This is a genomic window from Stenotrophomonas sp. 3(2025) (assembly GCF_052665395.1).
In genome coordinates this window covers 1-57,671 of the sequence record NZ_JBQOIF010000007.1, presented here as the reverse complement: position 1 = coordinate 57,671, position 57,671 = coordinate 1, and the positions used below count along the sequence as shown (strand labels likewise).

Here is a 57,671-nt window from a genome sequence, read left to right as displayed (position 1 = left end):
AGCTCATAGAGTTCCTGCAGGAAGATGCCGCTGTTGCCCCGGTTCTGGCCGTCGAAACCCTTGGTCTCGACAGGTGTGCGCCACTCGACATGCAGCTGGATATCGCAGAAGCGCTGCTTGGTGCGGATGCCCTTGCTGCCCGGCACGATGGTCATGGCGCCGTCGGCGACGGTCCAGGGCACACGCCCACCCTGCTCCGACTCCCAGGCGGAGGCATCGTTGCCATCGAACAGCACGATGGCGTCTGAAGGAGCCTTGCCCGGCGGCGTGGCCACGGTTGCAGGCACGGGCGTCCACACCTCGGTCTTCGCCGGGTCGCGCGCGGGATCTGTGTTGGCCTGCGCGAACGCCGGTGCTGCGGCCAGCACGCCGGCGGCGATCAATAGCGGCGCGATCTTCATGGCGTGATCCATCAGCTGGTCCCCCATGCGGGCGTGCCGGGCACATAGGCCAGGTCGCCGTCGTAGCGGCCCGGCACGGCGACGTAACGCAGAACCTCGGTCGCGCCAACCTTGGAGGTAAAGAAACCGAAGATGGTGAGCTGCTTGAACATCGTGAAGTAGTGCGGCATCGGCTCTCCTGCTTCGGCGGTGCCGGTTTCGGTCACCTCGACCGCGTGCTTCCTGGCCTCTGCATCCAGCGCGCGCAGCAGTTCGGTGCGGGCCTGCGGCGCAAGTGACACAAAGCGGCCGCCGGCGCGTTTGTCGATATCGACCAGGCCGGCGCGGAAAGCCGCCAGCTGCCGGGTGGTGTAGCAGTCGCTGACGAACGTCGCCATGAACGCACCGGCGCCTGCGTCTTTCGCCCCCGGCGTTTTCGTCCGCGGCAGGATGGTCTCGGCGATCTCGTCCAGCGTGCCGACCTCCGCGTCGGTAAAGCGCGTCTTCGCCCCTGCAGCGGGAGCCTGTGCCTGACCGAGCGCGGGCAGGCCGATCATCGCCGCGCCGGTGGCGGCGACGATCATCTTCAGCAGTTCGCGGCGGTCCATCAGAGGTTCCCCGCTTTCAGTTCGCGCACGGCATGGTCGGCAGCCCGCGCGGTCAGTGCCATGTAGGTCAGCGACGGATTCACGCACGCGCTGGAGGTCATGCAGGCACCGTCGGTGACATAGACGTTGGGCGCATCCCAGACCTGGTTGTGCTGGTTCAGCACGGACGTCCTGCGGTCACGGCCCATGCGCGCGGTCCCCATCTCATGGATGCCCTTGCCCGGGGCGTAGTCGTTGTCGTGCATCTCCACGTCCTTGACGCCGGCGGCCTCGAGCATCTCGGCGGCATCGGCGGCCATGTCCTTGCGCATGGCCAGTTCGTTGGCGCGCATCGCTACGTCCATCGCCAGCACCGGCAGTCCCCACTTGTCCTTGCGGTCCCGGTCCAGGCGGATCGTGTTGTCGTGGTGCGGCAGCATTTCGCCGAAGCCGGTCATGCCGATGCGCCAGTCACCGGGCACGGTCAACGCCTCCTTCAGGTCGGCGCCGATGTTCAGCTCGGCAATCTCGCGCGACCACCCCGTGCGGCTGGCACCGCCCTGGTAGCCGAAACCACGCAGGTAGCCGCGCTTGTCAGCGGCCACGTTGCGGAAGCGGGGAATGTAGAAGCCGCAGGGACGACGGCCGAAGTAGTACTTGTCCTCGAAGCCTTCGACCCGGCCGGAGGCACCCGCGCCGAAATGATGGTCCATCACGTTGTGTCCCAGCTCACCCGACGATGAGCCCAGCCCGCCCTCCCACACATCGGTGGCCGAGTTCATCAGCAGCCAGGTCGAATTGAAGGAGGAGGCGTTGAGGAAGATGACCTTGGCCGTGTACTGGTAGGTCTGGCCGGTCTCTGCGTCGATGATCTCCACGCCCCGCGCCCGCTTGCGGTCCTTGTCGTAGAGCACTTCCTTGACGATGGAGAACGGCCGCAAGGTCAGGTTGCCGGTCTTCATCGCCGCTGGCAGTGTCGCCGCCTGGGTGGAGAAATAGGCACCGAAGGGACAGCCGAGGATGCACTTGTTGCGGTACTGGCAGTTGACGCGGCCCTGCTCAGGCATCGGCTTGGTGATGTTCGCCGTGCGCGAGTGGATCATGTGCCGGGTTCCGCCGAAGGCCTTCCTGATCCGCGCGGCCACGTCCTTTTCGACGATGTTCAACGGGATCGGCGGCAGGAACTCGCCGTCCGGCAGCACGTCCAGCCCTTCGCGCGTACCGGCGATGCCGGCGAACTTCTCCACATGGTCGTACCAGGGTGCGATGTCGGCGTAGCGGATCGGCCAGTCGGTGGCGATGCCGTCCTTCAGGTTCGCCTCAAAATCCAGGTCGGAGAAGCGATAGCTCTGACGGCCCCACATCAGCGAACGGCCACCCACGTGGTAGCCGCGGAACCAGTCGAATCGTTTGGTCTCGATGTACGGCGATTCCTGTTCGTCGGCCCACATGCCCTGCAGGTTCTCGGCCAGCGCGTAGTCGCGCATCAGCACCGGGAAGGCGGCCTTCATCGCCTGTGTAGGCCGGTTGCGATGCGGGAAATCCCACGGCTCCTTCATCGCGTTGACGTAGTCCTTGACGTGCTCGATGTTGCGTCCGCGTTCCAGCATCAGGACCTTGAGGCCCTTCCCGGTCAGTTCCTTCGCCGCCCAACCGCCACTGATTCCCGAGCCAACAACGATGGCGTCGTAATGATTTTCTGCCATGGATCTCTCACCTGGTGGATATCGTTTCAGACGTCGCAGAGGCGGATGGCCTCGCGCAGCGAACCGACGGGATCCGGTGCCACAGGCATGAATTCCTGCGCCAGATACCCATCGAAACCGGTGTCGCGGATCGCGCGACAGATGGCGGGGTAATTGAGTTCCTGCTGGTCCCCGATCTCGTGCCGGCCCGGCACGCCCGCGGTGTGGTAATGCTTGAAACAGGCGTGATGCCTGCCGATGGTGGCGATGATGTCGCCCTCCATGATCTGCATGTGATAGATGTCGTACAGCAGGCCGAAGTTGTCCGAGCCAAGCCGCTGGCACAGCTCCACGCCCCAGGCGGAGTGGTCGCACAGGTAGTCGCGATGATCGACCCTGGAGTTCAGCAGCTCCATCACCAGCACCACGCCACGTTTCTCGGCGTGCCCGAGGATGCGCTTGAGGCCGGCCTCGGCATTGGCCATGCCCTCCTGCGGGTCCATCCCGTTGCGGTTGCCGGAAAAGCAGATGAGGTTGCGGTAACCGGCATCGGCCACCAGGTCGATATGCCGCGTGTAGCGCTCCACCAGCTGATCGTGGAACTCACGGGCGGCAAAGCCCTTGGTAAGGCCCAGCTCGGCGCCGTTGCACATCGAGCTGTATACGCCATGGGCCTTCAACGTGGACCAATCCTCCGGGCCCACCAGGTCAATGGCGGCAAAACCGATGTCCTTCACCGTCGCGCAGAGCTGGGCGACCGACAGCTGCGGGAAGGTCCAGCGTGCGACGGCGTGCTTCAGGTTGCCCTTGAGCGGCGCCGTGGCGGCAAACACAGGCAGAACGCCCGCCGCCCCCAAGCCAAGGCTCGCAGCGGCCGCCATGCGCAGCGCATCGCGCCGCGTGAGGCCCGGGGCCGGTCTGATCGAATGGATGGACATCCACCTGCCGGCCTCCCAACCGGTATCAAACGCAACGATTCACGGCAATGCAATCGATTGCACCATAGGGGAGGAAATTGTCTGTTTGCAAGTCGCGGTGCACGAAAATCAATGCTGCGAGGCACAACTCCGCAGCCGTGAAACCTGGAAAAGAAAAGCCCCGCATAGGCGGGGCTTTTGTTCTTCCTGCAGACGAGCGTTCGATCAGAACGGAATATCGTCGTCAGCGAAATCATCCATCGGCGGCGCCGACTGCTGCGGCTGCTGCTGCGGACGCTGCTGGCCGTAGCCGCCGCCCTGGTTGCCGCCCTGGTTGTAACCACCGCCCTGGCCGCCACGCGGGTTGCCACCGCCGCCGCTGCCGTATTCCTGGCGCGGGGCCTGCTGGCGCTGCGGGCGCTCGCCGCCAGCGAAGTTGCCACCGCCGCCACCGCCGCCTTCACCGCGGCCGCCCAGCATCTGCATTTCATCGGCGACGATGTCGGTGGAGTACTTCTCCACGCCGTCCTGGCCGGTGTACTTGTCGTAACGCAGGCTGCCTTCGACGTACACCGAGCTGCCCTTGCGCAGGTACTCGCCGGCGATCTCGCCGAGCTTGCCGAAGAACACCACGCGGTGCCATTCGGTACGTTCCTGCTGGTTGCCATCCTTGTCCTTGCGGACGCTGGTGGTAGCCAGGCTGATGCGGGTGATCGCCATGCCGCTCTGGGTGTACTTCACGTCCGGGTCGTTGCCGAGGTTGCCGACCAGGATGACTTTGTTGATGCCGCGCGCCATAGGTACCTTCGTCCGTTGTCCAGGGGCAGGCCGCCAGTGATAGCACGTCCCCGGGCGGGGGTGCAGAGCGCTGGGGTCGCCCCCGGGAAATTTGGGGGAATACGAGAACGGGTCATCTTACCATCCCCTCGGCCGACACCTGGGTCGGGAAAGCCCCCGGCCATGGCCGGAATCCGGCCTGCAGCCCCCTGGGCAGGGCACTGCGCGCGCCCTGCCCCGGCGCGCGGCGCCAGCCCATCGGCGCCCCATGGCATCATTCCCCGATCATTTCCCTGCCGGCCCCCATGACCATCAAAGGCAAAGCCACCTCCCTGGACATCGCCCACCTGGCCGGGGTCTCCCAGCCCACGGTGTCGCGGGCCCTGCGCGGCAGCCCGATGGTCAACGCCGAAACCCGCGAGCGCATCCTGCGCATCGCCCGCGAGCTGAACTACAAGGTCGACAAGAATGCCTCCAGCCTGCGCCTGCGCAATGCCGGCACGCTGGCCCTGCTGTTCTTCGAGGACCCGACCAACGACGACTCGCTGATCAACCCGTTCTTCCACTCGATGCTGGGGTCGATCACCCGCGCCTGCGCGCTGCATGGGCAGGACCTGCTGGTGTCCTTCCAGCAGCTGTCCACCGACTGGCAGGCCGATTACGAAGACAGCAACAAGGCCGATGGCATCATCCTGCTGGGCTATGGCGACTACCACCAGTCGCGCGACCGCCTGCAGCGGCTGGTGGAACAAGGCACCCACTTCGTGCGCTGGGGCGCGGCCCTGCCCGGCCAGCCGGGGGTGTCGATCGGCAGCGACAACTTCCAGGGCGGGCATGACATCACCGCCCACCTGCTGGAACAGGGCTGCCGCCGCATCGCCTTCCTCGGCCATGCCTCCAGCCATTACCCGGAATTCCAGGAGCGCTATCGCGGCCACGTCGAGGCGCTGCGTGTGCATGGCCTGACCGCCGACCCGGCGCTGCAGCACGATGCGATCACCACCGAGGCGTCCGGGCATGAGGCGTGCCTGTCACTGCTGGCCCAGGACCGTTCCATCGATGCGGTCTGCGCGGCCAGCGACCTGATCGCCATCGGCGCGGTGCGCGCGCTGCGCGAGCAGGGCCTGCGGGTCCCGCAGGACGTGGCGGTGACCGGCTTCGATGACATCCCGCTGGCAGCCTCGGTGTCACCGCCGCTCACCACCGTGCAGCAGGACACCAAGCAGGCCGGCCAGCTGCTGGTGGAGAAGCTGCTGGCGCTGATCGGCCGGCAGCCGGTGGAAGGCCAGAGCATTCCGGTGAAGCTGGTGGTGCGCGAGTCGTCGCTGCGCGCGTAGCCCTTCGGTGGCGCCAAGCCATACTCGGCATGCCTGCGTGGGACGCAAGGCCGACGACAGCCGGGCATGGCCCGGCTCTACAGGACCTGCATCGCTACGCGCCGCCCGGCATGGCCGTGCGTACCGCCATGCTGAACTCATCCAGCAGGAAGGGCTTGGCGATCATCGCCATGCCTTCGTCGAGGAAGGCCGCGCGCTCCTGTGCCTTTTCCGCATAGCCGGTCATGAACAGGATCGGCAGCGCCGGCCGCGTTTGCCGCGCGATCTCCGCCAGCTGGCGCCCGTTGAGCCCCGGCAGCCCGACATCGGTGACCAGCAGATCGATGCTCTGCGCCGAAGTGAGGATGGGAATCGCCGCATCGGCATCACCCACCACCTGGGCGTGGTAGCCCAGGTCTTCCAGCACCACCGTCACCAGCATCCGTACCTGCTCGTCATCCTCCACCACCAGGATGGACTGGCCAGCGCCGCGCCGGATCGGCTGCGAAGGTGCAGGCGCGTCTTCCACAACGGCCTCCGACAACGGAATGAACAGCAGCACCGTCGTCCCCTCGCCGACATTGGACTGGATGGCGATGTGGCCACCGGACTGCTGCATGAAGCCGTACACCATCGACATGCCCAGCCCCGTTCCCTTGCCGATGGGCTTGGTGGTGAAGAAGGGCTCGAAGGCGCGCTCGACCACTTCCGGCGCCATGCCGGCACCGGTGTCGGCCACCTCCACCAATGCGTAGTCGCCAGCAGGCACGGCCGTGTACTGGCCTTCCCTTACGCTTACCGACGAGGCGCGCAGGGTCAGATCGCCGCCATGCGGCATCGCATCGCGCGCGTTGATGGCCAGGTTCAGCAGCGCACTCTCGAACTGGTTGGCATCCAGCGCGGCGTGCAGGGGCAGCGGCGAGGGTTCGGCGCGGATGCGCACCGCCTCGCCCAGGGTGCTGTGCAGCAGGTGCTGCACCGAAACCAGCAGCGTGTTGAGCTCCACCGGACGCGCATCCAGCGACTGCCGCCGGGAGAACGCCAGCAGGCGCTGGGTCAGTGCCGCCGCGCGCTGTGCCGAGGCGGTGGCGGTGTCCAGGAAACGCTCGAGGTCGTCGACCCGGCCCATGTCCAGGCGCAGCCGGACGATGTCCAACGCGGACAGGATGCCGGTCAGCATGTTGTTGAAATCGTGGGCGATGCCGCCGGTCAGCTGGCCGATCGCCTCCATCTTCTGTGACTGCCGCAATGCAGCGTCGCTGGCCTCGCGCGCCGCCATCTGCGCTTCCAGTTCACGGGTGCGCTCGGCCACCATCGCCTCCAGCGCGTGCGCGTGCTGTTGGCTGCTGGCAAGGGCCAGCTTGGCCGCGGTGATATCGGTGACGAACACGTGGAAACCATCGATGCGCCCCTCACCATTGCGACGCGGCGAGTAACGCACCTCGCAGTCGCGACGGCCGTACACGCGATGTGGCCAGACGATTTCGAACACCGCCTCGCGACCGGCCAACGCAGCCTCCATCGCCGGGCGACGTTGCTGCCATACGGCTTCGCCGATGACCTCGCGCACGTGTCTGCCAATGACTTCGCCGGTCGCCAGTTCGAACCAGCTCTCGTACGCCTTGTTGGCGAAACGGAAGCACAGCGCGCGGTCCATGAACGCGATCAGCACCGGCATGGCGTCGGCGATCAGGCGCAGTTCGGACTCGCTGCGTGCCAGCGCCGCACGGCCATCGGCCAGTGCGGTGAGCTGGTCACGCACCACGAACTGCTTGCCGCGCGCGCGCAGTGCGCCCTGTACCGCACTGAGCAGTGACATGCTGCCCAATGGACGGTCCATCTCCACCACGTTGATCGAGGCGGGCAGGAGGGGTTCGCGCGTTGAACGACGGTAGGAACGCGCCGAGCGCAGCAGGATGAACGGAATGTCCGACCAGGCCGGCTGCTGCTGCAGCGCCTGCAGCAGTACCTCGCTGCCGCGTGCCACCGCTTCCTGGGTGACCACCACCAGCCCGGTGCAGTCATCCAGCTGGCTCGCCAGTTCGTCGAGCGCAGGTGCGATGCGCGTTGTCAGACCCGCGTTGGCCAGCACCGCAGCGATGCTGTCGGCATCACGGCCGAAAGGAGCGACGATACGGACAACGGTGCCGCCCTCGTCACTATCGGACATCGGACTGGCCCAGCAGCGCTGCGCTGTCGCCGACGAACTCCGGCGTGCCGGTGAGGATGCCCTGGAAATCGGCCAAAGCGGCACTGACCGTGATGCCGCGCCCGTCGATCTTCAGTTCGCGGATGGTGTCTTCATGCGCACCGCCGCGGTTCTTGATCACCGAGATCGCCTTGCGGATGCGCCCCTTGGCTTCGAAGAAGCGGAACAGCACCACCGCATCGGCGATGTAGGACACGTTGAGGCTGCCGGTGGACATGGTGCCGACCAGCCCATGCTGCGGGTTGATCATGAAGGTCGCCACACCCTTCTGGTTGAGGTAGGACAGCATCTCGTGCAGCTGCAGCATCAGCTGTTTTTCCTGCGGCATGGCGGTCACGTAGCCGTTGAGGCTGTCGATCACCAGCACGCGGCAGTCGCGCTCTTCCACGGACTTGCGCAGGTTCCAGGAGAACTCCCCGGGCGACACTTCAGCCGGGTCGATCTGCAGGATCTCCAGCAGGCCGGAGCGCAGGTGCTTTTCCAGGTCGATATCCAGCGCCGAAGCGCGTGCCAGCAGCGTGCCCACGCGCTCGTCGAACTCGAAGATGCAGCTGCGCTCGCCGCGCTCGCAGGCCGCCCACACATACTGCAGCGCCACGTTGGTCTTGCCGCTGCCGGCCGGGCCGGTCAACAGGGTGGAGGTACCGCGCAGCGGACCGCCGCCCAGCAGCCGGTCGATCTCGGCCACGCCGCTGCTGATGGGCGTTCCGACGAACCGCCCGTGATGCTCGGAGGCGATCAGGCGGGGGAAGATCTGCACGCCGCCGCGACGGATCACCATGTCGTGGTAGCCGGCAACGAAATCGACGCCCCGCAGCTTCTGCACCTGCATGCGGCGCCGGGCAGGGCCGAAGTCCAGGGTCAGGCGCTCCAGCGAGACCACGCCGTGGCACAGGCTGTGCAGCTGGCCGTCGCGCTCATCGCCGCTGGACGTCAGGTCGTCCACCAGGAAAACCGTCGCACTCTTGGGCGCGAAGAACTGCTTCAATGCGAGGATCTGCCGACGATAGCGCAGCGAATCCTGCGCCAGCAGGCGCAGTTCCGACAATGAATCGAACACCACCCGGGTCGGCCCGATGCTGTCCACCTTGGACATGATCAGGTTGACCGTCTCGTCCAGCTCCATTTCCCACGAATGCAGCACCGACTGCAGGCGGCCATTGCCCATCGCCCCTTCGGCCGAACCCAGCTCGAACAGGTGCAGACCGTCCAGCGACCAGCCGTGGGCCAACGCGACTTCGCGCAGTTCCTCGGCGGTCTCGGACAGGGTGATGTAGAGGCAGCGCTCGCCGCGCCGCAGGCCTTCCAGCAGGAACTGCAGGGACAGCGTGGTCTTGCCGGAGCCCGGCGGCCCCTCAAGCAGGTACAGCCGCGCCTGCGGCAGCCCGCCGCCAATGATGCTGTCCAGTCCTTCAATTCCGGTTGTGATCCGCATGCGTGCCTGCATCGACGTCGACGTTTGAGGGGGAAATCCTATCGGCGCCCCTGTCGACGGGTTGTGTGATCCAGTGCACCGCTGTTAACGCATTCAGGAAGCTTTCACGACGCCAGCTCTGCCCCGCCACCAAGTGCGCCCCCTGCGCCAGCTCCACGCCAGCATCACCACCGCATGGAGCGCCAGCAGCAGTTGCAGCGCTGGTTTGACGATAAACAGCAGCCACAACCAACCGTAGTCCGCGTCAGTCACTTTCATCTGAAGGCCCGGTTCCAGGCCCAGTGTCGCGGTTTCTCCGCGCAGCCCAGGCCCGACCTCCACAACGGTGATCTTCAGGTGCAGGTTGCCTGCACCCAGCGTAAGCGGCGAGGCCAGTGGCGGCCACTGGAAATCGGTGGGCGATGCGCCGGGTTCGTCCGGCGTAAATTCGCGCGTCACCTCACCCGAGCCATGCGAACTGACCGGCATGGCCCGATAGATCGCGTGCCGACCGTCATGCTCGACTTTCAGCCTGATCGGCTCGCCGGGCGTGCGGAAGCGCAGGAAACCGGCGTGCTGACTGTTCTGCCAGTTGCCAAGCACGGGATCCGGCTGGTCGTAGTCCGGCGGGGGCCGCTGGAACGTCAACGACAACTGCGGCCGCCCCGGCAACAACCGCTCGGTTTCCAGCGTCAGCTGCGTGCCCGGTTCCAGCAGCAGCGGTGCGGATGCGTAATGCGTGGCAGTACGGAAATCGGCCAGCGCCAGCGCCAACCCGATACCGAGGGAGATCAACAGCAACCAGCTTGACCAGAATGCGATGCGCACCGGATGTCCTTTTCCGCGTCGGGGCGTGAACGAGTATATCCAGCCCCCACCCGTTGGGACGGCCATCGTCTGGGGCACCATGACCAAAGGGGCATGACGCCGCCCCCGTTCAGCGCGATAAACAGCAGATCAACACACGGAAAGGTGTACGTCGCATGCTGAAGATCGATTCGCTGTCCAAGACGTACGCCAACGGCGTACACGCGTTGAACGGCGTCACCCTGGATATTCCCCGCGGCATGTTTGGCCTGCTCGGGCCCAACGGCGCGGGGAAATCCTCGCTGATGCGCACGCTGGCCACCCTGCAGGAGGCCGACAGCGGCAGTGCCACCCTGAGCATTCCGGGTGAATCGCCGATCGACGTGCTGCGCGACAAGGATGCGGTGCGCCGCCGCCTGGGCTACCTGCCGCAGGATTTCGGGGTGTACCCGAAGGTCAGCGCGCTGGACCTGCTGGAACACTTTGCCGTACTGAAGGGCTTGACCCAGCGCGGTCAGCGCCGCGAGGTGGTCGATGGCCTGCTGCAGCAGGTGAACCTGTGGGATGCACGCAAGCGCAAGCTGGGCACCTACTCCGGCGGCATGCGCCAGCGCTTCGGCATCGCCCAGGCGCTGTTGGGCGACCCGCGCCTGGTGATCGTCGACGAACCCACCGCCGGCCTTGATCCGGAAGAGCGCAACCGCTTCCTCAACCTGCTGGCGGCCATCGGCGAGAACGTGGCGGTGATCCTGTCCACCCACATCGTCGAGGACGTGACCGACCTGTGCCCCACCATGGCGATCATGAACAAGGGCCAGGTGCTGCTGACCGGTCGTCCCACCGATGCCATCGAGGCATTGCAGCAGCAGGTCTGGCGCAAGCAGGTGGAGCCTTCCGAACTGGCCGGCCACGAGGCGCGCTACACGGTGCTGTCCTCGCGCCTGGTCGGCGGCCGCCCGGTGATCCACGTGCACAGCGCCAGCGACCCCGGTGATGGCTTCACTGCGGTCGCCCCCGATCTCGAGGATGTGTATTTCCAGCGCCTGCGCCTGCAGGCGCGTGCCCGTGCAGCCTGAGCGGAGCACACCATGATCCTCACCTTCTTCCGCTTCGAGCTGCGCGAGCAGCTGCGTTCGCCGCTGCTGTGGCTGCTGGCGTTCCTGTTCGCCGCGCTGGCCTTCGCCGCCGCCTCCTCCGAAGCCGTACAGATCGGCGGCGGCGTCAACAACGTGCACAGCAATGCGCCGATCGTCATCGCGCGCTTCATGGGCATCTTCACCATGATGGGCATGCTGGTGTCCACCCTGTTCGTCAGCAATGCGTTGCTGCGCGACTTCGAGCTGGGCACCTCGGAGCTGATCTTCGCAAGCCCGATCAAGCGCCGCGACTACCTGGCCGGACGCATCCTGGCAGCGATCTGCGCCAGCCTGGTGGTCTACCTGATCATCGCGCTGGGCATCTTCCTGGGGCCGTTCATGCCCTGGGTGGACAAGGCGCGCGTCGGCCCGGTTTCGCTGGCCAGCTACGCCTGGACCTTCACCTGGATCGTGCTGCCCAACGTGTTGTTCACCACCGCCCTGCTGTCGCTGCTGGCGGCGCTGACGCGCTCGATCCTGTGGGTCTACATCGGCCTGGTCGGCTACTTCGTGCTGTATGGCGTGAGTGCCTCGCTGCTGAGCGATATCGACAACGTCTGGATCGCCACGTTGACCGAGCCACTGGGCATGCGCGCGCTCGGCCGCACGGTCCGCTACTGGGCCGCCGAGCAGAGCAACACCCGCCTGCCCGAGGTGGCGGGCTACCTGCTGGCCAACCGTGCCCTGTGGCTGGGCGTGGCCGCCGTCTTGTTCACCGCCACCTTCGCTCTGTTCCGCACCGAGCGTACCGGCAGTGGACGCAGGCGTTGGGGCCGTCGCCAGGCCGTGGCCAGCGCCGATGCGCCGCGACCGGCGGCGATCACCGCGCCGCGCGTGCGCCCCCGCTTCAGCGCGGCAACCGGCTGGCACCAGTTCGTGCGCCAGGTGCGCTTTGACACCCTCGGCGTCCTGCGCGGGGTGCCGTTCATCGTGCTGCTGGTGCTGGGCCTGGCAAACTTCATCCCCGCCGCCCTGCACCAGAGCGCGGTCTATGGCACGCCGATCTGGCCGGTCACCACCGAAATGCTGTCGGCCCTGCAGGGCGCCTACAGCTGGCTGCTGGTGATCATCGTGCTGTTCTATTCCGGCGAACTGGTCTGGAAGGAGCGCGCGGTCCGCTTGAACGAAGTCAACGACGCCATGCCCGTACCCAACTGGGTACCGCTGCTGGCCCGGCTGACCACCCTGGTGGTGATCGTCGCCTGCTTCCAGGCCATCGGTGCGGTGGTGTCGATGGCGATGCAGCTGGTGCAGGGATATACCCACCTGGAGCCGCTGTTGTACCTGAAGGTGCTGGCCCTCGGTTCGGTGTTCTATGTGCTGATGGGCGGCATGGCGCTGGTCCTGCAGGTCCTGACCAACAACAAGTTCTTCGGCTACGCGCTGTTGATCGTGGTGATGATCGCGCAGGTCGCGCTGGGCCTGCTGGACTTCACCCAGAACCTGTACAACTTCGGCAACTGGCCCAACGCCCCGTACTCGGACATGAACGGCTACGGCCACTTCCTGCCTGGGCAGCTGGTCTTCCAGGCCTATTGGGGCCTGCTGCTGGCCGCGCTGCTGTTCCTTGCCTCCGCGTTCTGGGTGCGCGGCGTCGGCGCCAGTGCGCGTGACCGGCTGAAGCTGGCGGCACGCCGCCTGCGCGGTCCGACGGGCGCGGGCTTTGCCGTATCCCTGCTCGGCTTTGTCGCACTCGGCGGATGGTTGTACTGGAGCACCAACATCCGCAATGAATTCCTGTCTCCCGACCAGCAGCGCGACCTGCAGGTGCGCTACGAGCGCGAGCTGTCCAAGTACAGGAACCTGCCGCAACCGCGCATCGTCGCCGTCGACAACCGCGTGGACCTGCAACCGGAAACCCAGTCGATGGTCATCGATGCCGACTGGACGGTGCGCAACACCCACGCTGCCCCGATCAGTGACATCCACATCGCGATGGGCGATGACCGCAATCTGGTCAAGGTCGACCTGGGCGGGCAGACCCTGGCCTTCCATGACGTCGACCTGGGTTACCGCATCTACCGCCTGGCCACGCCATTGCAACCCGGCGAGCAGCGCCAGGTGCATTTCCGTGTCGAACAACGCCCCAAGGGCATCACCGCCGGCCAGGCACCCAGCAACATCGTGGACAACGGCACGTTCTTCAACAGCACCCTGCTGCCGTCATTCGGCTACGACCCGCGCGGCGAGCTGGAGGACCGCAACGAACGGCGCAAGCGCGGGCTGGGTGAGCCGACCCGCATGCCGAAGCTGGAGGATGAAGCAGCACGTGCCAACACCTACATCTCCGACGACGCCGACTGGCTGGACTTCCGTACCACCATCTGCACCGCACCGGACCAGGTCGCGCTGGCCCCGGGCTACCTGCAGCACGAGACCACCGTGAACGGTCGCCGCTGCTTCAGCTATGCGATGGACCGGCCCATGCTCAACTTCTACGCCTACCTGTCGGCGCGCTGGCAGGTGAAGAAGGGCATGTACAAGGACATTCCGATCGAGGTGTACTTCGACCCGGCCCATGCCTACAACGTGGACCGCATGATCGAGGCGGTGCAGAAGTCGCTGGCCTACTACGAGGCCAACTTCACGCCCTACCAGCACCGCCAGGTGCGCATCATCGAGTTCCCGGGCTACCAGAGCTTTGCCCAGTCCTTCGCCAACACCATCCCCTACTCCGAGTCGATCGGCTTCATCGCCGACCTGCGTGACCCGGACAAGGTGGACTACGTGTTCTACGTCACCGCGCATGAGATCGCACACCAGTGGTGGGCGCACCAGGTGATCGGTGCCAACGTGCAGGGCGCCACGGTACTGTCCGAATCGCTGTCGCAGTACTCGGCGCTGATGGTGATGGAAAAGGAGTACGGCCGCGCGCACATGCGCCAGTTCCTGAAGACCGAACTTGACCGCTACCTGGCCGGCCGGGGCGGCGAGCGCATCGAGGAACTGCCGCTGGAACGGGTGGAGAACCAGCAGTACATCCACTATCGCAAGGGTTCGCTGGTGTTCTACCGCCTGCGTGAGGAAATCGGCGAACAGGCGCTGAACCGTGCCCTGCAGCGCTTCCTGCAGGACAAGGGCTACCAGCAGCCGCCGTACACCACCTCGCGGGAGCTGCTGGACTACCTGCGTGCGGAGACCCCGGCCGACCGCCAGCAGCTGCTGACCGATCTGTTCGAGAAGATCACGCTGTACGACAACCGGCTGGAGACCGCCAGCGCGCGCAATCGTGCCGATGGCCGCTACGACGTCACCCTGAAGCTGCACGCCGCCAAGGTCCATGCCGATGGCCAGGGCAAGGAAACGCCGGCCACGCTGGACGACTGGGTCGAGATCGGTGTGTTCGCCAATGGTCCCTCGGGCAAGGAACGCGACCAGAAGGTGCTGTACCTGCAGCGCCATCACATCACCACGGCAGCGCCGACGATCACCGTGACGGTGGATGCCAAGCCGGACGAGGCCGGTTTCGATCCGTACAACAAGCTGATCGACCGGGTGAGCGAAGACAACCGGCGCAAGGTGACGATGTGATGTGAGTGGCGGTGCCGGCCTTCGGGCCGGCACTGATCTGCTGCGGCATCCACGCATGGCGTGGATCTACGGGAATGCATCCACGCATGGCGTGGATCTACTGGAATGCATCCATGCGCGGCGTGGATGCCGTACTGACCGGTTGACGCCCTGGGCTACGCTGCGGGGCCCTGCGAACCGGCCTTCGGCCCCAGCACCGCCAGCAGCACGTAGATCACGATCGACGCCACGGTGCCGAGTGCAGCCAGCAACATGAAGGCAAACTGCGAACGGCCCTGCAGCCCTGCCCAAACGCCCAGATGCCAGGCCGCGCCAAGATTGATCAGCCAGGCGATGACGAACACCGGCCACTGCACGATGCCGACCGCGCGCAGCAATGGCATGGCGATGAGGGCTGCGACGATGGCGCCGATCAGGAAGGCCAGGGCAAGACGGGAATGCCGGGCCGGGGCGGTGCTCATGCGCTCAACCCGCGGACCATCACCAGCACAGGGAAGCCACGCGTGTCGGCCTCGACAACGGGCTTCCACCCCAATCGCGCATACAGACCACCGTCCAGCGACTCGGTCTGCAGGTAGAGCTGCGATATGCCCATCGACCGGGCGTGCTTCACTGCGCGTTCGACAAGCATGCTGGCCAACCCTCGCCCGCGTTGGCTGTCGGCCACATACACGCTTCCCAGCCAGTGCTCATACTCGGGGAAACCGGGCATCTCACCGCGCTTGAGCTGCACGGCGCCGGCCACCTGCCCATCGTCGATTGCCGCCAGCAGATGCGGGAATCCCTGCGCGTCCTTGGGCTTGCGCAGCCGCAGACGCTCATCTTCCAGAGTGAAGCCTGCATCCTTTCCCCACTGCGCGTGATACCACTGCGCCAGCTGTTCGCACTCCGGCGCCGCCGGCGCCAGCATCCTGAACTCCATGGGTAACCTCGCTGTCCTGATCGTCCTTCAGGCAAGCATGCTTCACGTCTGCAGCCACTGCAAATCGTTGCAATCAACCAAACAGTGCAAGGGATCGGCTCCGCAGCGATCTGAACCTCAGCCCTGCGCGAAGTCCTTCAGGATCTCGCCGACGCCGCTGGGCGAGATCTCGAAGCCCAGCGTAGTACCCGGGTTGATCACCACGCCGTAGCCGCCAGGCACGCGGCGCAGCACGTCCAGCATCAGCCAGCGGACCTGATGCTCGGCCTGCTGGCTGTAGATGCCCACCCGCGCCGGATCGGTGAACACGGCCACGTGCAGGGTGCCCTGCTTGTCGAACAGCAGCGGATCGAAGCCACTCCCATCGGGCGTGACCAGGCTGCCGGTCAGCAGCACCACCTGGGAAGCAACGAAGGCCTCCATGAACGCGCGGATGGGCACCGTTCCGTCCATCGTGGCCTTGAGCAGGGTTTCGATCGGGGTCTGCGGGGCAAGGTCGGTCATGGCAGTACGGCGCGGCATCAGGGGGGTGCCTATTGTGCCGGATGCCGCCGGACCGGGTAGTGCCGGCCGCTGGCCGGCAACTGCATTGGGTCCAACGACGAAGAGGCTGCCGGCCAGCGGCCGGCACTACCGTTTCCGAAGCCGCTGGTCGCGTGCCTGCTGATCGGCCATGGCCTTGTCCAGTTCGGCCTGCAGGGCCGGCTGCTGCACGTCCGCATCCAGCACAAACACCTTCACCCCGTGCGCCGGCACCTCCGCCTTCAGGCTGCCCTTCACCGTCACCTGGCCGCCGTCCAGCGCGTCGCGCCAGAGGCCGGGCTGCAGGTAGCGGTCCACGCTGAAGGTCTTCGCGGCATCGCCCTTGTTCAGCAGCACCAGCGCGGTCTGCGCCACGTCGCCATGCTGCAGCACACGGAAGAACACCGCTTCATCGCCCTGCAGACGTTCGTTCACCTGCAGGCCGCGCTGCAACGCCGGCGTACTCCCGCGCAGCGTGGCGATGCGCTGCAGCGGGGCGAAGATCGGGCTCTGCGGGGCTGCATCCACCCGCGGCTGGCCAAAGTAGGCACGGTTGCCGGCGTGCTCCGCACGGCCGCGCATGAAGCCGGTTTCCGATCCGTAATAGACCACCGGAATGCCGCGCGCGGTGAACAGCCAGTTGTGCGCGTCGATGAAGCCGCTGTCGCTGGCCTGCAGGCGCGGCATGTCGTGGTTGTCGTAGAAACTCATCAGCTCATACGGGTTGGCGTACGGGCCACCGGTCAGGTGCAGCGGCTCAGCCAGCGTTTCAAAGCCCTTGCCGGCGCTGCCGAAGGCCTGCTCCAGCGCGCCGCGCAGCGGGAAGTCGAGCACGCTGACATTGGCGTTGGCCGGCCAGGTGTGTTCGGCGATGCTGGCGGCGTTGTAGTCGAACGCTTCGCCGAACATGAACATGCCCGGATGCTGCGCGCGGATGCGGTTGACGAACTCGTGCCACCACGGATGCGGCAGCCAGCCGATGGTGTCGATGCGCAGCGCATCCACACCCTGCGCGGTCCACTGCAGGTACGCCCCTACCAGGTACTCCATCACTGCCGGGTTGTCCTGGTTGAAGTCGCCCAGCTCGGCCAGGTTGCCATCGAAGATCGAGCCGTCCTTGCTGTCGACCGGGCCGATGTTGTTGTAGAACGCGTGCAGCGGATTGTGCTTCGGGTCCAGCTTCTGTGGCGGCAGGTTCTGGTGGTCGGCAATCAGCCTGCCGTCCTTGTCGAAGATCTGGCCGAACTGCGGCTGCCGCTTGGGCATGGTCCAGGCCGGCGAACCATGGTTGCCGACGATGTCCAGCACCACCTTCAGGCCGGCGCCGTGCAGGCCCTTGGTCAACCCGGCAAAATCCAGGTCCCTGCTCGGCAGGTGCTCGTCCAGCGTGTAGAAGTTGATGCCCCAGTAGCCGTGGTAGCCGGTCTTGCCACGGTCGGTCAGGGTGCTGGTACAGCTGATCGGCTTGCTGCCGGTGAAGGCTTCGTCCGGGTTGTCGACGATGGGCGTGATCCACACCGCGCCGAAACCGAGGTTGCGGATGTAGTCGGCATTGTCGAGCACGCCACGGAAATCGCCACCGAGATAGCCGATGTTGCCGTCCACCCTGTCCGGGCATGGCACCGGAATATCGAAGGTACGGTGCTTGCCGCCCTGGTCGCGATGGTCGTTGGACGGATCGCCGTTGACGAAGCGGTCGGTGACCACGAAGTACACCGCGTCACTGGCGAACGGCTCGGTGGTACCAACATAGGCCGGACGTGGCGCAGCCGAAGCATGGCCAGCGAACAGCACAAGGGATACAGCAGCAGACAGGGCACCACGCATCACACCACCTCCGGACGGGACGGAACCCGCAACACGCACAGACCGGCAATCAACAGACTGCAGCCACCCAGCACCAGGACATGCATCGGCTGGCCCCCCAGCCATGCACGCAGGGCGAAACCGAGCGCGCTGGCCGCGACCAGCTGCGGGATCACGATGAAGAAATTGAAGATGCCCATGTACACGCCCATCTTCGCTGCCGGGACGCTGTCCGACAGCAGCGCATAGGGCAGCGACAGGATCGAGGCCCAGGCAAAGCCGACGCCGACCATCGACAGCAGCAGCCACTGCGGATCGTCGATGAACATCATCGAGATCAGCCCTGCCCCACCCAGCCACAGGTTGACCAGGTGGCTCCAGCGCAGGCCGATCGCCCGCACCATCGGCGGGATCAGCAGCGCGGCCAGTGCGGCGAAGCCGTTGTAGGCACCGAACAGCACGCCCACCCAGTTGGCACCTTCGTTGTAGGCCGCCGATTCGACATCGGTGGAACCGAAATGCATGCCGGCCACCGCACGCGTGGTGAAGATCCACATCGCGAACAGGGCGAACCAGGAAAAGAACTGCACCCAGGCCAGCCGGCGCATGGTGATCGGCATCGCGCGCAGGTCGCCGACGATGGCGGCCAGCATGTGCGTGCCCGGTAGTACCCGCGCCGCCGCCAGCAGTGCGCCGTAACCCGCGCACAGGCCGGCCAGCACGTACAGCATCTTGTCGCCGTGGCGCCACGCGATCAGTACCGCCAGCAGCGCACCGAGACCGAGCCACAGCGCGACCTGGGTCCACGGCGCGGGCCCGGTGACCGCGGCCCCGGCGTGATGCGCCGGTGGTTCGGCATCATCGAAGCTGGCCAGCTCGTCGGGCGAATACTCACGGGTGCTGACCACCGTCCAGGTGATCGCCGCCAGCAGCACCACCGCGCCGAAGTAGAACGCATAGCGCACGGTATCGGGCACCTCGCCCGCCGCTGCCGTGTTGGCAACGCCGAAGTGGGCCAGGATGAAGGGCAGGAAGCTGGCAACGATCGCGCCGACGCCGATGAAGAAACTCTGCATGGCATAGCCCGCCGGGCGCTGCCGCGGTGCCAGCTGGTCGCCAACGAAAGCGCGGAACGGCTCCATCGACACGTTGATCGAGGCGTCCAGCACCCACAGCGTGCCAGCCGCGATCCACAGCGTCGGCGAGTTCGGCATCACCAGCAGGGCCAGCGTGGTCAGCACCGCGCCGATCATGAAGAACGGGCGGCGCCGTCCCCAGCGTGTCCACGTGCGGTCGGACAGGTAGCCGATCACCGGCTGCACCAGCAGGCCGGTCAGCGGTGCGGCGATCCACAGTCCGGGCACCGCGTCCATGTCCGCACCCAGTGTTTCGAAGATGCGGCTGGCGTTGGCGTTCTGCAGGGCAAAGCCGAACTGGATGCCAAGGAAGCCAAAGCACATGTTCCAGATCTGCCAGAACGACAACTGCGGTTTTGCAGGACGGCTCATCGTGCGTCCTCTGCTGCCGCCACCGGCGCAATCTTCAGCGCCTGCACCTGGGCCTGGTTCAGCACGCCATCACGACCGCCCTTGCCGCCGGTGTAGTGCGCGAAGTGCTGCAGCGCGCTCATGTTGAAGCCCTCTTCCAGCGTCACCGTGCAGCGGCCCTTGGGTACCGCGAAGGTTGCCGCGGTCGAGTCCTGCGCCGCCACGCTGTGCGGCAGCGTTACCGTGTGCCGCTGCGGAGGCTGGCCCTTGCACTGCACGGCCAGCTGCTTCACCGCCGCGGTCACACCGGTGTTGATCGGGCCGTTCGGGTTGCTGTACTGCAGGCGCAGGCGCACGTGGCCCGCCCTGGCTGCATTGAACTGCCATTGCCGGCTGCCCCGCAGCACCTGCTGCGGGCCGACGCAGACCATCGGGCTGTGCAGGGATTCCAGCGCACCTTCGCGCCGGGTCAGGCTCAGGCAGTGCTGCAGGCCATCATCGCCGACGCGCACCTGGCCCTTGCTGGCCGTGGCCGCGACACCGTCCTGCCAGAGGACCTGGCCGGCAGCCACCGCGACCGACCAGCCCTTGCCACTGCGCTTTGCCTGCGGTGCCAGCGGCGTGGCCGGTGCTCGTGCATTGGCATCGGCACGCGGCAGATCACGGCTCACGGCTGCCGACGCAGCGACCAGCTGCACGGTGGTCGTGGTGCCGCGCGTACGCGTTTTCCCCGCGATCAACAAGCCAGCGCCCACCTGCCTTGGGCGCTCCAGCACATAGCGCTTGCCGCCCGCCTCCAGACTGATCCGCTTCTGCTTTCCGAACAGCTCCGGCACCAGCTCGGCCGGCAGCTTGGGCTGCACGCGACCGTCGTCCTGCACGCCGAACACGCCTTCGGTGACCATCGACAGATAGCCGGCCACCGACCACAGCTGGCGCTCGGAGTTGACCACCGGCCCGCTCAACGCGCCTTCGTCCACGTGCACGGCCTGGCTGACCAGCTCGTAGTTCTCCATGTTGGAACCTGCCAGCGCCGCCCCTTGCATCAGCGAGCGGATCTCGGCAGCGATGCGCGGCGCATCGTCCACCTTGCGCGCCGCGCGCAGCGAGTACGCGCTGACGAACGGCCAGACCGCACGGTTGTGGTAGATCGGCTGCTGCGCTTCCTGCGGCCACACCACCGGGCTGCCGGCAGCGCCCATCGGATAGTCCGCCAGCGCACGACGCGCACGTTCAGTGGGCAGCACGTCGGCGAGGATGCCCAGCGACAGGCCGAGCAGATCGATCTTGGCGTACGGCACCGGGTGCGCCGCCTCGCCGATGTAGCTCATGTACTGGCCCATGTCTTCGCGCCAGAAGCGCGCGTCGATCTGCACCGCCAGTGCATCGGCCCAGGCCCTGTACTGCTCGCTGCGCTCGTCGCCCCGCTGCGCGGCCATCTGCTGCGCCAGGCGCAGTGCCTGGTAATGCAGCACATTGGTGGACAGCGCGTAGGAATCACCGATGAAGCGCACGTCCTGGCGCGTCCAGTCCGGATAGGTCTGCTCGCGCCAGTCAAGGAACGAGGTCTCGCCGCGATACAGGCCCAACTGCGCATCGAAGACCATCGCCCGGTCCTGCGCCAGTGTGCCCTGCAGGGCCTGCCAGACCTGCTCGGCAAACGCAGGATCATCCAGCAGGTGGCGTGCGGCGAGGAACCACACCACGCGGTCGCTGCTGATCGGCCAGCTGCCACCGGAGCCGGTGTCCTGGGCCACGAACAGGCCCGGCGTATGCCCGTCGCGCGCCGCCGACAACTTGAACTGCAACGACTGACGGGTGCGCTTCGGGTCCAGCTTGGCCAGCGCCAGATCGGCTGCAAAGCTGACGTCACGCGTCCACACATACGGCCAGCGCGCGCCGGTCTGGAAGCACTCGCACGGTACCGGACGGCCTTCGTCGAAGGCCGGATCGCGGATGGCATCCACCCGGTCCTGGTCCATTTCCTGCTGGGCCAGCGCGAACAGCGCATCGAACATCACGCTGCCGGTCTGGCTGCGCATGGGCGCGGCGGCGATGCGCACCTCACCCTTCGGCGCATGCAGGATGAAACTGCCCTTGGCAGCGGATTCGGCGCGCGCCAGGCGGCCGTCGAATGTCAGGTCGGCCGCGTGCGCGGTCGTCCCCAGCGCTGCCCCCAGGGCAGCGGTCAGGCAAATGATCTTCAGCATCGAAGCGGCAGACCGGCTTGCGCCCGTCGACCTCCCTCCCTCTCTGCACCGTTGTGGGTCCGCACTGCCGTTGCCGGCGTGCGGGCGCGGCACCTCCCTCAAGGTGCCCTGGCCCCATGGTAGACGCGGGGCTGTCGGCTGCGTCCAGCTGCATACGTATTCATGGCGTGCAGTACCGGCAGGCCTGCCGGGCTGGCTTATGGTCCGGGTCTGTCAACGGCGCCTTGGGAGGGGAAATGCCGACGTCACCCACAACGGTACGCGCAGTACTCGCGCACGCTTTCGGCCTGGCCCTGCTGGGATGGGCCGCGCTGGCACAGGCGGCGGCGCCGCAGATCGCCAGCGTCGAATCACCGGACAAGGTGCTGAAGGTCAGCCTGGTGCTGGACGGCGGTACCGCGCGCTACCGCGTCGAGCGCCTCGGCCAGACCGTGGTGGCCGATTCGAAGCTGGGTTTTGAACTGCGCGATGGTCGCCTCGACCGCGACTTCAGCCTGCTGGCGCAGGAACGGCGCAGTGTCGACGACAGCTGGGAACAGCCCTGGGGCGAGCGCCGGCTCACCCGCAACCACTTCAACGAACTGATCGTGCACCTGGCCGAAACCACCGGCAGCAAGCGCCGGCTGGACCTGGTGTTCCGCGTCTACGACGACGGCCTGGGCTTCCGCTACGTGTTCCCCGAGCAGCCGAACCTGCGCGAAGCGATCATCGATGACGAGCTGACCGAGTTCGCCATCGCGCCGGAGTCCACCGCATGGTGGATACCCGCGGGCGAGCCGATCCATTACGAATACCTGTACCAGCGCACCCCGCTGCGCGAAGTGCCGCTGGTGCACACGCCGATGACCCTGCGCAGCCACGACGGCCTGCACGTGGCCATCCATGAGGCGGCACTGGTCGACTACGCGGGCATGTGGCTGCGCCGCACCGAGGGCCAGCGCCTGCGCGCCCAGCTTTCGCCTTCGGCCGAAGGCTGGAAGGTGCGCCGCGCCCTGCCCTTCGCCACGCCATGGCGTACCCTGCAGATCGCCGACCGTGCCGGCGGCCTGGTCGAGTCCGACCTGATCCTCAACCTCAACGAGCCCAATGCGCTGGGCGATGTGAGCTGGGTGAAACCGGCCAAGTATCTGGGCGTGTGGTGGTCGATGCACCTGGATGAAGAGAGCTGGGCCACCGGACCGAAGCATGCGGCCACCACCGCAAAGACGCGGAAGGTGATCGATTTCGCCGCCGCGCACGGCTTCCGTGGTGTGCTGGTGGAAGGCTGGAACCCTGGCTGGGACGGCAACTGGGTCGGCAACGGTTACGACTTCGACTTCACCCGCGCCACGCCGGATTTCGACATCGAATCATTGTCGGCGTACGGGCGGAAGAAGGGCGTGCACCTGATCGGCCACCATGAAACCGGCTGCGCGATCGAACACTACGAAGACCAGCTGGGTGCTGCGCTGGATCTGTATGCGCGGCTGGGCGTGGACCAGTTCAAGACCGGCTACGTCTGCGACGACGGCCAGGTTGATCGCCGCAATCCGGCCGGTGGCCCGCTGTGGCGCGAGTGGCACGACGGGCAGTTCATGGCCCGCCATCACCTGAAGGTGGTGCAGGAAGCCGCCCGCCGGCACCTGTCGGTGAACCCGCACGAGCCGATCAAGGACACCGGCCTGCGCCGCACCTACCCGAACTGGATTTCCCGCGAAGGCGCACGTGGCATGGAATACAACGCCTGGGGCCAGCCACCGAACCCGCCCGAGCATGAGGTCAACCTGGTATTCACCCGCATGCTGGCCGGGCCGATGGATTACACGCCCGGCATCCTCAGCCTGAAGGGTCGCCACGGCCAGGCCATTCCCAGCACGCTGGCCCGCCAGCTGGCGCTGTATGTGGTGCTGTACAGCCCTATCCAGATGGCTGCCGACCTGCCCGAGCACTACCTGCAGCACCGCCAAGCGTTCCGCTTCATCGAGGACGTGGCGGTGGACTGGGAACAGAGCCGCGTGCTCGATGGCGAGGTCGGCGACTACGTGACGATCGTGCGCCGCGACCGCAACAGCCGTGACTGGTTCCTGGGCAGCATCACCGACGAGAACGGCCGCGTACTGCCGGTGTCGCTGGGTTTCCTGGAGCCGGGCGTGCGCTACCGCGCCGAGGTCTACCGCGATGGCGATGGCGCGGATTTCCGCAGCACCCCCTTCGCCTTCAAGCGCGAAACCCGCGAGGTCAGCAGCACCGATTCACTCACCCTGGTGCTGGCGCCGGGCGGCGGACAGGCCATCCGCTTCACACCGCTGTGAATGCGCAGGTAGTGCCGTAATGATGATCTGGAAGCGATTACAACCCTGCAAACGCCATTGAATACGTATGCAGGGTGATTCCCACGAAGAACGCGCTGCCTACCATAGCGGCGACGACAGCGGCCACCGCGTCGCACGTCCTCGACACCATCGGGACGACCACGAATCGCACTACAACATTGCCTGGGAGGGGAAAATGTTGAACCACAAGCGCAGTGCGCTGAGCATCGCGTTGGCCGTCGTACTGGCGCCATCGCTGGCAGCAGCGCAGTCCACGCAGAGCACGGCAACCCCGCCAACCGGCACCGCCGCCACCAACCTGGACACCGTGCAGGTCACCGGCATCCGTCGCGGCATCGAAAGCGCCATCGCCACCAAGCAGGACGCCACCTCGGTGGTCGAGGCCATCTCCGCCGAGGACATCGGCAAGCTGCCCGACGTCAGCATCGCCGAATCGATCTCGCGCCTGCCTGGCCTTGCCGCACAGCGTGTGGCCGGTCGTGCGCAGGTGATCAGCGTGCGCGGACTGTCGCCGGATTTCGCCACCACCCTGCTCAACGGGCGTGAAGTGGTCAGCACCGGCGACAACCGCGGCGTCGAGTTCGACCAGTATCCGTCCGAGCTGGTCAACGGCGTGACCGTGTACAAGACCCCCGATGCAGCGCTGGTCGGCCAGGGCCTGTCGGGCACCATCGACATGCAGACCGCACGTCCGCTCAGCTTCCCCGACCGCGTCATCGCCGTCAGCGGCCGCTACCAGAAGAGTTCGCTGGGCCGCGCCGCCGACACCGACCCGTACGGCAACCGCTTCAGCGCCAGCTACATCGACCAGTTCCTGGACAAGACCCTCGGCATCGCCATCGGCTACGCGCACAGCGACATGCCGATCCAGGAAAACCAGGTGGGCCTGTACGAGCCGTGGACCACCGAGCACACCACCAACGGCAACCGCCCCGGTGTTGCCGCTGGCACCTACTTCACCGACGGCATCAAGGCGCTGCGCCGCACCGGCAACAACAAGCGCGACGGTGTGATGGCCACGATCCAGTTCCGGCCGAACAACAGCTGGACCAGCACCTTCGACGCGTTCCATACCGAAGCGGAACAGGTCGACACCGCCAACCAGTTCGAGCTCAACCTCAGCAACTACAACGGCGGCTACACCCCGGGACTGCTGGTCAGCAACCCGCAGGTCAACGCCAATGGCACCTTCACCGGTGGCACCGCCAGTGGCGTGTACCCGCTGGTGCGCGGCATGTACAACAAGCGCAAGGACAAGATCGATGCGTTCGGTTGGAACAACGAGTTCACCTTCGGCAGCGTCAAGCTGGTTGCCGACCTGAACTATTCCAAGGCCACCCGCGACGAACTGAACCTGGAAAACAACCTGCAGCTGACCCCGATGCCGCAACTGGATACGGTCGGTGTGCAGTTCCGCCAGGATGGCTTCTCGCAGATCAGCCCCGGCCTGGACTACTCCAACCCGGACGCGCTGTTCCTGACCAACACCATCTACGGTTCTGGTTACGGCAAGGTGCCGCAGGTGGAAGACCGCCTGAAGGGCGGCAAGCTGGCCGCGACCATCGCCCTGCCCGAAGCGATCGCCTCGTGGGCACCGGACCTGGATATCGGCGTGAATCATGCCGACCGCCGCAAGGTGAAGACCCAGTCCGAAGGCAACATCCTGCTGGGCGCGCAGGGCGATGCCAACATCGCATCGGATCTGCAGTACCGCCCGGTCAACCTCGGCTTCGCCGGCCTGGGCACCATCCCGGCCTGGAACGTGCCTGGCGCGGTCGGTCGCTACATGACCTTCAATCCGGTCGACAACCTGGACTACCTGATTCCCAAGTCGTGGACGGTGCAGGAGAAGATCACCACCGCCTGGGCGCGCCTGAACATCAACACCGACATCGGCGTGGTGGGCGTGCGCGGCAACATCGGCGTGCAGATGCAGCACACCGACCAGAGCTCGGACTCGCGCTACTGGGACAGCTCGCAGGCGGCCGGCAACAACATCCAGCCCTACTCGGACGGCCGCAAGTACAACGACTGGCTGCCCAGCTTGAACCTGGCCTTCATGTTCCCGCATGAGCAGACCCTGCGTTTTGCCGCAGCCAAGCAGGTCGCGCGCCCGCGCGTGGACCAGATGCGCGCGGGCCTGGAGTTCGGCGTCGATACCGGTACCGGCCGCCCCGGCGGCAGTGGCGGCAACCCGCGGCTGGACCCGTGGCGCGCCACCGCACTGGACCTGTCCTATGAGAAGTACTTCGGTGAGAAGGCCTATGTGGCTGCCGCGATCTTCTACAAGGACCTGAAGAGCTACGTCTACACCCAGTCGGTGGACAACTACGACTTCACCGGCCTGCTGGGCAACTATGTGCCGCCGCCGGGCATGGTGGTGCCGGTGCTGCCGACCGGCACGTTCTCGACTCCGGTGAATGGCAAGGGCGGCACCCTGAAGGGCCTGGAGCTGACCGCGTCGTTCCCGCTGGAAATGCTGACCGACAGCCTGCGTGGCTTCGGCGTGCAGGCCAGCGCGACCTTCAACAAGAGCGACATCCAGATCCTGGATCCGGAAAGCGCGTCCAGCGTGGGCACCGACCCGATCAGCCTGCCCGGCCTGTCCAAGCGCGTGTACAACTTCACTGCCTACTACGAGCGTAGTGGCTTTGAAGCACGCGTGAGCCAGCGCCGCCGTTCGGACTTCATCGGCGAGATCGGCAACTTCAACGGCAACCGCACCCTGCGCTATGTCGTGGGCGAGAACGTGACCGATGCGCAGGTCAGCTATACCTTCAGCGACAGCAGCAGCCTGCGTGGGCTGACCCTGCTGCTGCAGGGAAGCAATCTGACCAACGAGCCGTACCGCACCTACGCCGGTACCAAGGATCGCCCGCTGGAGTACATCGAGTGGGGCCGCACCTACATGCTGGGCGTGAACTACAAGTTCTGAGGTAGCGCCGGGCCATGCCCGGCGACAGGACTCGGTAGTGCCGGCCGCTGGCCGGCACCCCCATCGGTAGCGCCGGGCCATGCCCGGCGACAGGACACAGGGAACAGGACCGGAAACCCGCTGCGCAGGCAGCGGGTTTTCCTTTGTGCGCACAACGCGATGGCCAGTGAAGCGTGATCGGTACGGCCCCATCCACGCATGGCGTGGATCTACCGTCGCATCCATCACCCATCCACGCATGCCGTGGATCTCCCCCGCCGCATCGCAATCGATGCGTGGCGGGCATTCATTCGCCCCCCCCCCCCGGTAGATCCACGCCATGCGTGGATACGCTGCACCGGAACCGCACCCACAAAAAAGGGACGGGGCGCTTCGGCCCCGCCCCCGCAAGTACCGCCACCGGAGAAATCGGTCAGCTGCGTCGTGCGCAATACACCGCACGCGGCGGCAGCTGCAGTTCATTGCCCTGCACCGTCCCCGCATCCGGGCCCGGCACAGCCACCTGCTGCCAGTTGCCCGCCGGCAGCGGATGGCTCACCGCTTCGGCCGACAGGTTGAAGGCCAGCAGGAGAGTTTCATCTGCAAGCATACGCTCGAACAGCAGCACTGGCTCGGCACTGTCCAGGAACCGGATGTCACCGTGCAGCAGGGCCGGCTGGGTACGGCGCCAGGCCAGGAAGCCGCGGAAGGCCGACAGCACCGAATGCGGATCCTGCGCCTGCACCGCCACGGCCGCCGCCTGGTGCTCGGCCGGGATCGGCAGCCACGGCTTGCCGGTGGTGAAGCCGGCCAGCGGCGCGTCGATCCACGGCAGCGGCGTGCGGCAGCCGTCGCGCCCCTTGAAGTTGGGCCAGAAGGTGATCCCATACGGGTCCTGCAGCGCCTCGAACGGCACTTCGGCCTCTGCCAGGCCCAGCTCCTCACCCTGGTACAGGCAGACCGAACCACGCAGTGAACACAGCAGCGCCACCAGCATCCGCGCCAGGCGAGGGTCGGCCGGATGGCCACCCCAGCGGCTGACCGCCCGCTCCACATCGTGGTTGGACACCGCCCAGCACGGCCAGCCTTCGGTCATTGCCGCTTCCAGGCGCGAAACGGTGTCGCGGATGTAGGCCGCGCTGTAATCGTTGACCAGCAGCTCGAAGCTGTAGCCCATGTGCAGGCGGCCATCCTGGGTGTATTCGGCGGTGGTTGCCAGCGAATCCTCCGAGGAGATCTCGCCCAGGCTCACCGCCCCCGGGTACTCGTCCAGCAGGGCACGCAGCTGCTCCAGGAACGGCAGGTTCTCCGGCTGGGTGTTGTTGTAGTAGTGGTACTGGTAGGCGTACGGGTTGTCCGCGCTGAAGCCGCGGCCGACGCGCTTGTCGGCCGGCTTGGGCGGGTTGTCGCGCAGCTGCGCGTCATGGAAGCAGAAGTTGATCGCATCCAGGCGGAAGCCATCCACACCCCGGTCCAGCCAGAAGCGCACGTTGTCCAGGGTCGCCTGCTGCACCTGCGGGTTGTGGAAATTCAGGTCCGGCTGGTCCACCAGGAAATTGTGCAGGTAGTACTGCTCGCGGCGCGGCTCCCACTGCCAGGCGCCGCCGCCGAACAGCGACAGCCAGTTGTTGGGGGGCGTGCCGTCTTCGCGCGGATCCACCCACACATACCAGTCCGCCTTCGGGTTGCTGCGGTCCTGGCGGCTCTCGCGGAACCAGGCGTGCTCGATCGAGGTGTGGCTGAGCACCTGGTCGATCATCACCTTCAGGCCCAGGCCGTGGGCCTTGGCCAGCAGCCGGTCGAAGTCGTCCAGGTCGCCGAACAGCGGATCGACATCGCGGTAGTCGGCGATGTCATAGCCGAAATCGGCCATCGGCGATCGGAAGAACGGCGAGATCCAGATCGCATCCACGCCCAGCGCGGCAATATGGTCCAGGCGCTGGATGATGCCGGGCAGGTCGCCTACCCCGTCGCCGTTGGCGTCGAGGAAACTGCGCGGGTAGATCTGGTAGATGACGGCTCCGCGCCACCATGGATAGTGCGACATCGACAGCCCCCCTCCGGGCATGCGGGGCCCGCCGGAAGCGGGCCGAAATCCTGCTCCCGCAAGCTTAGCGGCGGCTCCCCGACGATGGCGCTGCCTGCATACGTATTCACGCCAGACGCCACGCCCGGTGGCACGCGGCGGTGGTCTGGCTTCGGTTTCCTCCCCAATTCACAGGCAACGCCTATAATCAGGGATGAGCCTGAAAGCCTGATCGCATGACCATCACCGAAGACACCCGTCCCGCCCTGGGCCTGTCCCAGATCCAGTCGCTTGCCGCAGCCGACATGGCTGCCGTCGATGCCCTGATCCGCCGCCGGCTGTCCTCGGATGTGGTGCTGATCAACCAGATCGCCGACCACATCATCTCCGCTGGCGGCAAACGCCTGCGGCCGATGCTGGTGATGCTGGCCGGCCATGCGGTCGGCGGCTCCGGCCCCGAGCACCACCAGCTGGCAGCGATCATCGAGTTCATCCACACCTCCACCCTGCTGCACGACGACGTGGTGGACGAATCCAGCCTGCGCCGCGGCCGCAGCACCGCCAATGCCCTGTGGGGCAACGCGCCCAGCGTGCTGGTGGGCGACTTCCTGTACTCGCGCAGCTTCCAGCTGATGGTCGAGCTGGACCGGATGCCGGTGATGCAGATCCTGGCCGACACCACCAACCGCATTGCCGAAGGCGAAGTGCTGCAGCTGCTGCACGTGCACAACCCGGATACCGACGAAGCCGCCTACCTGCGCGTGATCGAGCGCAAGACCGCGGTGCTGTTCGCCGCCGGCACGCGCCTGGGTGCACTGGCCAGTGGTGTCGATGAAGCCACCCAGCAGGCCCTGTACGACTACGGCATGCACCTGGGCTACGCCTTCCAGATCGCCGATGACGTGCTGGATTATTCAGCCAACGCCGACGAGCTGGGCAAGAACCTGGGTGACGACCTGGCCGAAGGCAAGGCGACGCTGCCGCTGATCCATGCCATGGCCCATTCCGATGAGGCCACCCGCCAGCGCCTGCGCGCGATCGTGCAGAACGGTGACGCCTCGGCGATGCCGGAAGTGCTGGCGGCGATCCACGCCACCGGCGGCCTGGAATACAGCCGCCGTCGTGCCGAGGAATATGCAGAGGCCGCCGAACGGGCGCTTGACGGCCTGGCCGACAACGATGCCGTCGCCGCCCTGCGCGGCCTGGCCCGCTACGCGGTACAGCGTTCGCATTGATGGAGGAGTGCCGACCAACGGTCGGCACCTGCAAGAACGGGTGAGTGCCGACCAACGGTCGGCACCTGCAAGAACGGGTGAGTGCCGACCGTTGGTCGGCACACCTTTTCAACGCCTCTCGAAACGCTCCTCGAAGAACTCATCCAGTGCCTTCCAGGCGCGCTTGGCGGCGCGTTCGTTGTACTGGCAGCCCGGCGGGCTGTTGGCATCGCGCTCGGCAAAGCAGTGCACCGCACCGCTGTAGTTGGTGAACTCCCAGTCCACCTTGGCCGCATCCATTTCCTTCTGGAAACTGCCGATATCCTCGGCGGTCACGCTCTTGTCGTCGGCGCCGTTCAGCACCAGCACCGACGGGTGGCTGCCGCCGGCCTGCGCCGGCAAGGGGGAGCCGAGCCCGCCATGCAGGCTGACCACGCCCGCCAGCGGTGCGCCGGCGCGGGCCAGTTCCAGCACCGTGGTGCCGCCGAAGCAGAAGCCCACTGCGCCGATCCGGCTGGCGTCCAGCGGCGCCTTGCCCGCCTGCGCCTTCAGTACGTTGACCGCCTCCAGCGCTCGCGCCCGCAGCAGCGGCCGGTCGTTGCGCAGCTTGGTCGCCACCGGTCCGGCCTCGGCATCGGTCTTCGGCCGCACGCCCTTGCCGTACACATCGGCCACCAGCACCACATAGTCATCGCCCGCCAGCTGCTTGGCCTTCTCGATGGCCGATTCGTTCACGCCCTTCCAGTTCGGCACCATCACCAGGCCGGGACGCTTGTCAGCATCTCCATCGTCATAGACCAGCACGCCACTGAAGGTCGTGCCCTGGTGCTTCCACTCCACCGGCTGGGTCTTCATCGCCGCCCACGCTGGCATCGCTGCCAGCCCCAGTACCATCGCCACCCCGCAACGCCAACGGTTCATGCGCCTGCTCCAGAAAAAGGGGACGGAGGGGATTAAGCCGTAATCGCCCCTCCCGCGTCGCATTCTGCATTGGCGGCGTGACGCAGGTGTGGTTGGATACGACTTGATCCCCTCCGTCCCCTTTTCTGCATGAACCTTGTTGATCGCTTTCTGTCTGGATTGATCCCGCGACTGCCCGAGGAAGATGCCCCGCAATGGGCGTGGACCGAAGGCGCCAGCGAGGCCGACCTGCAACGCCTGCGCGCGCAATGGCCGCAGGTGCCCGACAGCCTGGTCGAGCTGCTTTCGCGCGTGGACGGCACGCACTTCCGCGACTATCCGAAGGGCGAGGTCTGCGTGCTGATGCTGGGCTCGGACGTGGGCGACTACCCGTACTACCTGCGCTCCATCGCGCAGATCTTCGAAGACCAGCAGCAATGGGACGACAGCATCCGTTCCATCTACGAGGAATGGCTGGAAGAAGAACCGGAGATCCTCGGTGCCGGCATCGATGCCGACCTGCCGATGAGCCGCCGCCTGTGCTTCTCGCACTGCATGAACAACGGCGGCACCTCGATGCTGTACCTGGATTTCGATCCCGCACCCGGCGGCAGCGTTGGCCAGGTGGTGCGCTACCTGCACGACCCGGACAGCTACGCGGTCATCGCGCCCAGCTTCGATGCGTACCTGCAGCAGCTGATCGATCGCGACTACAGCTTCCTCGACGAGGAACGTTGACCGCGTCGTGGTGACGGCAGCCGGCGTGGGCTCGGCTCTCCAGTAGATCCACGCCATGCGTGGATGAAATCCCCGGGTTGCCGGCCACCGGCCGGCACGGACGTCAGGCGATCCCGATGCCCGGAATCGCGCTGATCGTATCCGGGTCGAACCCGGCCAGCTCGGCGAAATGCCGCCCGCGTGCAACGTAATCGCGGTAGGCGCCATAGCTCGGCGCGCCCGGCGACAGCAGCACCACCCCACCCTGTCCGCCCAGTGCGCGACGCGCCAGCGACATCGCATCAGGCAGATCGGCCGCGGCGTGCAGGCCGAAACGACCGGCGTCGGCCAGCGGCTGCAGCATCGCGTGGATGCGCGGGCCGTTGCTGCCCATGGTCACGATCTCCACCGGCGGCACGTCGTGCGCCATGTGCTGCATGAAATCAGTCCAGTCCAGGCCACGATCGTGCCCGCCCACCAGCAACGCGATGCGCTGGCCGGCAAAGCACTCCAGTGCCGCCAGGCTGGCATGCGGCGTGGTGCTGATCGAATCGTTGACGTAGGTCAGGCCATCGGCCTGGCCGATGCGTTGCAGGCGGTTCGGCAGCGGCCGGAAATCCTGCACCGCCGGCGCCAGCGCCACGGCATCCAGGCCCAGTGCCTCCAGCGCGGCCAGCACCGCGCACAGGTTGCCGCGGTTGTGACGGCCCGGCAGTGGCGTATTGCGGGTGTCAAATACCGCCTGCCCGCCGCGATGCACGATGTCACCGCGCATGTGCCAGCCCTGCGGCTGGTTGAACCAGACCACCTCGCTGCCGGGCAGCGACAGCGCCGCCAGATGCGGGTCTGCGGCATTGAGCACGGCAACGCGCGGCGCGGCCCCGGTCACCAGCTGCAGCTTGTCTTCGATGTAGCGCTGTTCGCTGCCGTGCCAGTCCAGGTGTTCCGGGAACAGGTTCAGCACCACTGCCACCTGCGGGTGCGCACCACTGCGCGCGACCTCGCCGGTCTGGTAGCTGGACAGCTCCACCGCCCAGTACGCAGGCGCCGGTTGCGGGTCCAGCACTTCCAGCAGTGGCAGGCCGATGTTGCCGACCAGGCCGGTGCGATGACCCGCGGCGCGCAGCAGGTGCGCGACCAGCGCGGTGGTGGTGCTTTTGCCCTTGGTGCCGGTCACGCAGATCGTGTCGCGCACGGTGCCATCGGCATCGGCATGTTCGGCAAACCACAACGCCGTGCCGCCGATGAAGCGGGTGCCCTGCTCCGCCGCCGCCAACGCGATCGGCAGGTACGGGCTGATCCCCGGCGACTTGATCACCACCTCGAATGCCGCCAGGGCCTCGGCCGACGGTTCACCACGCACGTCCAGCACGCCCTGCGTTTCCGCACGCGCGGCCGCGACCTCGCTGGCCGGGCAGAACAGGCTCAGGCCAAGCGATGGCAGGCGCGCGCGCAGCACCGCATACGCAGCACGCCCCTCACGTCCCCAGCCCCACAGCGCTACGCGCTTGCCTTCAAGCTGCGAAATCTTCACGCACCCGTTCCCACAGCGCCGCCGGAATACGATGGTCGCCCTGCAGCTGCATCAGCGGTGCAAGCTCCAGCTCGGCCGCATCCAGCTGCGGCTGGATTTCATTGCAGAAGCGCTTTACCAGCACGTCTTCCTTCCACTCCGGGCGCTGCGCCAGGGTGGCCATCGCCGCACGCGATTCGCGGCCTTCGCCCACGCATTCGAACGGCTTGTGGTCCTGGAATTCCAGCAGTGCATCGAAGCCACCAGCCTGCTCGATGTCATCCAGCAGGTTGCGCCCGAAGATGCTTACCAGGCGGGTCTTGGGCATGAACGGGGCCAGCGCCAGGAACACGAAGTGGCACTTCGGGCAGACGCCGCACCAACGGTTCACCGGGCGCTCGCCGAGGATGTGGAAGTTGCGGTTGCAGCTGGAGAAATGCGCGTCGTAGAAATCACTCTTGGCGAACTGGCGGGCCACCGCCAGCTCCGACATCGGCCGCAGCAGCGAGTAGTACTGCAGGTCAGCGGCCACCTGTTTCTGCAGGTACATGCCGAAGGCCTGCTCGAACGCCCAACCCTTCGACCACTGGTGGTTGACCTCGCCGGTGCCCGGAATCTGGCTGCCGTAGCTGGCCGAACGTTCGTTGGAGAACACCACCTGGTCCACACCCTGCAGCAGCGCCGCCAGTACCATGATCGCCGAGTTCACCGCGGTGACCGGGATATGCCCGTTCCATGCACCCTGGCGGTTGAGCTCGAACAGCTCCGGCGCCAGCGCGCGGCCCAGGTTCAACGTCGGCAGCCCGGTGCGCTCGGCACAGGCACGGATCAACTGCGAACCCCCGATCCAGGTCACCGTCTCGTCCACGCCGGCCCGGCGCAGCGCTTCGATGCTGACCAGCGAATCCTTGCCACCGCCGATGGCCACCAGCGCATGCGCCTGCAGGCCCAGCACCGGCGCCTGCACCGCCTCGCCCTGCACCGGCAGGCGGAAGCGCCCACGCAGGTTCAGGCCGTTGCGGTAGGCGAATTCGCCCAGGCCGTTGAGGTAGATGGTCTCCACCAGCGCTGCGGTATCGGCATCGATGCTGTAGCTGTCGATGCTGACCGTATCGGGCACCCCGGCCTTGTAGTAGCTCACGCCGGCAATCAGGTGCAGCAGCCGCAGCGCGCGCTGCACGGCATCGGCACGGGCCGGTTCCAGCACGAACGGAGCGCCGGGCACGGTAACGGTTTCCACCATTTCCGGGCCGTCATCGAAGGCGTAGACCAGCTTGGCCACGCCGGTGTCCACGGCGAATTCGCAGCGGACGAAACGGAAGCGGGAAACCTGGTGTTTATCGAAAGCAGTCATGGTGAATCCAGTTCAAGCACGGTCAGGCACGTGCCCGCGCGCAGGCGCGGGACGTGTCGGTGGGCGGGTGCAGGGCGCGGAAGGCGGCGATCATTCGATCACGTCTTCGCGCGGCATCGCCCGCTGGTTGTAGGTGTTGGACATCACATAGCCGTAGGCACCGGCGTCGGCGATCAGCATCACATCGTCCGGCGCGGTCGACACCGGCAGCTTGCGGCGCTTGCCGAACACATCGCTGGATTCGCAGATCGGGCCGACCACATCGAACGCCGCTTCGGCGTAACCGCCCTGGCGGCTGAGGTTCTCGATGTCGTGCCAGGCGTCGTACAGGGCCGGGCGCATCAGCGTGTTCATGCCGGCATCCAGGCCGACGCGGCGCACGCCGTCCTTCTCCACCACCTGGGTGGCGTGGGTCAGCAGCACGCCCGACTCGGCCACCAGGAAGCGGCCCGGCTCGATCGCCAGGCGGAACGCCGGATGCAGCGCCTTGACCTCGGCCAGGCCCTCGGCCCAGGCATCCAGGTCGAACGGCTCGTCTTCCTCGCTGTACGGGATCGGCAGGCCACCACCGATGTCGATGGTATGCACGCTGCCGATGCGGCGCGCGAAGCCTGCCAGCTCATCGCACATCAGGCGCCAGTGCTGGGCGGTTTCCACGCCGCTGCCAAGGTGCGCATGCAGGCCGACCACGCGGGTGCCCAGCTCGGTGGCCGCGCGCACGAACTCGTCCACGCGCGCGATCGGCAGGCCGAACTTGGATTCCTTGCCACCGGTGCGGACCTTGGCGTGGTGGCCTTCGCCACGGCCCAGGTCCACGCGCAGCCACAGTTCGCGGTTGCGGAACAGGTCCGGCCAGCGTTGCAGGGCTTCGACGTTGTCGACAGTGACGGTCACGCCCAGCGCGAACGCCGCTTCGTACTCGCTGCGCGGGCAGAAGCTGGGGGTGAACAGCACGCGCTTGGGCGACAGTTCCGGAATGGCCTGGAACACATGCTTCAGCTCACCGTGCGACACGCACTCCAGGCCGAAACCTTCGGCCTCCAGCAACTGCAGGATGGCCGGATGGCTGTTGGCCTTGATCGCGTAGTAACGCTGGTCGATCGGCTTGATCGCCGCCAGCGCGCGGGCACGCGCCCGTACCGTCGGCAGGTGGTAGACGTAGCGCGGGGTGCCGGCATCGGCCAGCTGCAGCAGGTGCGCACGCTGGCCGCGCCACCACGGCGTACCACGCGGACGCACGGTGCCGGCGATTTCACGCCAGCGCGGGCCGAACACTTCGGTCTCCTCCACCGGCATCGCGCCGCTGTCGATCAGTTCGGCGTGCAGGATCGGCAGCAGGCCATCGGCATCGGCTTCGTCGATGACGAAGGTCAGGTTCAGGTCGTTGGACGACTGCGAGATCATGTGCACGCGCTCACGACCGAAGGTCGCCCACACGTCCGACAGCTTGTGCAGCAGCGAGCGCATGCCCAGGCCGACCAGGGTGATCGCCGCGCACGGCACGATCACCTTGACCTTGCAGATCTGCGACAGGTCGGCCGACAGCGCGGCCAGCACATCGGTGTTGACCAGGTTCTCGGACGGATCCAGCGATACGGTGACGTTGGTCTCGGCCGAACCGATCAGGTCCACCGACAGGCCGTGCTTCTTGAACAGGCCGAATACATCGGCGAGGAAGCCGACCTGCTGCCACATGCCGATGCCTTCCATCGACACCAGCACGATGCCGTTGCGGCGGCTGATCGCCTTCACTCCGGGCACCGGCGCGGCATTGCCGTCGATGCTGGTACCCGGCAGTTCAGGACGCTCGGTATCGAGGATCGCCATCGGCACGCCCGCATCGCGGCACGGCTTGATCGAGCGCGGGTGCAGCACCTTGGCGCCGGTGGTGGCGATTTCCTGCGCTTCGTAATAGTCCAGGCGGGTCAGTAGACGCGCGTCCGGCACGTCCTTGGGATTGGCGCTGAACATGCCTGGCACATCGGTCCAGATCTCCACGCGGCTGGCGCCGAGCAGCGCACCGAAGTACGCCGCCGAGGTATCCGAGCCGCCGCGGCCGAGGATGGCAGTGCCACCGTCGGCGTGACGGGAGATGAACCCCTGGGTGATCAGCAGGCGCGTGGGCTGCGCGCGGAAGCGCTGCGCCCATTCCGCATCGGCACGCCACTGGCAGTTCACCGACAGGCGCTGCGACCAGTCGCTCTGGTTCGGCTGCGGCGGCAGCGCGTCCAGCCACTGGCGCGCATCCATCCAGCCGAAATCCAGGCCGCTGGCACGCAGGTAGGCCGCGCCCAGGCTGGAAGACAGCAGTTCACCCTGGCCGAGCACTTCGGCCTGCCAGTCCAGAGGTCGGCTGGGCGCACGCGGGTCATCCAGCAGGCCCTGCAGCGCGGCCAGCCGCTCGGCCAGCACGTCCGCGCCCAGGCCCAGCTCGTCCAGGAAGGCCTGGTGGCGTTCGACCAGCGCCGCCACGCGATCGCGGCTGTCCGGCGCGCCATCGGCAATCGCGGTCAGTTCATTGGTGACCCCGGACAGCGCCGAAACCACCACCAGAACGCGCGAACCGGTCTCTTCGGCCCGTTTTTTCGCCAGCTTCCCGATCGTGTCCCAGCGGTGGCGACGCGACACCGAAGTGCCGCCGAACTTCAGTACGATCCAACGATCGACAAGGGGGGAAGCTGACATGGATAGGCTATGTGTAATGTGGGGAAGCCGCCCTTGGGGGCGGAACCTTCGATTCTAAGCCCAATACACCCGTCAATGACCGCCTACCGCTACCTGCAGCTCGATGTCTTCGCCCACCAGCCCGGTACCGGCAACCCGCTCGGCGTCGTGTTCGACGCGGATGGACTGTCCACCGACCGCATGCAGGCTCTGGCCGCTTGGCTGAACCTGTCCGAGACCGTGTTCTTCCTTCGCCCCACCGCTGCCGGCGCCGACTACCACGTGCGCATCTTCACCCCTGCCAGCGAGCTGCCCTTCGCCGGGCACCCCAGCGTGGGCGCCGCCTGGGCTGCGGTCACCTGCGGCCTGGTGCAGCCACGCGACGGGGCCCTGCTGCAGCAGTGCGCGGCCGGCCTGCTGCCGGTGCAGGTCACCGGGCCGGCCAACGCGCCTACCATCCACCTGGCGAGCCCAGCGGCACGGTCGCTGCCGGCAGTGCCAGACGGCATTCCTGATGCCCTGCACGCTGCTGCCGCCGAGGGCCAGCGCGCCGAGCTGTGGGACAACGGCCCGCGCTGGTGGCTGCTGCCGCTGCGCGACGCCGAGGCCGTACGCACGCTGGCAGCGGACATGGCGGCCCTGCGCGACTGGAGCATTGCCACCAACGCGCTCGGCATCGCCGTGTTCGCGCTCGAAGCCGATACCGGGCACCACCTGGTGGTGCGCGCGTTCTGCCCCGCCGATGCGCCCAACGTGCCGGAAGACCCGGTGACCGGCAGCGCCAACGCGCTGATCGGCGCCTGGCTTCGGCAGCGAGATGCCCTACCCGGCGAGAACCGGACCTATGTGGCCAGCCAGGGCCGCGAGGTCGGCCGCGACGGCCGCGTCCAGGTCACTGTGGATGCGCAGGACACGGTGTGGATCGGCGGCCAGGTGCAGCTGGTGATAGACGGCAACATCACCTGGTAGCGCCGGGCCACGCCCGGCGGCCTGCCGCGCTGCACGCTCGCGGGGCATGGCCCCGCGTTACCCTATGCCGCCTGTTTCCTGGAGTTCCTGCCCGATGACCACCCGCCGCTTCCTGCAGCTGGATGTGTTTTCCCCGCGCCCGGGCGCCGGCAATCCGCTGGCCGTCGTGCTCGATGCCGAAGGCCTGGACGATGCGACGATGCAGGCCATCGCCCGCTGGACCCGCCTGCCCGAAACGACGTTTGTGTTCCCGGCACAGACGGCCGGCACCAGCTATCGGCTGCGCATGTTCAGTCCGCAGAAGGAAGTGCCGTTCGCCGGCCATCCGAGCGTCGGCACCGCCCACGCGGTGCTGCAGGCGGGCCTGGCCATGCCGGTCGACGGGCTACTGGTTCAGGACGGCATCGCCGGTGCACTGCCGCTGCGCGTAACCGGCGAAGGCGCACAGCAGCGCATCGCCATCCGCACGCCCCGTGCGCAGCTGGCCGAGATCGCCGCCACCGATGACCCACGCCTGCAGGCCGCATTGCGCACCTGGCCGCTGGGTTCGCTGCCGCCGGCCCGCATGCAGGGTGGCCGCAGCTGGTGGGTCGTAGAGGTCGCGGATGAGGCAGCGTTGCGCGCCCTGCACCCGGACTGGGATGCGATCGCCACGCTGGCTGAATCGACCGACAGCATGGGCGTGTTCGCCTATGCCTTTGTCGATGGCAGCGAAGGTTACGACCTGGCCGTGCGCGCTTTCGTCGGCAGTGGGCGCCGCTTCGAGGATGCCGCTTCTGGCGCGGCCAACGCTGTACTGGCGGCCTGGCTGGACCTGCGCGACGCCCTTCCGCGCGGCCGCCAGCCCTTCGACGTCAGCCAGGGACGCGAAGTCGGCCACGATGCGCGGCTGACGCTGCTGGTCGATGAAGAGGGCGAGGTCTGGTCCGGCGGCCAGGTGCAGACGGTGATTTCCGGCACCATCGATTGGTGATCCGTAGGGCGTGGTGGCGCCGGGCCATGCCCGGCGACTCTCCGCTGCGCTCGCCGGGCAGGGCCCGGCGCTACCGCCACTCAGCCCAGTTCGGCTTCCAGGCTGATCGGCACCGCGCTCAGCGCCTTGGAAACCGGGCAGTTCTGCTTGGCGTCATCAGCGATCGCGCGGAACTGCGTTGCCTCGATGCCCGGCACCACCGCCTTCACTTTCAGCCGGATCTGCGACAGCTGCGGGCCGCCTTCCATCGACAGATCGACCTTGGCTTCGGTATCCAGCGAGGTCGGGGTAAAGCCTGCTTCGCCGAGCTTGGCCGACAGCGCCATGGTGAAACAACCGGCGTGCGCGGCAGCGATCAGCTCTTCGGGGTTGGTGCCCTTTTCATCACCGAAACGGCTGTTGAAGCCGTAGCGGGTCTTGTCCAGAAGACCACTCTGCGGCGTGCTCAACTGGCCCTTGCCCGACTTCAGGTCGCCTTCCCAATGCGCGGTAGCGTGTCGCGAGATTCCCATGTCCTGCTCCGTTGCGGCTGTGATGAACCGATACCCTGGCACGCGCCGCGTTAGCCCTGCGTCGCCCCGCCGCATGCGGCGCGCCTGTCCCGAGCCAGCGACTGGACACTTCTTCGCCAGCAATCTGGCGATTTTCCCCTTGTTTTCAGTCATTTCGCCCATCCAGGCGAAATCACCGACGTTGCGGTGCAGCGCACCACCGCATCCGCTCCCCCTACTGCCGGCCATGTACTGAATCGGCCTGGATATGAAAAAACATGCACTTTCAGCACTCCAGGCTATTGGCGGCGCCCAAGAGTTGCCCTACATTGCGCTTGCCGACGGGGTTCGGCGCCGACCAAACAACCAACCGTTCACGGAACAGGAAACCATGGCAAAGACCGCTAAGAAGGCTGCCCCGAAGAAGGCAGTGAAGAAAGTCGCGACGAAGGCAGCCGCCAAGCCGGCCGCTCCGAAGCCGATCAAGGAAGTGCTGACCAAGTCGGGCCTGGTTGCACACATCGCTGAAGTCTCCGGCGTTGTCGCCAAGGACGTCCGCGCTGTGCTGGCCTCGCTGGAAGGCGCTGTCGCTTCCTCGGTGCACAAGAAGGGCGCCGGCTCGTTCACCCTGCCGGGCCTGCTGAAGATCACCACCGTCAATGTGCCGGCCAAGCCGAAGCGCAAGGGCATCAACCCGTTCACCAAGGAAGAGCAGTGGTTCGCCGCCAAGCCGGCCACCACCAAGCTCAAGGTTCGCCCGCTGAAGAAGCTCAAGGACGCTGCGCTCTAAGCGCGTGCCCTGCAGCGGATACCTGACGGGACGGCCTTGGCCGTCCCGTTTTTTTTGCCCCGCCTCCGCGCTCGCTCTGCAGTAGATCCACGCCATGCGTGGATGCCGTCCACTGAGCCCCGCAACACAGCGTTTCCCGCGCCTGCGCAATCTCCCGCACAGGCCCGCCGCCCATGGCCGCGCCGCTGTTTTTCCAGCGCAGGAACGAACCGGGTGGAACACTGCGTGCAGCGCCGGCCATCGCCGCCGGCCAACGCCTTGCCTATGGTGGTGCCATTCCTCCCCACCAGCGCGAGCACCCCCATGGCCAGCCCTTCCACCCGCTACCGGATCTCGGTGACCCCGATCGAAAAGGACGGGCACCAGTGCACCGGGCGCTGCACCATCGAACTGGAGCACCGCGCCAGCCGCGACCTGATGCGCCTGCTGGAATCGGCCCCGCGCACGGCAGGCCTGAGCGGTGACGAACGTGCCACCCTGGTGGTGGCCACCCAGCTGCTGCGTGACATCGTGCAGCGCCATGCCGACACCGACGGCCATGCACTGGCAGCGGTCGCCGCGCAGGTCCTGCCGGCGCTGGACGCGCTGGAACAGCTTCCCTCTTCGCGCTGACCACTTCGCGCTGAGCGGCCCCCGGCCGCTACACTGCCGCCTTCCAGGTCGCCTCGGGGAGGAGGCAGACATGCGCGGCTTTATTTCCTTGTTGATCCCGTTGCTTGTGGCGGGGTGTTCCAACCCGGCGCCCCCGGCCGATGACACGGGGCGCGACGCGAGCACCTCCACAACGCCATCAGTGCCAACGACGAAAGCGGCACCGCAGGCCGCTACCGTCGATGCGATCGCCATCGATCCGCTGTATGGCGCCGTTGCCAACGGCAGCGAAACGCCCGCAGCGATGCTCAACCGCTACATGCTGGATCTGCTCAACCGCAACACATCGCGCAGCAATGCGGCCTGGGCCTATGCCCCCGCCGACCCGCGCCGTGCCGACGATGCCGTGCTGCGCCTGCTGCCCGACGTGCGCAACCTGCGCCTGGACAGTGACGTAGCGTTGCCCCGCGACGATGGGCAGCCACCACGCCTGCTGGAGGTGCCAGTGAAGATCCGCGCGGTGACCGCCAACGGCACCTTCCGCTACCACGGCTGGTACCGCGTGCAGCCCAGCGCCGATGGCCGCGGATGGCAGATCCAGTCGGCCAGCCTGCAACCAACGCTGGACTGAACCGTTGCACCCGTGTGTACCCGCGATTCAGCGGGCAAAGCTACTCTGTAGCCCTCTTGGATCCTTCTTCCGGTCACCGCCATGCGCCTGCGTTCCCTGATGCCCCGCCTAGCCGCCTCGACCGTGCTGATTGCTGCCGCGATCGGTGCGCAGGCCGCCCCTTCGATCTCCGGTCGTGAACTGGCGGTTGGCGCCAGCGACGTGCAGCAGTATCTGGACGGCAGCTTCCCGCGCACGCAGGACGCGCTGGGCGGCCTGATCGCGCTGACCATGAGCCACCCGCAGCTGAGCCTGCCGGCAGGCGAGCGCTTGAACCTGGGCATGGACGTGGCATTGGCCACCGCCGGCGGCAACCCGGCCAAGCTGGGTACGGTGAAGCTCAGTAGTGGCCTGCGCTATGACGCGCAGACCCAGGGCTTCCACCTGCAGCAGCCGAGCGTGGATGACTTCACCCCGGCCAACCAGGGTGGCCGTCTCGATTCACGGACCCGTGGCCTGCTGAACGCATGGCTGAGCGACTACGCCCAGCGCGAACCGATCTACAAGCTGGACCCGGCCGTGGCCGGACTGCTCGGCGCCCTGCAGGTGCAGTCGGCGCAGGTGAAGAACGGCAAGCTGGTGGTGACCTTCAACCAGAACCTGGGTGACCTGGTGCCGGCGGGCATCCTCGGCAAATAAGCCCCCGCCAAATACGGTAGCGCCGGGCCATGCCCGGCGGCTTCTGTCATTTCCGCGCTTCGCGCTCGCCGGGCCTGGCCCGGCGCTACCGCATCACAGCATCACGCCGCCAGCGCTTTCACCACCGCCTCGCTGAAGGCTGGAATGTCATCGGGCTTGCGGCTGGTGATCAGGTTGCCGTCCACCACCACTTCCGCGTCGCGCCAGCGAGCGCCGGCATTGGCCAGGTCCTGCTGCAGCGACGGCCACGAGGTGACCTCGTGTCCCTCCGCCAGCCCGCTGTTGATCAGCAGCCAGGGGCCATGGCAGATCGCCGCCACCGGCTTGCCGGCACCGGCCATGCTGCGGATGAAATCCAGTACTGCTTCATTGGTGCGCAGGGTGTCCGGATTGATCACGCCACCGGGCAGCACCAGCGCATCGAAGTGGCCGGCGTCGGCGCCATCCAGTGGTTGATCCACGGCGACCGAATCGCCCCAGTCCTTGTCCTTCCAGCCCTTGATGCTCGCCTCCTTGGCCGGCGACACCACGCTCACGCGCGCGCCCTCGGCTTCCAGCAGGTGCTTGGGTTCGATCAGTTCGGACTGCTCGAAACCATGCGTGGCGAGGATGGCGATCTGTTTGCCGCGTAGACGCTGTGCCATGTCGTGCTCCAGATAGGGGGGAGCGCACAGGGTGGCCGAGTGGCCCTTGAACGGCGGTGACCCTCACGTGCACGGCAGGTGGAGAATCGCCCGGATAGCGCCGGGCCGAGCCCGGCGGCTTCTGGTTCCGCCCGCGCTCCGCGCTCGCCGGGCATGGCCCGGCGCTACCGGATCAGCGCTTGGGCTGCAGCATCGTGCCGGTGCACTTGGGCGAGCCACAGCGGCACTCCCAGATCTTCTTCAGCTTGGCCGTGTGGCGCTCGGCCAGGGTGATGCCGTAGTTGTAGGTCAACTCTTCGCCCGCCTTGATATCGCGCAGCGCCTCGATGAAGACCTTGTCGCCGCGGCTGTCACCGTCTTCGTCTTCCTCGATCACCGCCTCGCAGTTCGGGTCGCAGCTGTGGTTGATCCAGCGCGCGTCGTTGCCCTTGTAGTTGGCATCGATCACCCAGTCGTCGTTGAGGGTGAACAGGAAGGTATGGCCGCTTTCCACGTCGCCACTGTCATCGGCATCGACATCGCCGTGGCTGCGCAGCAGGCCCTTGTACTGGATCACGCGCTCGCCCTGCTTGATCGGGGCCACGGAAAACACACCGTTGCCGTGGATGGCGGACTTGCGGGCTTGGATCTTCTTGGGCATCGGCAAGAGACGTTTGCAGCGGAAGGAACGTTGATTCTCGCCCATTCCGGGTGATTGCGAAAATCACCCCCATGCCGCAGCATGTCGCCCCGATGGCGGCCCTGGGCGACTGCCCTCCGGCCGGGCCCAAGCGCCCGCTGAATGGCCGGGTTGGATGCCGGCGAATAAAAGCGTACAATTTCAGTCCGCTTTAAGAACCACTCGCATCCCATGTTGCGCGTCACCAAGCTCACCGATTACGCCACCGTCGTACTGACCGTACTCGCCGCCCGTCCGGGCGAGGTGCTCAGTGCCACCGAGCTGGCCGAATTCACCGGTCTGGAGCCGCCCACCGTCAGCAAGGTGCTCAAGCCACTGGCCCAGGCCGGCCTGGTCGAAGGCCTGCGCGGCGTCCGCGGCGGCTACCGGCTGACCCGCCCATCGATCGAGATCTCGCTGTTTGAAGTGGTTGAAGCCATGGAAGGGCCGTTGGCCCTGACCGAGTGCAGCCACGACCACCACCAATGCGGCATGGCGCCCAAGTGCGGCGCGCGCAGCAGCTGGCGGCTGATCAACGACGTGGTCTCCGAGGCCCTGCGCGACGTCACCCTCGCCCAGATCCTGCCCCCTCTTCCCCTTGTCGATGACGAACAGCGCCGCACCATCGCTGTCGACGTCGTCTCCTGATCCGTAGGCAGCCCCCCATGGCCACCGAAACCATCGAAACCGTCGCTAGCGACGACACCCCCAACCGCGAGATCCATGAGCAGCTCGGCCGCAAGTATTCGGCCGGCTTCATCACGGACATCGAGTCGGACTCCCTTCCCGCCGGCCTGGACGAGGACACCATCCGCGCCCTGTCGGCCAAGAAGGAAGAGCCGGAATGGATGACGCAGTGGCGCCTGGACGCCTACCGCCACTTCCTGACCATGCCGATGCCGAACTGGGCCAAGCTGCAGATCGCCCCGATCGACCTGCAGGCGCTCAGCTACTACTCCGCGCCGAAGGGCCCGAAGTACGCCTCGCTGGATGACGTGCCCAAGGAACTGCTGGACACCTACGACAAGCTGGGCGTGCCGCTGCACGAGCGCGCCAAGCTGGCCGGCGTAGCGGTGGACGCGGTGTTCGACTCGGTGTCCGTCGGTACCACCTTCCGCAAGGAACTGGCCGAAAAGGGCATCGTGTTCTGCTCGATGTCCGAAGCCATCAAGGAGCACCCGGAACTGGTCAAACAGTATCTGGGCACCGTGGTGCCGGTGGGCGACAACTACTTCGCCGCGCTCAATTCTGCGGTGTTCTCCGATGGCAGCTTCGTGTTCATTCCCAAGGGCGTGCGTTGCCCGATGGAACTGAGCACCTACTTCCGCATCAACGCCGGCCACACCGGCCAGTTCGAGCGCACGCTGATCATCTGCGAAGAGAAGGCGTACGTGTCCTACCTGGAAGGCTGCACCGCGCCGATGCGCGATGAGAACCAGCTGCATGCGGCGGTGGTCGAGCTGGTGACGCTGGACGATGCGGAGATCAAGTACTCCACCGTGCAGAACTGGTACCCGGGCGATGAGAACGGCGTCGGCGGCATCTACAACTTCGTCACCAAGCGTGCCGAATGCCGTGGCGCGCGCAGCAAGGTCACCTGGACCCAGGTCGAGACCGGCTCGGCGATCACCTGGAAGTACCCGTCCTGCGTGCTGCTGGGCGACGACTCGGTCGGTGAGTTCCACTCGGTGGCACTGACCCACCATCGCCAGCAGGCCGACACCGGCACCAAGATGATCCACGTCGGCAAGCGCACCAAGAGCAAGATCATCAGCAAGGGCATCAGCGCCGGCCGCGGCCAGAACACCTATCGTGGCCTGGTCAAGGTGGACCGCAACGCAGACGGCGCGCGCAACTACACCCAGTGCGATTCGCTGCTGATCGGCAAGCAGTGCGGCGCCCACACCTTCCCCTACATCGAGGTGAAGAACCCGGGCGCCACCGTCGAGCACGAGGCCACCACCTCGAAGATCTCCGACGACCAGCTGTTCTACTGCCGCGCCCGTGGCATCAGCCAGGAAGACGCGGTGTCGATGATCGTCGACGGCTTCTGCAAGCAGGTGTTCCGCGAACTGCCGATGGAATTCGCGGTGGAAGCCAAGAAGCTGCTGGAAGTCTCGCTGGAAGGTTCGGTGGGCTGATCGCCCACCCTGCCCTCGCACAATGCATTCTCTTTACCGGCGGGCCCCGGCCCGCACCACGGAAACCCCCACCATGCTGAAGATCGAAAACCTCCACGCCCGCATCGGCGACAAGGAAATCCTCAAGGGCCTGTCCCTGGAAGTGAAGCCCGGCCAGGTGCACGCCATCATGGGCCCCAACGGCGCCGGCAAGTCCACCCTGGGCAATGTCCTGGCTGGCCGCGACGGCTATGAGGTCAGCGAAGGCAGCGTGCAGTTCGAAGGCGTCGACCTGCTCGACCAGGACCCGGAAGCGCGCGCCGCTGCCGGCCTGTTCCTGGCATTCCAGTACCCGGTGGAAATCCCCGGCGTGAACAACACCTACTTCCTGCGCGCCGCGCTGAATGCACAGCGCAAGGCGCGCGGCGAGGAAGAACTGGATTCCATGCAGTTCCTCAAGCTGGTGCGGCAGAAGCTGGCCGTGCTGCACCTGAAGGACGAACTGCTGCACCGTGGCGTCAACGAAGGCTTCTCCGGTGGCGAGAAGAAGCGCAACGAGATCTTCCAGCTGGCCGTGCTCGAGCCGAAGCTGGCGATCCTGGACGAAACCGATTCGGGCCTGGACATCGATGCACTGAAGAGCGTGGCCGACGGCGTCAACGCGCTGCGCAGCGCCGACCGCTCGTTCCTGGTCATCACCCACTACCAGCGCCTGCTGGACTACATCAAGCCGGACGTGGTGCACGTGCTGGCCGATGGCCGCATCGTCAAGAGCGGCGGCCCGGAACTGGCGCTGGAACTGGAAGCGCACGGCTATGACTTCCTGAAGGACCGGGTCGTGCCCGAGGCGGCGGTCTGATGAGCGCCCTGCTCGACTCCATGGCCCAGGCCTTCTGCGGCAGCGATGCGCGCCGCGAATTGCTCGACAGCGTGCTGCGCGACGGCCTGCCCGGCGCACGCAGCGAAACCTGGAAGTACACCTCGCTGCGCCAGCTGGAGCGTCGCAGCTTCGCGGCCGCACCGTTGGCCCCGGCGCTGCTGGATGCCGCCGCGCTGGAGGACATCCCCGCACCGCGCCTGGTGTTCGTCAATGGCCGCCTCAACGACGCGCTGAGCGACGTGCAGGGCCTGCCGGCCGGCGTGCAGCTGGAAACGTTGTCTTCTGCACTGGCCGCTGGCGAGGACGCCGTGCGCTTCCTCGGCCGCCGCTACGATCGCAGCGACGATGTGTTCGCCCGCCTCAACGCCGCCCTCGCCGATGAAGGCGTGGTGCTGCGCGTGGACGACGGCGTGCAGGTCGAGGTGCCGCTGCAGCTGGTATTCGCCAGCGTGGCCGGCGACACCGATCTGGCCTGGCACCACCGCCACCTGATCGAACTGCGTGCCGGCGCCAGCCTGGGCGTGGTCGAGCACCGCTTCAGCGTCGGTGATTCGGCGCATCTGGACAACACGGTGCTGCACGCCCACGTCGCCCGCGATGCGGTGCTCAAGCACGCCCGCGTGCAGGCCGGCAGCGCGCGCCAGACCAGCTTCCTGCGCACCGACGCGGTGCTGGCCAAGGACGCGCAGTACCACCGCGTGGACCTGGAGCTGGGTGCCGCGCTCAGCCGCCATGAACTGAACGTGCGCCTGGAAGGCGACAACGCCCAGCTGACCGCCAATGGCGTGCTGCTCGGCAACGGTCGCCGCCACGTCGATACCCGCCTGGGCATCGACCACATCGCCCGCGACACCAGCGCCGAGCTGCAGTGGCGTGGCGTGGCCGCCAACCGCAGCCGCGTGGTGTTCCATGGCGGCATCCAGATCCGTGCCGGTGCCGATGGCACCGACGCCAACCTGTCCAACAAGAACCTGCTGCTGTCGGCCGACGCCGAGATCGATACCCAGCCGACGCTGGTGATCGACGCCGACGAAGTGAAGGCCGCACACGGTGCCACCGTCGGCCAGCTCGACGCCAACGCGCTGTTCTACCTGCGCTCGCGCGGCCTGCCGCAGGCCCAGGCGCAGGCGCTGCTGAGCGCCGCGTTCTGCCACGAGCCGCTGAGGGTGCTGCCCGAAGCGCTGCGCGAACAGCTGGCACGCCGGCTGGACAAGGCCCTGGCCGAGGCGGGCGTGGCATGAACCTGTCCACCCCGCGACCGATAGAAGCACCCGCCGACGCCCCCGACTGGGCGCGCGTGCGCCTGGACTTCCCGCTGCTGATGCGCGAAGTGCACGGCAAGCCGCTGGTCTATTTCGACAACGCCAACACCGGCCAGAAGCCGGTGCAGGTGATCGGCGCGGTGGACGAGTTCTACCGCCGCTACAACGCCAACGTCAGCCGTGCCGTGCATGCGCTGGGTACCGAGGCCACCGACGCCTACGAAGGGGCACGCAACAAGCTGGCCCGTTTCCTCAACGTGCGCAGCAACGACCTGGTGCTGTGCAGCGGCACCACCTTCGCGATCAATCTGGTTGCCTACTCGTGGGCCCTGCCCCGGCTGAAGGCCGGCGACGTGATCCTGGTGTCGCGCATGGAACACCACGCCAACATCGTGCCGTGGCAGCTGGTCGCCCAGCGCACCGGCGCGACCATCCGCGTGGCCGAGATCACTCCCGACGGCGCGCTGGACCTGGACGCGCTGCGCGCGGCGATGACCGCCGAGGTCAAGCTGCTGGCCGTGGCCCATGTTTCCAACGTGCTCGGCACCATCAACCCGGTGCGCGAGATCTGCCGCGAAGCGCGCAAGCGCGGCATCGTCACCGTGGTCGACGGCTCGCAGGCCGCCCCGCACCGCAAGGTCGATGTCACCGCGATCGGCTGCGACTTCTACGCCATCACCGGCCACAAGATGTGCGGCCCGACCGGCACCGGTGCGCTGTGGGCGCGTCGCGAGCATCTGGACGCAATGCCGCCGTTCCTGGGCGGCGGCGAGATGATCAAGGAAGTCAGCTTCGACGGCACCGTGTTCAACGACGCCCCGCACAAGTTCGAAGCCGGCACCCCCAACATCGCCGGTTTCATCGGCCTCGGCGTGGCGGCGGACTATCTGCAGAACGTCGGCCTGGACCACGTGGAAGCGCGCGAAGCCGAGCTGCTGGCGCACTTCACCGAAGAGCTGCGCCGGGTTGACGGCCTGCGCATCATCGGCGAAGCGCCGGAAAAGGCCGCGGTGGTGTCATTCCTGATCGACGGCGCGCATGCGCACGATCTGGCTACCCTGCTGGATCTGGAAGGTGTGGCCGTGCGCTCGGGCCAGCACTGCGCGCATCCGCTGCTGCAGTACTACGGCGTGGCGGCGACCTGCCGTGCGTCGCTGGCGTTCTACAACACGCATGAAGAGATCGAGCGGTTCATGACCGCGTTGACGAAGGTGCGGAAGTTGCTGGGGTGAGTTTCCAGCAGCAGCGGGGAAAGACGAGAACGCCGCGGGAGACCGCGGCGTTTTTTTTCCGTGGTTGCACATGCTGCGCCATTGCACGACGACCCTAATCGTCATCTGCAGAGGCATGTAATGACCTATCGGCGCCCGCCTCGGACACCAGAAGAATCATTCCTGTTATCACAAACTGCTTCATCGCAGGCGCGCTTGATACCTGGAATTCACTTCAGATCTTCGAGATCAACGGACACGTCTCCGAAAGTCGCTTTTGGAATCGGACCTGGGACCCTCAAAGATTGAACGTCAAGTGGGCCATGCATTTCGCCGAGAAGAAGATCATCCGTCGACCCGTCCATCCTCCTAAGCCTGAACACCCCAGTCATTGATACCCACGAATAGGCATACCGATCAAACACGCCACGCTGGAGATCTATTGGGCCCCTGATGCGAACCTCGGTCTCATCGGTCACTCCAGCCTCGAACAGCTCCTTGCTGGAGCTCAATACAAAGAGCCCCCGACTAACTCCGAGATAGCCCTCCATGCGTATCGATTTCCCATCGAATAGCCGAGGAGACGCAGCCAGTGCCCGGAAGCTGACTCGGCAAACTGGATTCTGGCTGATCCCACAGGCCTTTGCGGGCGGTGTCTGCCCCCCTTCCTGAAGACCGCAACCGACCACGGAAATCACCAAGAAGAAGGCCACGCAAAGCTGATAATTTAGTTTCATTTCACAACCTCCGACGCACCATCTTTATTCAGCCCGTAGACACCCGACAAATCTGAAACGTAATTGATCGAATTTGAGGCCAGCGAAGTTGGAATACTCATCGGAAGGTCCGGCTGATTACTTCCCTGAAAATCGCTTATCGAGGCGCTTTGCATCAAGCCGCCCCTCAACTCTAAAGACGCCCTTGAAATCGCTCAACTGATGCCTCGATGTGCTTGAGCTAGAAGGCGTGGCCGTGTGCTCAGGCCACCACTGCGCGCACTGCATCTGCAGCATTTCGGCCTCGCGTCTACCTACCGTGCCTCGCTAGCGCTCTACAACACACACGCCGAAATCGAGCGATTCATGGCGGCGTTGGCGAAGGCACGGAAGTTGCTGGGGTGAATTTTCAGCAGCAACCGAGGAAGACGAGAACGCCGCGGGAGACCGCGGCGCTTCTGTTTCTAGCGACTGCCCCTGATAGACCCGCTAGATGACGGGCGCACAAGGCTGCTCGCGGAGGAAAAGACACAAGCATCAACCAATGCAATTCTGCATAGAACGCCCACGAGCTGAGAACTTCCACCATACATCAGACGAGCAACGACAAGCTGCGTCGACAAGGCTCGCCAAGTACGTGTCACCAACCCACTCGACTCATTCGCTATAAACCCAAATGAACGCCTTCCATTACACCCATCCGATCTACGTCCACCGGAGCACTTGGGGATCTGGGAGCACCATCGCGATTCCAGCGGAACGTGCCGGTCACCCGCAAGAATTTCTCCTCTCCACCCTCAACCGAATGAATTTCTCGAAAGGCAGCCGGACTTGATTCTGGATAGGCTACCAATGAACTGAATGAGTCCCTTGCGTCCAGTTCATCACGCGAGGGAAAGAGCAAGATCGCACCATTGACCTGATCTATCCATGCATGGAAAGAAACCAATCGCCCATCAAATTTTTCTGGCTGAGACAACAGCGCAAACATCGTGGTCATGCATGTTTCAGCTCCCAACTCATTGCCACGAAATTTACAGGCGCTTGGATCTCCCGCGGAGTCCACTTCCTGACGGGATGAAGAACAAGCGCTAAGGATAAAAAAGAGCGTAACAACTGCAAACCACCGGCGTCCGAGATCCATCATTTCACCTTAAAGAAGTAGTCTTCGGCCGCAATGTACGCGCCAGGGCTCGTTCTAGCATTGACCGCCCCATTCATACCCCTGAAGTCGAATCCCATGACGGAACCGCTAGGAGTGGCCACATAGCTGTTAACACCTGCAGATCTTGCTCTCTCCAGATCACCTCGGTAGAGACTCCCCTCCCATCGACCACCGCAGAAGCAGGATCCCTTCCAGTAGCTGAATGCTGTATTCACGGGATGTGTATGAGCAATGGCTACCCTCGCACCTGGGCCTGCGTAGTTGTTTTGCCCTTGAACGACGCTACCTGCTCCAGCGCCCGCAGTGGCATCGCCCAAAGCAAAATTGACAGCTGTGTAAGACTGATCAGAAAGTTGCGCGATATCAGCCCCTACTTCCAAATTGGTTGCAATCGTCACAGGCCGCGCAACTTCCGCAAAGTATCTGGCAGACCTAGCCTCCGAACTTTGTCGGTTAGGAATACTGTTCGCCCTGTCGATGTACGCTTGCGGATCCCTCTTGATTGCCGCCAGCTGCCCGCGAGATAGACTTTTGCCGCCTGCCTTCTCGGTCATTCTGCAGTCCCAGTCCTTCCCGCACGCTCGCCGTCCATCAGGGTCGATTAGGCTATACGGGTTTGCATTTGCATATCGATACCGGCCAAAAGCATTCACCGAGCTCTGGAACGCCGAAACCGGATCAACGCTCAGGAACGATGATGTCGTCGAATCATAGTACCGCTGCTGCATGTAGCTCAGACCTGTGCCCGAGTCCACCACGTGCCCGGTGTACCCAGGTCCGTCCTTCAACGGCCGATTGACCACCGCACCATATGGTTCATACACCGTACGCTCGATGACATTGCCGCTGGCATCGGTGATCGCCACCGGCGAGCCCAGTGCGTCGGTGTGGATGTATTCCACCACTTCCTGGGCCGCAGCCGGTGCAGCACCGGCCAGTGTCGTCACTACAAGAAGCGCTGCGCGAATTAGTAAAGAAGTGATTCCATTCATGGCTCAGTCCCAGCTCAGTACACCGCGGGTGACGGGATGGTCGGCTGACCACGACGAGCAACCGCCTGCATTGCAGGCACGCACACGATAGTTGCCGGCACAATACGCATTGCCGTTTGCACTCACATAGGCGTTGGGCCCGGTATACAGACGCTTGCCACCGCCACCACTCTCAAGCTGGTACTCAGTGGCGTCGGCCATTTGGCTCCACCCCACCGAGCACTGCACCTGATAGGGCGCCTTGCGCGTAGTCAGCCATTCGGCCAGATAGAAATGGGGCGTCCCTGGGGGAAGTGCCACCGTTACCGTCACGATGCCCGAGTAAGGGCTGCACCCCACGAAGTTGCAGGCACGCACGCGATAGGCATAGCTGCCCTTGCCGCGGTCCGCGCCGAAGCTGTTCGCACCGCCGTTATGCACCACGGTCCATCCACCGCCGTTGGCGCTCTCCTCCAGGATGAAGCTTTCGCTGTTGGCAGGCACAGACCAACTGAGACTGTACTGCGGCACATTCACCAGCCCTGGAGCGTTGATCACCGGCTCGATCGTCGGCGCACCGATCACTGCAACCGTCGCAGATCCTGACCAAGGCCCGCATCCCGCGCCGTTGCAGGCGGCGACGCGGTACGCATAAGTACCCACTCCGCGTGCAGGCGTTGCAAAGTACACCACGTGTGCATCCACCAGCGTCACCCAGCCACCGCCATTGGTGCTTTCCTGCAGCATGTAGCGGTCGGCACCACCAATCCCGTTCCAGCCGATGCCAATGCTGCCGGGTGCCGATCGGGCCGGCGCTGATACTCCAGGAGCACCGACAGGCGGGTAGACCACCATCACCGCGGCGCCATTGCTGTATTCGGTACACCCCACCGGATTACATGCACGGACACGATAGTTGAAGCTGCCTGCCGGTTTGCCACTGAATGCCTTGGATTGGCCCGCCGCATTGTGAACCTGCGTCCAGGCGCCGCCATTGGCACTCTCCTCCAGTTCAAAGCGTTCTGCGCCAGCAGAGGCCGACCAGCTGATGCTGTAGCTGCCGTTGAATGCAGTTGCCGGTACGCTCAGCGCAGGCACTGCAGCCGGCGGCAGCTCGACGGCGACCGTGGCGGTGTTGCTCCACTCGCCACAGACCACGCGGCACCCGCGCACACGGAACTGATAGGTGCCGGTGACCAGACCGCTACTGGTGAATGCCTGCGCCGCGCCGTCGAAAATCGTGCTCCAGTTGCCCGCTTGGGCGCGCTGCAGTTCGTAGCGGTTGGCGCCGCCGGCCGGACTCCACGTCAGGTTGACGCTGCCTTGGGTGATGTAGCCCGGGGCGCTCAGCGCCGGAACACTGGGTGCAGCCTCGCCGTGCACCTGCGCCACCAGGCTGCCGGACAGGTACAGATAGTCCGTCTGCTTTCCCGTGCGCTCATTGCGCTGGAAACGCAGCACGCCGCCATTGTCATAGAACGAGTAGATCACGCCCGTTTCGCTGTTCCATGCTTTCACCCGGCGTCCATGCGCGTCGTACAGATAGGCCTCCGTCGTTCCCACCGTACGCAGGCGGTTGCCGTAGTCGAAACCAAACGCCTGGCCATTGCGGATCGAAAGATTGCCCTGCACGTCATAGCCGAGACCAACAACGGTCGCGCTGCTGCCAGTATCGACAACGTTGACCAGACGGTTGGTCGGATCGAAATAATGCGTGCGATCCCGGTTGCCGACCTTGGCCCGGCGCAGGTTGTCCAGTGCGTCGTACTCATACAGCGCGTTGCCAAAGCCCGGCGCGGTAACCGAGCGCAGTCGATCCAGCCCGTCATAGGCCATGTCACGATTGCCTGGCGCACCCGGCAAGCCATCAGAGATGGCCATCACGTTGCCACCCGCATCGTAGTCGTAGCTGTCATCGAGCACTGCGGCCGCAGCTGTGGCATCGCGACTTCGGTCAGGAAGACCGCGAGCATTCTGGCTCATCGTATGGACAATGCCGTTGCCATATACGAAGCGCGCCAAGGCGCCGTTGGCAAAATAGCTGGCCTCCTTCGCATAGCCCCCCACCGATGTGGCGCGGCCGAGGGCGTCCGGGGCATAGCTGACGATGCGCCCGCCCGGGTAGGTGTTGCTGGCAAGCGCGCCGTTGCCATCGTAGCCATAGGCCAGGCTCAGATTGCCGAAGTGTGGATGTTGCAGCGTCTCGCTGCTGAGCAGCCGACGATGGTTGTACTGGTAACGATTGATGACCAGCGGACGGCCGGCATCGTTCTGCGTACTGATTTCTGCGGGCAGGCCATCCGGCGTATACGACCAGGACTGGTTGCCGCGGCCATCGGGGAAGGTCAGCGCCAGCAGTCGATTGGCAGCGTCATAGGTGCGCTGCACGGCGCGGCCAGTCGCGAGTGCTTCGCTGCGGTTGCAGTCTGCGCTGCTGGCAAGGCCCGTGCCGGCAGCCGACCACAGAACATTGCCGGCGGCGTCGTAGTCCTGCACCGTCGCCCCGGTTTCCGGCTCGATGGTCTTGCAGAGTTGCTGGTAATCGTCATAGACATAACGGCGGGTCAGTGCCTGGCTGCCGTCGGCGCTGCGACGGGTGATCGCCAGCGGCTTGCCGAGAGCGTCGCGCTGGATCTCGGTCACTACCCCTTCTGGATGCTGCAGTATCAGCGGCATCTCATAGGTCGGCTGGTCATAGGCCAGGTGCCGTGTTGTGGTCGAATGTCCGCGTGGATTGGTTACCTTCACCGACAGGTTGCCCACGAACTCGGTGCGAGTCACCAAGGCACCCAGTTCGGACGACTGGCTGACCATGACCGGTCGGCCCAGCGCGTCGTACTGCGTGGTGGTGCCGTCAAACGCCGCATTGATGTCGGAAAGCTGGCGAACCGGATAGGACGCGAACACCGTCTTGCCGCTGGTGTCGTAGCGGGTCACGACTGCGCTATCGAGAACGTTGTCTGCATTTTCAGTGACCAGCACCGGGCGGAACATTGCATCCAGATAGGTATCGGTCCGTCGCCCGCCCTGGGTTCGTGAGTGCTTCCAGGCGCCGGCCGGCACGCCGAACTGCGCGCCGCCCAACCGCTGCAGGTCCATGGTGACCGCATTCCAGCTCACGGTGTCGCCATCGGGGAACTGCTGGCTGCGCAGGCGTCCCATGCTGTCGTAGCTGAAGCTGGTGGTTGCCCCGATTTCATCGGTCAACGAGGTGATCCAGCCGTTGTCGTCCACCACAACGGCACGCGTCGCCCCATTGGGAGACTCAGCCGTGGCCGGCATCCGCAACTGCTGCGGGACACCGCGCTTCCACGCGGACAGATGGCTGGTGTTGCCACGGGCATCGGCAACCGATGCCACCGTACCATCAGCCGCGTAGGTCACCTGCTGCGCCAACCGGCCGAAGGCATAAGCGCGCAGCGGCAGCGCATTGGTTGTGTCGAACTCGGTTCGTGACTGCTCGACACCATTGACTACGCTGCGCGCTGATTGGCCATTTACCCACAGAGCCAGATTGTCGTAGTAGCCGGTTGTGCTGGTGCGGCTCTGCCCGGCCGAATTGCCCTCGACAACGGTCACCTCGCGTGCAAAAGCATCGAACGCCTGCACGGTGCGGGTGAACTGCACGCCATCCTGTTCCACGACAGTGGACTGGATAGGACGGTTGTAGTGCGCCTTGAGATCACTCGCCCCGTATTTGAAGTCCTTGCCGGCTTCCTTGGGAAATGGCGCCGAGTCAAGCTGGGCGTCGGGATAGTAGTTGTTGCGGTCGACGCGCACGACGGAGCCGCCCGAACGCGTCGTGGTCGACAGGAGAAGACCGTCGTTGTACGCCACCTCCTTGCCGAACTCATACACACGCGCGACACCGTCAGGCAGCGTCTCGGTGGTGACCTTCGGTTCGGCCTGGCCCGGAGGAATCGCCGGTCCGCCGAGATCCTGAGCGTAGGCGCCATCAAGGTTGGTGTACTGATAGGTCCATTGCGCAGTTGGCATCCCCGAACCACTGATGGTCTTGGCCACCAGAGACATTGCGTCACGATAGATCGGCGTGTAGTTCCAACCATCAGCAAACAAGTGATTGTCGCCGGAAGTCTGGCAATCCAAAGAGACGTTCTTGCGCCCGTGGCGGAACGGCCGGAACAGGAAGGTTCCCAAGGCGCCCGAAGGATGCTGGACGGTCATGGAAATCTCACTAGGCACGATCTTGTTCATGCGAGAACACGTTGCCGGATAATCCATGTACTCCCAGATGTTCTGCCCGATGTAGTCGGCATACTTATGTGTGACTGAAAGCGGCGGCAGGTTGTAGACCCACTGGGTTCCGTCCGGCAGCGTCACCGTCCTCAGGATATCTGCCTCGGTGTAGCCATAGGTCCACGTACGCCCTGCTGTCGTGGCAGAAGCGATCAAGCCCTTCGCGTTGTAGGCCAGGCTGATCTCCCGACCATCGTTGGCAACCATGCGCAGCAACCGATCGCCGCTCCACTCATAGCGCACCCAGTTGCCGAATCGATCCACGATTTGAGATGGGTACAGAAACACACGCTTGCGATTGAGCAGCGCATTGCTTTCCGGCCCGTACGGTTGCAATGTCGCGGCGGTGTTGGGCCTGGCGACCATCCAATCGAAATAGTATTTGGTGCCATCCGGTGCATGGCCAAGAAATCCCTGCCCCGGATGCCCGCTCTTCAACGCAGTCAAACAACTGAACGTCCAGCCTCCCTTCGTGCTCCAGGGCGCAGGCTCGCCAAACTGCGGCTGCGGCTGGCGCGGGTCACCGCTGCCCCCGAGCACCGGCTCTCCGCCGCCCCCCGGCAGGGAAAGGCGCACGCCGTCCCAGAACGTATGCGTATTGAAGTTGACGATCTGCGTATGACGGCGATTCCAGACCTCGAGCGCAGGTGGCGCACCCACCGTCGAACAGCGCGCTGCCGGCGCCCAGTAGCCAACCGCAGCAGTCTCTGGCAGGTCGCCGTAGACACCAGACAACGACGGAATATCCAGCCCCCAATCGGAGAACGGGCTCTCGCTGCTGCCATCGCCACCGCCGTAGCTACGGCTAAGCATCACCGCCAAATTGCCATTGCCCGGTATCGAAATATCCGTGGCCTTGAAGCTGATCGAACCGTCATACAGGTTGACCTGCTCGCCAAAGATCTCGCCCTTCAAGGGCTCGACCAGGTCGCCGTACTTCAAGCGTTTGTCGTACTCCTGGCGCCAGGTAGGCACGATCTGGGCGGAGGCGGGAACCGGTGCCAGTACGCAGAAGGCCAGTGCTGTCAGAAGCAGGCCTTTGATGGCGTTTGCCGCGCGCGGATGAGCAATGAGCCGTGACTGCATGAAGATCCTCCCTGGATCGACCTTCCTTGAGAGCCCCGCCCACATCGCGCCACTGTCGATGATCAGATCGGACGGTACCCACTCCGGCAGACAACCACACGCTTGAACGCGGTGGGCGGGCATTGACCCATTTATGAATGAAAAATGAAGGAGGTGTCAACATGGCGTATCCGCCATGCCCGGCAAAGCCGGCCGACGCAGCACTCTCCCCCCCCGCCCCCCCCCCCCCCCCAGTGGCCCCCCGGGGCCCGCGGCCGG

General features: G+C 65.7%; 43 protein-coding genes and 1 pseudogene (1 of these 44 running past the window's edge). 19 read left to right on the top strand and 25 right to left on the bottom strand.

Annotated features, from left to right (window positions below; translation table 11 throughout):
* From ACUXVE_RS07385 to ACUXVE_RS07365, 5 genes are all read right to left on the bottom strand, one after another.
* Positions 1-428, bottom strand: the 5' portion of a protein-coding gene (locus ACUXVE_RS07385) for a 3-keto-disaccharide hydrolase (protein WP_445514127.1). Its footprint begins 346 nt before the window's first position; only the first 428 of its 774 coding nucleotides appear in the window; it begins with the start codon at positions 426-428; the stop codon falls past the left edge of the window.
* The gene (locus ACUXVE_RS07380; RefSeq protein ID WP_445514126.1) at positions 413-988 is read right to left on the bottom strand and encodes a gluconate 2-dehydrogenase subunit 3 family protein; all 576 of its coding nucleotides are present in this window, start codon (positions 986-988) and stop codon (positions 413-415) included. The genes ACUXVE_RS07385 and ACUXVE_RS07380 overlap by 16 nt, the downstream gene beginning before the upstream one ends.
* Positions 988-2,673 (bottom strand): GMC oxidoreductase, encoded by a 1,686-nt coding sequence (locus tag ACUXVE_RS07375; RefSeq protein ID WP_445514125.1) that lies wholly within the window; start codon positions 2,671-2,673, stop codon positions 988-990. The genes ACUXVE_RS07380 and ACUXVE_RS07375 overlap by 1 nt, the downstream gene beginning before the upstream one ends.
* 26 nt (positions 2,674-2,699) lie before the next feature.
* On the bottom strand, positions 2,700-3,590 hold the full coding sequence (locus ACUXVE_RS07370) for a hydroxypyruvate isomerase family protein (RefSeq protein WP_222390392.1): 891 nt from the start codon (positions 3,588-3,590) through the stop codon (positions 2,700-2,702).
* A 204-nt stretch (positions 3,591-3,794) separates the two neighbouring features.
* The gene (locus tag ACUXVE_RS07365) at positions 3,795-4,367 is read right to left on the bottom strand and encodes a single-stranded DNA-binding protein (RefSeq protein ID WP_445514124.1); all 573 of its coding nucleotides are present in this window, start codon (positions 4,365-4,367) and stop codon (positions 3,795-3,797) included.
* A 284-nt stretch (positions 4,368-4,651) separates the two neighbouring features.
* On the opposite strand from ACUXVE_RS07365, the gene ACUXVE_RS07360 reads away from it, so the two are divergent.
* Positions 4,652-5,683: a LacI family DNA-binding transcriptional regulator gene (locus tag ACUXVE_RS07360; RefSeq protein WP_445514123.1), complete on the top strand. Its 1,032-nt coding sequence runs from the start codon at positions 4,652-4,654 to the stop codon at positions 5,681-5,683.
* Positions 5,684-5,777: 94 nt separating this feature from the next.
* Here the strand turns inward: ACUXVE_RS07360 and ACUXVE_RS07355 are convergent, their stop codons facing one another.
* The 3 genes from ACUXVE_RS07355 to ACUXVE_RS07345 all read right to left on the bottom strand — a co-directional run bounded on the left by ACUXVE_RS07355 (position 5,778) and on the right by ACUXVE_RS07345 (position 10,113).
* Positions 5,778-7,832 carry an ATP-binding protein gene (locus ACUXVE_RS07355; protein ID WP_445514122.1) on the bottom strand — a complete coding sequence of 685 codons (2,055 nt, stop codon included), beginning with the start codon at positions 7,830-7,832 and terminating at the stop codon, positions 5,778-5,780.
* Entirely contained in the window at positions 7,822-9,318 is a 1,497-nt protein-coding gene (locus tag ACUXVE_RS07350; RefSeq protein ID WP_093817589.1) for an ATPase domain-containing protein, read from the bottom strand. Before ACUXVE_RS07350 ends, ACUXVE_RS07355 begins: the two co-directional genes overlap by 11 nt.
* An 81-nt stretch (positions 9,319-9,399) precedes the next feature.
* The gene (locus ACUXVE_RS07345) at positions 9,400-10,113 is read right to left on the bottom strand and encodes a hypothetical protein (RefSeq protein WP_093817588.1); all 714 of its coding nucleotides are present in this window, start codon (positions 10,111-10,113) and stop codon (positions 9,400-9,402) included.
* Between the two features lie 155 nt (positions 10,114-10,268).
* On the opposite strand from ACUXVE_RS07345, the gene ACUXVE_RS07340 reads away from it, so the two are divergent.
* Both ACUXVE_RS07340 and ACUXVE_RS07335 read left to right on the top strand, forming a co-directional pair.
* Positions 10,269-11,168 carry an ABC transporter ATP-binding protein gene (locus ACUXVE_RS07340; RefSeq protein WP_445514121.1) on the top strand — a complete coding sequence of 300 codons (900 nt, stop codon included), beginning with the start codon at positions 10,269-10,271 and terminating at the stop codon, positions 11,166-11,168.
* A 12-nt stretch (positions 11,169-11,180) separates the two neighbouring features.
* Positions 11,181-14,759, top strand: a complete 3,579-nt coding sequence (locus ACUXVE_RS07335; RefSeq protein WP_445514120.1) for an ABC transporter permease/M1 family aminopeptidase — start codon at positions 11,181-11,183, stop codon at positions 14,757-14,759.
* Between the two features lie 155 nt (positions 14,760-14,914).
* Here the strand turns inward: ACUXVE_RS07335 and ACUXVE_RS07330 are convergent, their stop codons facing one another.
* The 6 genes from ACUXVE_RS07330 to ACUXVE_RS07305 all read right to left on the bottom strand — a co-directional run bounded on the left by ACUXVE_RS07330 (position 14,915) and on the right by ACUXVE_RS07305 (position 21,706).
* Positions 14,915-15,220 (bottom strand): hypothetical protein, encoded by a 306-nt coding sequence (locus ACUXVE_RS07330; protein WP_093817585.1) that lies wholly within the window; start codon positions 15,218-15,220, stop codon positions 14,915-14,917.
* Positions 15,217-15,681, bottom strand: coding sequence for a GNAT family N-acetyltransferase (locus ACUXVE_RS07325; protein ID WP_445514119.1), 465 nt, complete (start codon positions 15,679-15,681; stop codon positions 15,217-15,219). The genes ACUXVE_RS07330 and ACUXVE_RS07325 overlap by 4 nt, the downstream gene beginning before the upstream one ends.
* A gap of 117 nt (positions 15,682-15,798) precedes the next feature.
* A complete protein-coding gene (locus ACUXVE_RS07320; protein WP_445514118.1) occupies positions 15,799-16,185 on the bottom strand; it encodes an SseB family protein in 387 nt (128 codons plus the stop codon).
* Positions 16,186-16,311: 126 nt separating this feature from the next.
* A complete protein-coding gene (locus ACUXVE_RS07315; protein ID WP_445514117.1) occupies positions 16,312-18,030 on the bottom strand; it encodes an alpha-amylase family glycosyl hydrolase in 1,719 nt (572 codons plus the stop codon).
* Positions 18,030-19,517: an MFS transporter gene (locus ACUXVE_RS07310; protein WP_093817582.1), complete on the bottom strand. Its 1,488-nt coding sequence runs from the start codon at positions 19,515-19,517 to the stop codon at positions 18,030-18,032. Before ACUXVE_RS07310 ends, ACUXVE_RS07315 begins: the two co-directional genes overlap by 1 nt.
* A complete protein-coding gene (locus ACUXVE_RS07305) occupies positions 19,514-21,706 on the bottom strand; it encodes a Six-hairpin glycosidase-like protein (RefSeq protein ID WP_445514116.1) in 2,193 nt (730 codons plus the stop codon). Before ACUXVE_RS07305 ends, ACUXVE_RS07310 begins: the two co-directional genes overlap by 4 nt.
* Positions 21,707-21,942: 236 nt before the next feature.
* Here ACUXVE_RS07305 and ACUXVE_RS07300 point away from each other — a divergent pair, with 236 nt between their 5' ends.
* Both ACUXVE_RS07300 and ACUXVE_RS07295 read left to right on the top strand, forming a co-directional pair.
* Positions 21,943-23,997, top strand: a complete 2,055-nt coding sequence (locus ACUXVE_RS07300; RefSeq protein WP_445514115.1) for a glycoside hydrolase family 97 protein — start codon at positions 21,943-21,945, stop codon at positions 23,995-23,997.
* A gap of 196 nt (positions 23,998-24,193) precedes the next feature.
* Complete coding sequence (locus ACUXVE_RS07295) at positions 24,194-26,953, top strand: TonB-dependent receptor (RefSeq protein ID WP_445514114.1); 2,760 nt, start codon at positions 24,194-24,196, stop codon at positions 26,951-26,953.
* Positions 26,954-27,365: 412 nt separating this feature from the next.
* On the opposite strand, the gene ACUXVE_RS07290 is transcribed toward ACUXVE_RS07295, so the two are convergent.
* A complete protein-coding gene (locus tag ACUXVE_RS07290; RefSeq protein WP_445514113.1) occupies positions 27,366-28,979 on the bottom strand; it encodes an alpha-glucosidase family protein in 1,614 nt (537 codons plus the stop codon).
* A gap of 215 nt (positions 28,980-29,194) precedes the next feature.
* Between ACUXVE_RS07290 and ACUXVE_RS07285 the strand changes: the two genes are divergently transcribed.
* Positions 29,195-30,193, top strand: a complete 999-nt coding sequence (locus ACUXVE_RS07285; RefSeq protein WP_080149467.1) for a polyprenyl synthetase family protein — start codon at positions 29,195-29,197, stop codon at positions 30,191-30,193.
* A 108-nt stretch (positions 30,194-30,301) separates the two neighbouring features.
* Here ACUXVE_RS07285 and ACUXVE_RS07280 read toward each other — a convergent pair whose 3' ends face one another.
* The gene (locus ACUXVE_RS07280; RefSeq protein WP_099783146.1) at positions 30,302-31,093 is read right to left on the bottom strand and encodes a dienelactone hydrolase family protein; all 792 of its coding nucleotides are present in this window, start codon (positions 31,091-31,093) and stop codon (positions 30,302-30,304) included.
* A 129-nt stretch (positions 31,094-31,222) separates the two neighbouring features.
* Between ACUXVE_RS07280 and ACUXVE_RS07275 the strand changes: the two genes are divergently transcribed.
* Positions 31,223-31,810, top strand: a complete 588-nt coding sequence (locus ACUXVE_RS07275) for an SMI1/KNR4 family protein (RefSeq protein ID WP_093817577.1) — start codon at positions 31,223-31,225, stop codon at positions 31,808-31,810.
* A 103-nt stretch (positions 31,811-31,913) separates the two neighbouring features.
* Here ACUXVE_RS07275 and murD read toward each other — a convergent pair whose 3' ends face one another.
* From murD to ACUXVE_RS07260, 3 genes are all read right to left on the bottom strand, one after another.
* Complete coding sequence (gene murD, locus ACUXVE_RS07270) at positions 31,914-33,323, bottom strand: UDP-N-acetylmuramoyl-L-alanine--D-glutamate ligase (RefSeq protein WP_222390406.1); 1,410 nt, start codon at positions 33,321-33,323, stop codon at positions 31,914-31,916.
* Positions 33,304-34,656: a UDP-N-acetyl-alpha-D-muramoyl-L-alanyl-L-glutamate epimerase gene (gene murL / locus ACUXVE_RS07265; RefSeq protein WP_445514112.1), complete on the bottom strand. Its 1,353-nt coding sequence runs from the start codon at positions 34,654-34,656 to the stop codon at positions 33,304-33,306. The genes murD and murL overlap by 20 nt, the downstream gene beginning before the upstream one ends.
* A 90-nt stretch (positions 34,657-34,746) precedes the next feature.
* The gene (locus ACUXVE_RS07260) at positions 34,747-37,341 is read right to left on the bottom strand and encodes a bifunctional aspartate kinase/diaminopimelate decarboxylase (protein WP_093817574.1); all 2,595 of its coding nucleotides are present in this window, start codon (positions 37,339-37,341) and stop codon (positions 34,747-34,749) included.
* Positions 37,342-37,416: 75 nt separating this feature from the next.
* On the opposite strand from ACUXVE_RS07260, the gene ACUXVE_RS07255 reads away from it, so the two are divergent.
* Entirely contained in the window at positions 37,417-38,289 is an 873-nt protein-coding gene (locus tag ACUXVE_RS07255; RefSeq protein WP_445514111.1) for a PhzF family phenazine biosynthesis protein, read from the top strand.
* Positions 38,290-38,383: 94 nt separating this feature from the next.
* Positions 38,384-39,262 (top strand): PhzF family phenazine biosynthesis protein, encoded by an 879-nt coding sequence (locus ACUXVE_RS07250; protein ID WP_222390409.1) that lies wholly within the window; start codon positions 38,384-38,386, stop codon positions 39,260-39,262.
* 80 nt (positions 39,263-39,342) lie between these two features.
* Here ACUXVE_RS07250 and ACUXVE_RS07245 read toward each other — a convergent pair whose 3' ends face one another.
* Complete coding sequence (locus tag ACUXVE_RS07245; protein WP_025873972.1) at positions 39,343-39,774, bottom strand: OsmC family protein; 432 nt, start codon at positions 39,772-39,774, stop codon at positions 39,343-39,345.
* 370 nt (positions 39,775-40,144) lie between these two features.
* Here ACUXVE_RS07245 and ACUXVE_RS07240 point away from each other — a divergent pair, with 370 nt between their 5' ends.
* From ACUXVE_RS07240 to ACUXVE_RS07225, 4 genes are all read left to right on the top strand, one after another.
* Positions 40,145-40,543, top strand: a complete 399-nt coding sequence (locus ACUXVE_RS07240) for an HU family DNA-binding protein (RefSeq protein ID WP_025873973.1) — start codon at positions 40,145-40,147, stop codon at positions 40,541-40,543.
* Between the two features lie 303 nt (positions 40,544-40,846).
* Positions 40,847-41,155 (top strand): DUF3861 family protein, encoded by a 309-nt coding sequence (locus ACUXVE_RS07235; RefSeq protein WP_025873974.1) that lies wholly within the window; start codon positions 40,847-40,849, stop codon positions 41,153-41,155.
* A gap of 181 nt (positions 41,156-41,336) precedes the next feature.
* The gene (locus tag ACUXVE_RS07230) at positions 41,337-41,765 is read left to right on the top strand and encodes a hypothetical protein (protein WP_445514110.1); all 429 of its coding nucleotides are present in this window, start codon (positions 41,337-41,339) and stop codon (positions 41,763-41,765) included.
* A gap of 81 nt (positions 41,766-41,846) precedes the next feature.
* On the top strand, positions 41,847-42,443 hold the full coding sequence (locus ACUXVE_RS07225) for a DUF1439 domain-containing protein (RefSeq protein ID WP_445514109.1): 597 nt from the start codon (positions 41,847-41,849) through the stop codon (positions 42,441-42,443).
* 101 nt (positions 42,444-42,544) lie between these two features.
* Here ACUXVE_RS07225 and ACUXVE_RS07220 read toward each other — a convergent pair whose 3' ends face one another.
* On the bottom strand, positions 42,545-43,087 hold the full coding sequence (locus ACUXVE_RS07220) for a type 1 glutamine amidotransferase domain-containing protein (protein WP_093817570.1): 543 nt from the start codon (positions 43,085-43,087) through the stop codon (positions 42,545-42,547).
* A gap of 172 nt (positions 43,088-43,259) precedes the next feature.
* Entirely contained in the window at positions 43,260-43,727 is a 468-nt protein-coding gene (locus ACUXVE_RS07215) for an SET domain-containing protein (protein ID WP_010483549.1), read from the bottom strand.
* 210 nt (positions 43,728-43,937) lie between these two features.
* Here ACUXVE_RS07215 and ACUXVE_RS07210 point away from each other — a divergent pair, with 210 nt between their 5' ends.
* From ACUXVE_RS07210 to ACUXVE_RS07185, 6 genes and pseudogenes are all read left to right on the top strand, one after another.
* Entirely contained in the window at positions 43,938-44,393 is a 456-nt protein-coding gene (locus ACUXVE_RS07210) for an SUF system Fe-S cluster assembly regulator (protein ID WP_079220957.1), read from the top strand.
* Positions 44,394-44,410: 17 nt separating this feature from the next.
* A complete protein-coding gene (gene sufB, locus ACUXVE_RS07205; RefSeq protein WP_025873979.1) occupies positions 44,411-45,886 on the top strand; it encodes a Fe-S cluster assembly protein SufB in 1,476 nt (491 codons plus the stop codon).
* Positions 45,887-45,959: 73 nt separating this feature from the next.
* Positions 45,960-46,724, top strand: coding sequence for a Fe-S cluster assembly ATPase SufC (gene sufC, locus ACUXVE_RS07200; RefSeq protein ID WP_025873980.1), 765 nt, complete (start codon positions 45,960-45,962; stop codon positions 46,722-46,724).
* Positions 46,724-47,986 carry a Fe-S cluster assembly protein SufD gene (gene sufD, locus ACUXVE_RS07195; protein WP_445514108.1) on the top strand — a complete coding sequence of 421 codons (1,263 nt, stop codon included), beginning with the start codon at positions 46,724-46,726 and terminating at the stop codon, positions 47,984-47,986. Before sufC ends, sufD begins: the two co-directional genes overlap by 1 nt.
* On the top strand, positions 47,983-49,239 hold the full coding sequence (locus ACUXVE_RS07190; protein WP_025873982.1) for a cysteine desulfurase: 1,257 nt from the start codon (positions 47,983-47,985) through the stop codon (positions 49,237-49,239). The genes sufD and ACUXVE_RS07190 overlap by 4 nt, the downstream gene beginning before the upstream one ends.
* 927 nt (positions 49,240-50,166) lie before the next feature.
* A pseudogene (locus ACUXVE_RS07185) lies at positions 50,167-50,339 on the top strand (aminotransferase class V-fold PLP-dependent enzyme); the annotation flags it as partial.
* 259 nt (positions 50,340-50,598) lie between these two features.
* On the opposite strand, the gene ACUXVE_RS07180 reads toward ACUXVE_RS07185, so the two are convergent.
* The 3 genes from ACUXVE_RS07180 to ACUXVE_RS07170 all read right to left on the bottom strand — a co-directional run bounded on the left by ACUXVE_RS07180 (position 50,599) and on the right by ACUXVE_RS07170 (position 57,536).
* Positions 50,599-50,934 carry a hypothetical protein gene (locus ACUXVE_RS07180; protein WP_301864155.1) on the bottom strand — a complete coding sequence of 112 codons (336 nt, stop codon included), beginning with the start codon at positions 50,932-50,934 and terminating at the stop codon, positions 50,599-50,601.
* A 143-nt stretch (positions 50,935-51,077) separates the two neighbouring features.
* Positions 51,078-52,091, bottom strand: a complete 1,014-nt coding sequence (locus ACUXVE_RS07175; protein ID WP_445514107.1) for an RHS repeat domain-containing protein — start codon at positions 52,089-52,091, stop codon at positions 51,078-51,080.
* 3 nt (positions 52,092-52,094) lie between these two features.
* A complete protein-coding gene (locus ACUXVE_RS07170) occupies positions 52,095-57,536 on the bottom strand; it encodes a wall-associated protein (RefSeq protein ID WP_445514106.1) in 5,442 nt (1,813 codons plus the stop codon).
* Positions 57,537-57,671 lie beyond the last annotated feature (135 nt).

Bases quoted from the DNA above. Each gene is read 5' to 3' on its own strand.
- ACUXVE_RS07215 (WP_010483549.1), bottom strand. From the start codon at position 43,727: ATGCCCAAGAAGATCCAAGCCCGCAAGTCCGCCATCCACGGCAACGGT.
- ACUXVE_RS07260 (WP_093817574.1), bottom strand. From the start codon at position 37,341: ATGTCAGCTTCCCCCCTTGTCGATCGTTGGATCGTACTGAAGTTCGGC.
- ACUXVE_RS07300 (WP_445514115.1), top strand. From the start codon at position 21,943: ATGCCGACGTCACCCACAACGGTACGCGCAGTACTCGCGCACGCTTTC.
- ACUXVE_RS07305 (WP_445514116.1), bottom strand. From the start codon at position 21,706: ATGCTGAAGATCATTTGCCTGACCGCTGCCCTGGGGGCAGCGCTGGGG.
- ACUXVE_RS07340 (WP_445514121.1), top strand. From the start codon at position 10,269: ATGCTGAAGATCGATTCGCTGTCCAAGACGTACGCCAACGGCGTACAC.
- ACUXVE_RS07295 (WP_445514114.1), top strand. From the start codon at position 24,194: ATGTTGAACCACAAGCGCAGTGCGCTGAGCATCGCGTTGGCCGTCGTA.
- sufC (WP_025873980.1), top strand. From the start codon at position 45,960: ATGCTGAAGATCGAAAACCTCCACGCCCGCATCGGCGACAAGGAAATC.
- ACUXVE_RS07285 (WP_080149467.1), top strand. From the start codon at position 29,195: ATGACCATCACCGAAGACACCCGTCCCGCCCTGGGCCTGTCCCAGATC.
- ACUXVE_RS07335 (WP_445514120.1), top strand. From the start codon at position 11,181: ATGATCCTCACCTTCTTCCGCTTCGAGCTGCGCGAGCAGCTGCGTTCG.
- ACUXVE_RS07255 (WP_445514111.1), top strand. From the start codon at position 37,417: ATGACCGCCTACCGCTACCTGCAGCTCGATGTCTTCGCCCACCAGCCC.
- ACUXVE_RS07180 (WP_301864155.1), bottom strand. From the start codon at position 50,934: ATGACCACGATGTTTGCGCTGTTGTCTCAGCCAGAAAAATTTGATGGG.
- ACUXVE_RS07350 (WP_093817589.1), bottom strand. From the start codon at position 9,318: ATGCAGGCACGCATGCGGATCACAACCGGAATTGAAGGACTGGACAGC.
- ACUXVE_RS07380 (WP_445514126.1), bottom strand. From the start codon at position 988: ATGGACCGCCGCGAACTGCTGAAGATGATCGTCGCCGCCACCGGCGCG.
- ACUXVE_RS07375 (WP_445514125.1), bottom strand. From the start codon at position 2,673: ATGGCAGAAAATCATTACGACGCCATCGTTGTTGGCTCGGGAATCAGT.
- murL (WP_445514112.1), bottom strand. From the start codon at position 34,656: ATGACTGCTTTCGATAAACACCAGGTTTCCCGCTTCCGTTTCGTCCGC.
- ACUXVE_RS07370 (WP_222390392.1), bottom strand. From the start codon at position 3,590: ATGTCCATCCATTCGATCAGACCGGCCCCGGGCCTCACGCGGCGCGAT.
- ACUXVE_RS07245 (WP_025873972.1), bottom strand. From the start codon at position 39,774: ATGGGAATCTCGCGACACGCTACCGCGCATTGGGAAGGCGACCTGAAG.
- ACUXVE_RS07210 (WP_079220957.1), top strand. From the start codon at position 43,938: ATGTTGCGCGTCACCAAGCTCACCGATTACGCCACCGTCGTACTGACC.
- sufB (WP_025873979.1), top strand. From the start codon at position 44,411: ATGGCCACCGAAACCATCGAAACCGTCGCTAGCGACGACACCCCCAAC.
- ACUXVE_RS07330 (WP_093817585.1), bottom strand. From the start codon at position 15,220: ATGAGCACCGCCCCGGCCCGGCATTCCCGTCTTGCCCTGGCCTTCCTG.
- ACUXVE_RS07280 (WP_099783146.1), bottom strand. From the start codon at position 31,093: ATGAACCGTTGGCGTTGCGGGGTGGCGATGGTACTGGGGCTGGCAGCG.
- ACUXVE_RS07235 (WP_025873974.1), top strand. From the start codon at position 40,847: ATGGCCAGCCCTTCCACCCGCTACCGGATCTCGGTGACCCCGATCGAA.
- ACUXVE_RS07290 (WP_445514113.1), bottom strand. From the start codon at position 28,979: ATGTCGCACTATCCATGGTGGCGCGGAGCCGTCATCTACCAGATCTAC.
- ACUXVE_RS07170 (WP_445514106.1), bottom strand. From the start codon at position 57,536: ATGCCCGCCCACCGCGTTCAAGCGTGTGGTTGTCTGCCGGAGTGGGTA.
- sufD (WP_445514108.1), top strand. From the start codon at position 46,724: ATGAGCGCCCTGCTCGACTCCATGGCCCAGGCCTTCTGCGGCAGCGAT.
- ACUXVE_RS07310 (WP_093817582.1), bottom strand. From the start codon at position 19,517: ATGAGCCGTCCTGCAAAACCGCAGTTGTCGTTCTGGCAGATCTGGAAC.
- ACUXVE_RS07225 (WP_445514109.1), top strand. From the start codon at position 41,847: ATGCGCCTGCGTTCCCTGATGCCCCGCCTAGCCGCCTCGACCGTGCTG.
- ACUXVE_RS07325 (WP_445514119.1), bottom strand. From the start codon at position 15,681: ATGGAGTTCAGGATGCTGGCGCCGGCGGCGCCGGAGTGCGAACAGCTG.
- ACUXVE_RS07320 (WP_445514118.1), bottom strand. From the start codon at position 16,185: ATGACCGACCTTGCCCCGCAGACCCCGATCGAAACCCTGCTCAAGGCC.
- ACUXVE_RS07175 (WP_445514107.1), bottom strand. From the start codon at position 52,091: ATGAATGGAATCACTTCTTTACTAATTCGCGCAGCGCTTCTTGTAGTG.
- ACUXVE_RS07240 (WP_025873973.1), top strand. From the start codon at position 40,145: ATGGCAAAGACCGCTAAGAAGGCTGCCCCGAAGAAGGCAGTGAAGAAA.
- ACUXVE_RS07315 (WP_445514117.1), bottom strand. From the start codon at position 18,030: ATGCGTGGTGCCCTGTCTGCTGCTGTATCCCTTGTGCTGTTCGCTGGC.
- ACUXVE_RS07365 (WP_445514124.1), bottom strand. From the start codon at position 4,367: ATGGCGCGCGGCATCAACAAAGTCATCCTGGTCGGCAACCTCGGCAAC.
- ACUXVE_RS07360 (WP_445514123.1), top strand. From the start codon at position 4,652: ATGACCATCAAAGGCAAAGCCACCTCCCTGGACATCGCCCACCTGGCC.
- ACUXVE_RS07190 (WP_025873982.1), top strand. From the start codon at position 47,983: ATGAACCTGTCCACCCCGCGACCGATAGAAGCACCCGCCGACGCCCCC.
- ACUXVE_RS07250 (WP_222390409.1), top strand. From the start codon at position 38,384: ATGACCACCCGCCGCTTCCTGCAGCTGGATGTGTTTTCCCCGCGCCCG.
- ACUXVE_RS07220 (WP_093817570.1), bottom strand. From the start codon at position 43,087: ATGGCACAGCGTCTACGCGGCAAACAGATCGCCATCCTCGCCACGCAT.
- ACUXVE_RS07275 (WP_093817577.1), top strand. From the start codon at position 31,223: ATGAACCTTGTTGATCGCTTTCTGTCTGGATTGATCCCGCGACTGCCC.
- ACUXVE_RS07355 (WP_445514122.1), bottom strand. From the start codon at position 7,832: ATGTCCGATAGTGACGAGGGCGGCACCGTTGTCCGTATCGTCGCTCCT.